Genomic DNA, 54,920 nt, shown 5'->3' with positions numbered 1-54,920 from the left:
CAGCGGGGTCGGGCCGTCCGACTCAATATCGGTGACGATAAAGATCGGCCGCGCCACCTGATTATACACGGGGCGCCCGGCAGGCAGTACCTCAACCAGCCGAAACTGCTCGCAGACCACCGGCATGTCGGGAGCAAAGCCACCATTGCGAGCAAAATAACGCTCATGGCCGGCCCACCACTCGGCATAGGGGCCTTCGCCCTCAAGGTCGCTGAACTCCGGACCGATCTCATCGAACCGCTTGACCTCGACCGAGAGAGTTTCGATCACCGCCGCCGCTTCCCCCGCTCCGTTCAGCACGACATCGCGCCGTCCGGCCCGGGGCAGGGGTTCCTTGCCTGGCCCGAAATCACGTAAGGCGCCGCAGGTTGCCGTCTTCTTGCCGGCAAGCACGAGGGCAAGCAGCTCATCCGCCAGCTCGGGCGAGTCGCCGAAGCTGAACTGGACGGCATCGCGATAAGGGGGCGGCAGGTCAGCCATAACTGTTAGCTCGACAGCCCGCCAAACAAGGTCGGCAGGTCCAGCGGGCGGAACCCATAATGGTCCAGCCAACGCTGGTCGGCGTCAAAGAACTGGCGCAGATCGGGCATGCCATATTTGAGCATGGCGATGCGGTCGATCCCCATCCCCCAGGCAAAGCCCTGATAAACGTCCGGATCGAGCCCGGCATTGCGGATCACATTGGGGTGCACCATGCCGCAGCCCAGGATCTCGAGCCAATCATTACCTTCGCCGATCTTGACCTCGTTACCCGAACGGTCGCAGCGCACATCCACTTCCATGCTGGGCTCGGTGAAGGGAAAAAAGCTCGGCCGGAAGCGCAGCGTCACATTAGGCACTTCGAAATACGCCTTGAGGAACTCCTCGAGCACCCAGCGCAGCTGGCCGATATGGCTGGATTTGTCGATCACCAGCCCCTCCACCTGATGGAACATGGGCGTGTGGGTCTGGTCGGAATCGTTGCGATAGGTGCGCCCAGGGATCACTACCCGGATCGGCGGATCCATGGACGGCGTGATATAGCTCGCGGCCGGCTTTTCATTGGTTTTCTGCATCACGCGGACCTGCACCGGCGAGGTGTGGGTGCGCAGCAGCTTTTTGACCCCGTCTGGGCCGGGCTTCATGAAAAAGGTGTCATGCATTTCCCGGGCCGGGTGGCCTTCGGGGAAATTAAGGGCGGTGAAGTTGTAGTAGTCCGTCTCGATGTCGGGACCTTCGGCGATGGAAAAGCCCATATCCGAAAAGATCGCGGTGATCTCATCCAGCGTCTGGCTGATGGGGTGGATGCGGCCCCGGGCGGTCGGTGCCGGCTGCAGGGGCAGGGTAATGTCGACCGTTTCGGCTGCTAGACGTGCTGCGAGCGCTTCGGCCTCGAGCGCTGCCCCCCGAGCTTCGATCAGGCCGGCAATTTCACTCTTGAGCCCGTTGATCGCTGGACCCGCCGATTTACGTTCTTCAGGGGCCATGCTGCCCAGGGACGCTAGCAGCGCCGAAACACTGCCCTTCTTGCCCAGCGCGGCAACGCGAACCGCATCCAGCGCGCCGGCATCGGCGGCAGCGGCAATGGCGTCGGTAAGCTCGGCGCGGAGAAGATCGATCTGCTGATCAAGAGACATGGGGAGATCCGGATTGAGTGAACGCGGTTAGACCAAAACAAAGCGCCTTGCACCAGCCCTTCCGGGTGGCACAAGGCGCAATGATGACCTCAGCGAAGGAGAGTCTTAGGCAGAAACGCGGGCGTGGGTGGTGGCTTCAACGCCTTCCAGATACGCCAGGGCTGCCTTGGCCTTTTCGACCAGTGCGCCGAACGCTGCGGGCTCGGTGATCGCGAGATCGGAGAGCACCTTGCGGTCAACGGCAATCTCAGCCTTGCTGAGGCCGTCGATAAATCGGCCATAGGTCAATCCGTAATCGCGCACGGCAGCGTTGATGCGCTGGATCCAGAGGGCGCGGAAGTTGCGCTTCTTGACGCGGCGGTCGCGGTAGGCGTACTGGCCGGCCTTTTCGACGGCCTGCTTGGCGATACGGATCGTAGACTTGCGACGGCCGTAGTAACCCTCGGCAGCCTTCAAGACCTTCTTGTGACGGGCGTGATTGGTAACGCCTCTTTTAACGCGTGACATGTGTCAGGGTCCTTTCGAGAGCGTTAGCGGTTGTACGGCATGTACCACTTGACCAGCGATTCATCGCCCTTCTGCAGGATTTTGGTCCCACGATTGGTGCGAATATACTTGGCCGAGTGGTTGATCAGGCGGTGGCGCTTGCCGGCGACGCCGGCCTTGACGCGACCGGTTGCCGTGAAGCTGAAACGCTTCTTGGCGCCCGATTTAGTCTTCATCTTGGGCATTTTGCGGGTCCTTGGTGTTACGAGGATAGACAGAGGGCCTATCGCATTCAAAGACCGCCACGGCATGCCTGAGGCCGGGCGGTCAGCAGAAGCCGGCTCTATAGGGCCAAAGGCGGCACAAGGCAAGAGCCTAGCCGTCACCAGCGAGCAAATTGGGCCGCCTTGAACAGCGCCGGGCGCCCACCATATGTTGGCAAGGCGCGTGATGCCGTTCTTTCTGGGTCCGCGCCAATGCGTTGCTTGTGATCAAGGACGGCTGCATGTCGCGTGTCTCGGTGTTTTCTGCGCCCTTTTTGTTGGGCTTCGACAATCTGGAAGAGCGGGTAGACCGCCTGGCCAAGGCTGCCGAAGGCTACCCGCCCTATAACATAGAGCGTAGCACCGCTCCGGATGGGACTGAACAGTTCCAGGTATCGATTGCCGTCGCCGGGTTCTCGCCCGACGATCTGGAAGTGACTGCCGAAGATGGGCAGGTCCTCGTGCGGGGTCGGCAAAAGGAAGATGGTGCGCGTCAGTTCCTGCATCGCGGCATTGCCGCCCGCCAGTTCCAGCGTTCCTTCCTGCTCGCCGACGGCATGATCGTCAGGGATGCAACTTTAAGCCACGGTTTGCTCGTTGTTACCATCGAGCGCCCCCAAGCGCCCAAGATTGCCCGGCGCATTGAAATTCGCTCAGTTTGAGGAAAGGGCCAGTTATGTACGAAAAGCGTAACACTGAAAATTACACTGAGACCTTGGCCAATCCGCTAAAGTCTCTCACGCGGGCCCAGTTTGCCGCACTTGGCGGCAGCGCGGTGGCCTATGTACGGCCCGTGGGCGGCGATGTGCTGTCGGCCATGATCGAGGAAGCCGAGTTCAACACTGACGAGGTTTATCAACTCGTCATGTCTGCCGATGGCACACCCTTGCTGGTAACCGATACCGAGGATGCCGTTAGCGAATGGCTCGGCACCCGCAATCTAGGGCTGGCTACCGTCCATTAAAGCGAATCCAACTGGAAGGCCGGCCGCCAACGGCGGCTCACGCGGCGTAGTTGGTGTCCGATGGGCTGCTTAGAATGGCGTAAAGCTGAGCTTCATCGCCGGCGCGGCGCAACTCCTCGACCACGCTTTCGGTGCGCAACAAGCGGGCCACCCGCGACAGCGCCTTGAGGTGATCCGCCCCCGCGCCGGCTGGTGCCAGCAGCATCATGACGAGGTCTACGGGCTGATCGTCGACTGCATCGAACTCGATCGGCTGGTCAAGCCGGGCAAACACCGCCGTCACCTGTTTGATGCCGGCGGTTTTTCCGTGTGGAATCGCGATCCCGTTGCCCAGGCCCGTCGAGCCCAGGGCTTCGCGATTGGTAATAGCATCAAGGATGTCGTTGCGCTCGAGTCCCGTCAGTTCGGCGGCCCGTTGGGCAAGCTCTTGGAATAGCTGCTGCTTGGATTGCACTCCCGTACAAGCAAGCACCGCGCGTTCAGCCAGAATGTCGGCCAACTCCATCACTATAGCCTTAATCTAGATTTTTCTTGGTGCAGCAATTACTCGGGTCTAGTTTGCGCCCAATGCCGGATCGATCCAGCCAATATTGCCGTCGGAGCGGCGGTAAACCACATTCAGCCCGCCATGTCCAGCGTGGCGGAACATCACAGCCCCGGCGCTGGTCATATCCAGTTCCATGACGGCCTCTTCCACGCTCAGCGAGCGCAGGTTTTTCGTGGTCTCCGCGATCACAGGTGGCGCATAATCTTCTGGAAGTTCCTCAAGCTGATCGCCTGCACCAAATACCGTGTATTGCGCGGTTCCGTCGGCGTCGGGCACCTGGGTGTCGCCGACGCCGAATCCACCGCGCCGATGCGACTTGAGCTTCCGGTTATACCGGCGCAACCGCTTTTCGATGTGTTGCGTCATCAGCTCGAAGGCGGCGATGGCGTCGCCACCCTGGGCGCTCGCCTGCAACACGGCTCCGGTGTCCAGATGCACTACACAATCGGCCAGGAAGCCAGTTCCGTCGGGAGTAAGGGTGAGGTGGCCGTCATAATTGCCGTCGAAATACTTCCCCACTGCTGCGTCGATATGCTCCTCCGCACGACCGCGCAGGGCATCGCCGACATCCATGTTCTTTCCCGAAACGCGTAAGCTCATGGCATCCTCTTTCTTTTTGTTCTCGCTTGATGCGCCGTAGCCAGAGTAACCCTTGGTGGGCCGACTAAATGTGCCACTCCCTGGGCAAGCTGGTTGCAGCCATCACGCACCCAACGCGTAACTTGCCCCCTCGGTTCGAACCTGCCCTATGCAACATGGTCGTACCGGCCGGTTGCAAGCGGACAGGCGCCGGTCTCAGGCCATTGTCGCCAGATCTCGTTTTTGGCGCCGGCGGATCACCGAGGAGGGGATGTTCATACCTTCCCGATATTTGGCGACCGTCCGCCGGGCCAGTTCGATACCCTGCTCGCGCTTGAGCATGGCCGCGATCGTGTCATCGGACAGCACATCGCTATGCGATTCGCTTTCGATCAGCTGGCGGATGCGATGGCGCACCGCCTCGGCCGAATGGTCCCCGCCGCCGTCAGAAGCGGCAATGGCGGTCGTGAAGAAGTATTTCATCTCGAACAGCCCGCGCGGCGTCGCCAAGTATTTGTTGGAGGTGACGCGGCTGACGGTTGATTCGTGCATATCAATAGAGTCGGCCACCATTTTGAGGGTCATCGGCCGCAGATAAGCGATGCCGTGGCGCAAAAAACCGTCCTGCTGGCGCACGATTTCCGCCGCCGTCTTGATGATGGTTTGGGCCCGCTGGTCAAGGCTCTTGGTCAGCCAATTGGCGCTGGCGAGGCAATCTGACAGAAAGGCTTTGTCGCCTGGCTCGCGCGTCCGCTTGGACACGGTGGCGTAGTACACCCGGTCAACCAACACTCGAGGCAGCACCTCGCTGTTGAGCTCGATGCCCCAGCCACCATCAGGAGCAGGGCGCACAAACACGTCGGGCACCACTGTTTCAGCCGGGCCAGAGTCGAAGGCCAGGCCCGGACGGGGATCAAGCCGGCGCAGTTCAGCGAGCATGTCGAGCAGATCTTCCCGATCGCAGCCGATGGCTCTCTGCAAACCGGAAAGGTTGTGCTCGGCCAGCATCGGAAGATGAGCGAGCAGGCCCTGCATCAGTGGGTCCAACCGATTGGCTTCCCTGAGCTGAATAGCAAGGCACTCAGCAAGGTCCCGCGCGAACACTCCGACCGGTTCACACCCTTGAAGCGCTCCGAGAACAGCCTCCACGTCCGCCAACTCAGCGCCGAGTTGCTCGGCCGTCGTGTCCAGCGGCGCACTCAGATAACCCGCCTCATCCAGTTGCCCGATCAGGGCGCCGGCGATCAGGCGGTCCGAAGCCGTCCGCAAGATCAGATTGGCCTGGCGTTCCAGGTGATCCGAGAGCCTCGGGCGAGCCGAAAGGAACTGGTCCAGATCGGGTGCCTCGCTCCAATCCACACTGTCACGCTCGCGACCGCTTGAGACTTGGCCCTCCGATCTGTGCTGTTCGGGGAAAACATCTTCCACGGCCGTGTCGAGGTGCTCCGCAATGGCCTCGGCCGTGGGCAAATGCACCGCGCTGTCCAGTGTGTCAGCAAAACCGCTGCCGGTCTCTGGCTGGTCAGCGGCCTCAGTCAGATCCCCCGTCACTGACGCGCCGTCGCCTTCAGCGCGCTCCAGTAGCGGATTGCGCAGTAATTCGGCGTCGACGAACTCATTGAGTTCGAGATGGCTCAACTGCAACAGCCGGATCGATTGCATCAATTGCGGCGTCAGCGTCAGGCTTTGCGCCTGCCGAAACTCCAGCCGCGGCCCTAATGCCATAACTGTCCTCACGCCCATTTGCGGCACTTCTGCCGCGCTTCCCGCGTGCAACATGACTCAGTTGCAGGCCAAGGGCAAGTTCCATGCCAAGAAGGCGGTTGCGGTTCAGATGGCGAAATTCTCGCCGAGGTAAACGCGCCGGGCATCAGGGTCGGCGCTGATCGTTTCGGGCTTGCCCTGGATCATCACCTTGCCACCATGAATCACATAGGCACGATCCACCAGACCCAGGGTTTCGCGCACCGCGTGATCGGTGATGAGCACGCCAATGCCCCGTTGCGTCAACTGCTTAACCAACCCCTTGACCTCGGCCACCGCGATCGGATCGACGCCGGCAAAGGGTTCGTCAAGAAGCATGAACACGGGGTCGGCCGCCAAGGCGCGCGCCAGTTCCACCCGCCGGCGTTCGCCGCCGGAAAGGGACAAGGCGTTGGCCTTGGCGAGGTGCGAGATCGAGAACTCATCGAGCAGGGCTTCCAGGCGCGCTTGGCGTGCCTTGCGCCCCCGAACATGGTTCTCCAAAACGGCCATGATGTTGCCGCGCACCGATAGGCCGCGGAAAATCGATGGCTCCTGCGGCAAATAGCCAATGCCTAACTGGCCGCGCTGGAACAGCGGCAGGTGGGTAATTGGTCGCCCATCGAGCCGGATATCGCCTGCATCGGGTTTGACCAGCCCCATGATCATGGTGAAAACCGTAGTCTTGCCCGCTCCGTTGGGACCCAGCAGGCCCACAGCCTCGCCCCGCCGCACGGCAATGGAAACATCGCGCACGACGACGCGCTTGCCGAAGCTCTTGGCCAAGCTATGCGCAACCAGCCATCCGGTCTGGTCAATTCGGCCTTGGGCGCGCGTCTCGTTCATTGCGAGGTAAACACGCCGGTGACGCGTCCGCCTTTGCCACCGGTGAAGGTAGACACATTGGTTGCAAGATTGACGACGAGTTCGCCGGCATCCACCGTGCCGCCCGAATTGGTCACCTTCACATTGCCGGTGAGGCGCAGCAGTTGATCGCCCGGGGTAAACACGGCCCGCTCTCCCGTTGCGGTCTGGTCGGGTGTTTCGAGCTTCACGTCCCCCGTGGCCTCAAAGGTCTCGATATCGGTAGTGCCCCCAGCGCCATAGGTGGCAACGACCTTGGTGGCCCAGACCTTCACCGTTGGATGGGTCACCACGACATTGCCGGTAAACACCGCTTCCCGCTCTGCCTCGTTTAGGGTGAACAGGTCCGCCGTGATGGCGACGCGGTCCTGCGCTGCGGCCAGCCCAGACAGGCAAAGCAGCAACAAAATCGACAACAGCGATCGCATCATCATCGGGGCTGGGCTCCAGGCGTGTGGGGCAGGGTTACGGTGGCGCCACTAAATGTCCAGACGCTCGCCTCCGCGTCGAACTGCATTCCCGCAGCGGTCAACTCCGTACCGTCGGCATAGTGGATAACGACCGGGCCATCGCCGGTCAGCGTCTGCGCACTCCAATCAAATACCGACTGCTCGATCGTGCCGCTGGTGCCGGTGCTGTCACTGATGTCGGACGCGCCCTCGATCCGAACCACTCTTTGAGCTGTGTCCAGAACCGCGCTATCAGCGCTCGCATCGAACACTACCCCATCGGGGCGCACAACGTTGAGGGCGGCGTCGCGCAAGGCGATCTGCTCGGTCGAATTGAGCATCGCCTGCGCGTCGCTCGCCCGCACCCGATAAGCGGAGCCGTCGGACAAGACTCCGGCATATTCGGGTGCTTCCACCCGGATGCTCTCACGATCCATGCTGACTTCGCCGATACTGAATTGATCCAGCAGGCTGGACAGGTAGATCTGCCCTACCAGCAGCAGCAGGGTCACCGCCCCGAGAGCGGGAACCGCAACGCGTAACACGCCCACCATGCGGTTGCGGCCCTGCAAGCGTCGGTAGGTGGCAAGGCGGTCAGTGCTCGTGGCGTGCTGCTCCGTCATGGACAGGCCCACGCCTTAACTGTGGGCAAAGATGTCGGTCTCATCCCACCCCAGCAAATCCAATTCGCATCGGGTGGCAAGGAAGTCAAAGCAAGCCCGGGCCAGTTCGGTGCGGTTTTCGCGCCGGAGCATCCGATCGAGATGACGCTTGAGGTCGTGCAAGTAAAGCACGTCCGAAGCGGCATAATCGAGTTGTGCGTCGCTGAGCTTTTCGGCCCCCCAGTCCGAGCTTTGCTGCTGCTTGGAGAGATCGATATTGAGCAACTCACGGACCAGGTCCTTGAGCCCATGGCGATCCGTATAGGTGCGTACCAGTTTGGACGCGATTTTCGTGCAGTAGACCGGACCGGCCACCACGCCAAAGCGGTGCTTGAGGACTGCCACGTCAAAACGGGCATAATGGAAGATCTTGGTCCGCTCAGGATCGGCGAGCAGTCGGGCGAGATTGGGCGCCTCGTTGCTGTCGGCCGGAATCTGCACCACATCGGCACTGCCATCACCGGGCGACAGCTGCACTACGCATAAGCGGTCGCGATGCGGATGCAGTCCCATGGTTTCAGTGTCAATCGCCACCTCGCGGCCATAGCGCGAAAGGTCGGGCAGGTCGCCGCGATGCAGTCTGGGGGTCATGTTGATCTCAACAAACGGATGCAGCATTCCTCTTGGCACAGCATCAGGGCATTGAAAAGGCGAGACCAAAAACCAGAAGGCCGCCCGCTTCACAGCGGCCGGCCTTCTTGAATAATGGTGCCCAGAAGAAGACTCGAACTTCCACACCTTGCGGTACACGGACCTGAACCGTGCGCGTCTACCAATTCCGCCATCTGGGCAGGCGGGGCGTTGTTAGGGCCGGCGCCGACCGATGTCAACGCCTATTGTTTCAATTCACATATTAGCCCCATCCCAATGCGTCACGGCACCAGTGTTAACTGGCGGTGCATCATCGAGGCAGTTGACGTTGATCATCACCGTTTCGGTGCCGTTTTCGTCTCGGCCCCGGCCGAACGATTCGATGCCGCAGGTTTTGCAGAACAGATGATCAATGGTGTTGGTGTTGAAGTGATAGAGGGTGAGATTGTCCGCGCCGCGGATCAGATTGAACCGAACCGATGGGACAGGCTGCATCACCCAGCCTAGCCTTTTGCACCGGGAACAGTTGCAGGTCATCAGACTGTCCAACTCGGTCTGGGCCGTGTATCGGACCGCGCCGCAATGGCATCCGCCCGAATAAGTGTTCATGTCAGTCATGTTCGCCTCCCTGAAACAAATAGGGAACACCATTGTTATTGTGTCAAGAGCGTGCATCCACCGCCTCTCGACCAATCCCGCGCCTTAGGCTAAGAGCACGGCTAGCTTGTCCTTCCATTGCTGCCGGAGCCTGCCATGGACCCCCTCAACGAAAAACTGGTGACGATCTTCGGAGGCTCCGGATTCCTGGGCACCCAAGTGGTCCAGGCACTGTCTCGGGCTGGGTATCGCATCCGGGTGGCCGTGCGGCGTCCTGACCTGGCGGGCCATGTTACGATCTATGGCAATGTCGGGCAGATTCAGCCAATTCAGGCCAATCTGCGCCATGCAGCTTCGGTGGCGCGAGCGGTCGCCGGTGCCGATGTGGTGATCAACCTTGTTGGTATTGGCGGCGAACGCGGGGCGCAGACCTTCAATGCCGTTCATACTCAAGGCGCTCAGACCGTCGCGGCCGCTGCCAAGGCTGCGGGGGCTTCGGTGCTGGTGCATCTGTCGGCCCTCGGGGTGGATCGGGCGGAGCGAAGCGCCTATGCCCGCAGCAAGTTGGCGGGCGAGGCCGCCGTGCTGGCCGCCTTCCCCCAAGCGGTCATCCTGCGCCCTTCGCTGATGTTCGGCGCGGACGATGGCTTCTTTAACCTCATGGGTTCGCTGGCCCGCATGTTCCCAGCCATGCCTCTGGTTTGTGGCGACACCCGCTTCCAGCCGGTTTACGTTGGCGATGTTGCCGATGCAGTAACGCTTGCCGCGAGCGGCAAGGTCAAAGGTGGTCGCACCTACGAACTGGGTGGGCCGCAGGTTGAAACCCATCGGGAGCTTCTGACCCGCATACTGCGCGAGACAGCCCGCAAACGCCCGCTGGTGCCGCTCTCCCCGGGGATGGCCAAGCTCCTGGCTCTGCCACTGTCGATCCTCCCCGGCCAGCCGTTGCTGACCAAGGATCAAGTGGAACTGCTTGGGGTCGACAATGTCGTGTCCGAAGCGGCTATCCGCGAGAAGCGAACATTGGAAGGGCTCGGCATCGTGCCGACCTCGATGGATACTATCCTGCCCACTTACATGTGGCGCTTCCGTCGCAACGGCCAGTTCGATCGCAACCTCATCGAAGGCGCCAACGAAGGCGCAACGCTCTAGCCACTTAGCACCCTAAAATATCTTGGCCGCCTTCTCACCTGAGGGGGCGGCTTTTTCGTGCTCAGCATTTTGTTCGAGATATATCTTGAATGCTCTTTTGCGGACCCAATGTAAGCAGCCGGGGAATTGAGATATATCGGAGACACATCATGGCACCTTCTGGACGTGACGGCGAACTGAACTGGCGGCGACTAGAACAGATGGCGCGGCGCTGGGGCCGTCTGGCCTACCAAGCCGATGCGAGCCTTCTGGGCAATGTCGGCGGAAATTTCCGCATCGGCCGCATGCTAGCTTCGGGCGATCTGCGGCTGGTGGCCCTGTATCTGATCGAACAGCAGCCCCGGCACGGTTATGATCTGATCAAGGCCGTGGAAGAGCGCTCTGGCGGCTTTTACGCTCCAAGTCCTGGCGTGGTTTACCCCGCTCTGACCTTCCTTGAGGAAGCGGGCTATGTGACCTCCGCTGCCGATGGTAACAAGAAGCTTTATACCATCACCGATGCCGGCCGTGCCCACCTGGCAGACAATCGCGAGGCGATCGAGGGCACGTTGGCCTTTCTCGCCAAAGCAGGCGAACAGGTGCACCGGTTCCGCGATTTCGCCCGTACCGATTGGCCGTTTGGCGGCGATCGGCCCGAGGGGTCTGACGCTGCCAGCGGCGCGTCCTCCAGCGGCGAACAGGGGGCGGCTGCTGAACACGCATCCGACACCGACATGAAAGGCGTCGTTCCCGACCTGAATGAAGCCCGTAAAGCGCTCAAGGCTGCCATCAAGGCGGCCCGCCACTACTCGCCCCAGCGGCAAACAGAAGCCGCGACTATCCTTCACCGTGCCGCAGCTGATTTGACGGCTCTCGGGACGCACCCTGATGACGACGTCGACATCTGAGTGCTAAGCCTAGCTGCCCGGCATGAGCCGGGCAGTTTTTTGCCCAACAAGGATGTGAGCCGCTTCCGACGCAGCTACTAACATGTTAGTGGATTGAGATGCAGCAAGCTCTCATTACCCCTGTCACCCAGCCCCCGCTTGATCGTCAGGCCGCGGGCGAACGGCTCGTCGCGCGCCTCAAGGGCGTGATCCCATCCGAAAAGATGATGACCGACCCGCTGATGACCTATGCGTGGTCCGGCGACGCGTCTTCTTATCGGCTTATCCCGGCTGCCGTAGTCTTCATCAATTCCGAGGCCGATGTGCAGGCAGTAATGCAAGCCTGCCGTGCGGAGGGTCTGCCGCTAACCTTCAGGGCCGCCGGCACGTCCTTGTCGGGTCAGGCCGTGACCGATGGGGTGCTTGCAGTTCTCGGCGACGGCTGGCGCAAGCTCGACATCCATCCCGGCGCCGAGCAAGTGACGCTAGGGCCCGCGATCATCGTCGCGCACGCCAACCGTGCTCTCAAGCCCTTCAACAAGAAGCTTGGTCCCGACCCAGCCAGCCAGGCCACGTGCAAGATTGGCGGCGTGGTCAACAACAACTCGTCCGGAATGTGCTGCGGCGTTGCCCAGAACACCTATCACACCATGGCGCGCCTGCGGATCGTGCTCACCGATGGCACAGTTCTCGACTCCGGTGATCCGGTTTCACGTGAATCGTTCCGCCAGAACCGCGCCGATCTGCTCGACGGCATTGCCGCGCTTCACGCCCAAGTCATGGCCGACGCGGAACTTGTTGCCCTCATCCGCAAGAAATACGCGATCAAGAATACTGTCGGGTACTCACTCAATGCGTTGGTCGACTACCACGACCCGCTCGACATCCTTGTGCATCTGATCGTGGGCTCGGAAGGCACTTTGGGCTTTGTGTCCGAAGTCACCTACAACACTGTGCCCGAGCATCCCTTTAAGTCGACGGCGCTGGTGCCGTTCCCCGATCCCTACGCCGCCTCACGCGCCATTATCCGGCTCGCTAATGGCGGCGTACATGTGACTACTGGCGTCACTGCAGCCGAATATATGGAACGCCGGGCCTTGGCGACGGTGGAGCATCTGGCTCCCATGGCGCCGCTCCTGCCCTGGCTGACGGATCACTCGCCTGCCGTGTTGATCGATGTCACGGCTCCAGACGCGGAAACGCTCGAGCGCGAAGTCGAAAAGGCCGTAGCGATCCTAGCTGAAGAAAACGCCACTCATATCGATTTTTCCACTGACGAGGCCCGGTCACACGCGCTTTGGGATATCCGCAAGGGGTTCTTCACTTCCGGCGGCGCAGCGCGGCCGAAGGGCACTTCCATGCTCACCGAAGACGTGGCGGCTCCGATCGACCAACTCGCCGACTTTGTCATCGACATGCGCCAGCTGCTGGATGACCACGGCTACGAAGATGCCATCATCTTCGGCCACGCCCTGGCGGGAAACCTCCATTTCCAGATGAGTGACAACTTTTCCCAGCCAGGCTCGGCCGAGAGGTTCGATGAGTTTTCTGTCGCGCTGTCGCAGCTTGTCTCGATCCGCTATGGCGGCTCGCTCAAGGCGGAGCACGGCACAGGCCGCGCCATCGCGCCCTTTGTGGAAGCTGAATGGGGTTCGCGCGCATACGGCGTAATGCGCCGGATCAAGACCCTTTTTGATCCGGAGAACCTGCTCAACCCCGGCGTCTTGCTCAACGACGACGCAAAGATTCACGTGAAGCACTTGAAGGTGATGCCGCTGGCCGATGAGCTCATCGACATGTGCATCGAATGCGGTTTTTGCGAACCTGCTTGTCCCAGCCACCAGATGACCTTGTCGCCACGCCAGCGCATTGCGGTGACGCGCGAGCGGGCTCGGCTACGGGCCAGCGGCGAAAATCCGGCACTCCTGGCTCGTCTCGACGATGACTTCCGCTACGCCGGCATTGACACCTGTGCCGCTTGTAATCTTTGTTCCCTTCGGTGCCCCGTGGGTATCGAAACGGGCACAAGGATCATCAAGGAACGCGGTGAGCGCCGTACCGATTTTGCCCGTTCGGTAGCCGGCTTTGCCGCCGATCATACCGGCGCTATTGAAAGCTTCATGCGTGGGGGTGTGGCGCTTGCGGACGCGGCTAAGGCCGTTGTCTCGGCGCCGTTGATTGAAACGGTGACGGAAACCGCCCGCCGGTTGACCGACAAGCATGTGCCGCGAGTTTCGCGGACCCTTAAACCTGGCCCTGGAGCCCCAAAGGCCCCGCCCGTCATATCCCGCGACGATCCTCGCCGCACCGGTTTTCCCGTGCCCATCGTGCAAGGTGGGCGCCAGCGCGTGGCTTATTTCCCGTCCTGCGCCACCCGCATGTTCGGCGCGCCCAAGACCGAGTTCGATCTTCTTGCCGTACCTGACGCCATGCTGGCGCTGCTGGATCGTGCCGGGTTCGATGTTGTTATGCCCGACCACCTGAATGGCCAATGCTGCGGCCAGCCATTCCACTCCAAGGGCTTTCCCGAACAAGCCGTGCAAGTAGGCGCCGCGCTCCTGGACGAACTCTCGGCGTTGCAAGGGGACCTGACCGTCACCGACGCTTCCACTTGCGCCAAGCACCTGCGCGGCGCTCCCGAAGGCGCGCCGGTGCTGGATTCCAGCGAGTTCATCGTCACCCATATCCTGCCGCAGCTGACCGTTACGCAGCCCCTCCCGGTCGTGGCTGTGCATCATAACTGTTCGGCCCAGCGGTTGGGTGAGCAGGGGGCTACGGAGGCGATCGCCCGCGCCTGCGCCAGCCAGATCGCGGTATTGTCGTCCGTCACCTGCTGCGGTTACGCCGGCGACAAGGGCTTGTTCATCCCCGAACTCAACCGCTTTGCCAGCCGATTTGCCAGGAACGATATTCCGCCAGGCTGCACGCTGGGTGTTTCGACGGTTTCCACTTGTGCCTCTGGACTCTCCGAGCATGCCGGTATTCCCTTTGTGGGGCTGGCTAGCCTGCTCGAATATGTAAGTCGCCCGGGCGACTAAAGGCGCCACGCGGCCCTCCGTACCGGCTACCCTGATAAGCTTCGCTTGCCCGCCGCCTTCCCCTTGGATACTGCACGGCGGGCAAGCCATTGGATGATTATGACCCTCACCGCCACTATTCTAAGCCTCGGCCACAAGGGCGAGGGCGTCACCGAGATTGATGGCCGCAAGGTCTTCGTGCCATTGGCGCTGCCCGGCGAAACGGTGGTGATCGAGGCGGACGGCGAGCGAGGCACCCTGCTTGAGGTGCTAGCGCCCGCACCTGAGCGGATCACGCCTTTTTGCCCGCACTTCGGCTTTTGTGGCGGCTGTCAACTCCAGCATCTCGAACGCGCCGCTTACGAAGCGTTCAAGACCGGCATCATCGAAACGCAGCTACGCTATGTCGGCTTGGATGCCAAGGTTGAGCGCTTCATCGATGCGGCTGGGCAGGGACGCCGCCGGGCTACCTTGCATGCGCGGCGCGAAGGCCCTGGGTATATGCGCCTGCGTAGCCACGAGGTTTACCCCATCGATGCCTGTCCTATCCTGGTGCCCGCGCTCTCTCGCGCCCCGCGGATCGCCGCGGCGGTGATGGCAACCCTGGGTGAGGCCGATGTGGCTTTCACCGCCACGCTAACGGGGCTCGATGTGGCCGTTCGGACAGAAAAAAAACAGGCGCGCGCCAAGCGGATCGAGCCACTCGTCAACCAGTTCGGCTTGGCTCGCCTAGCGCTCAATGGCGAACTGGTACTGCAAGCCCAAGCGCCGCTGGTGTCCATGGGTCGAGCTACGGTTGAGCTACCGATCGGATCGTTTCTGCAGGCCACTGAAGCCGCCGAGTCAGCGCTGGCGGATTATGTGCTCGGCGCGGTGGGCAAGGCTAAAAAGGTGGCCGATCTATTTTGCGGTGTCGGCCCGTTCGCGTTGCGGCTGGCTGAGGCAAGGCCCCTCTACGCCGCCGACACCGACAAGGCCGGTATCGCAGCACTCGACAAGGCGCGCCGCTACGCCAAAGGTCTGCGGGAGATCACTGCCAAGGCTCGCGACCTGTTCCGCGATCCCCTGACGCAGTTCGAACTCAACGAGTTCGATGCGGTGGTGCTTGATCCGCCCCGCGCCGGGGCCGAGGCGCAGGTGCGCGAGCTCAGTAACTCCAAGCTCAGAGTGGTGGTGATGGTCTCTTGTGACGCGCGCAGTTTCGCTCGGGACGCAGCGCTGCTGATCGGCGCCGGATTTACTATGAGCGACCTTGTTGCGGTGGATCAGTTCACCCAATCCACCCATATCGAGATTGCTGCCACTTTCCGGCGCCAATAGGGGTCTATCAAGCAACCGCCTGAGACAAGGCGCGTTACCCACCCATCGATTAACAAGGACGACTGCGTGGGGCGGGCGTTGTTGTCCACGGAGAAACTCATGCAATCTTTGAAATACGCTCTGAGCCTTGGCGTCTTGTGTGCTGCTTTTGCTGCCCCAAGTTTTGCCCAAGAGGCCGCCTCCACCGCTAACACCGCATCCCCGGAAGGCAACTTCGTGGATAAATACGGTACATCGTTTCAGTTCTCGCTTTGCGGCGACAGCGGCACCGATCTTTGCGGCGTGCTGACCAATCTCGAAGGTGAGTCCGCGACCGAAGAGAACCTGGCTTTCGTAGGCAAGATGGTGATGCAGGCGCCTCAGACCGGTCCAAACGAATGGAAGGGCGCGCTTTCCGCGGGTGGAATCAGCGCTGAGGCCACCGTCACCCAGACGAGCCCTGATACCATCGACATCCAGGGCTGCCGCGCAGCCATTCTCTGCCAGACCCTGACCTACACCCGTATGTAGGGCTGTTTAGTCCAGCCCCCGGACCGCTTGGTTCGGGGGCTTTTTGCGCTTTCAGCAGACCGTTGCCACGCGCTCCTTGATCACGTCCAGCACTTCGTCTCCGGGCCGCTGCCACCAGTTGTCACGCGAAAAAATCTCCACTTCCTGCGGGCCATGGTAGCCTGCAGTTTCGATCATTGCGCGAATGGCGGGCAGGTCGATCACCCCATCGCCCATCATGCCGCGGTCAAGCAGCATATCGGTCGTGGGCACCAGCCAATCACAGATATGGTGGGCAAAGATCCGGTTCATCCGCCCCGCCCGCGCGATTGCCTCCGCTAGGTGGGGGTCCCACCAGACATGGTAGACATCGATGGCAACGCCAACGCTCTCGTCCAGCGATGCACAAATATCGAGCGCTTGGTCGATCGTGTTCACGCAGGCGCGGTCTGCGGCATACATCGGATGCAAGGGTTCGATCGCAATGCGAACGCCCGACGCACGGGCATGGGGCAGCATGGCAGCAATCCCGTCGGCCACCATTCCCCGCGCGCCCGGCAAGTCCTTGGAAGAACCCGGAAGGCCCCCTACCACGAGCACGAGGCAGTCGGCGCGTAGGGCGGCAGCTTGGTCGATGGCGCGCAGATTGTCGTCGATATTTGCCTGCCGACCTAGTGCTGTTTCAGCAGGAAACATGCCCCCGCGGCACACGCCAGTTACCCGTAGGCCATTGCTGCGCACGATGTTGGCGGCTTCCTCGATCCCGATGGCCTCGATCTGGTCGCGCCAGGGCGAAATGGCCGTGATGCCGTGGCGCAAGCAACCATCTACCGCTTCCCCAAAGCCCCATTGCTGCCGCGTTGTGGCGAGGTTCAGCGAAATCTCTCCGTTCATGCCTCCACTCCATGGACCGCAAGGACAGCGCGCATCCGACTCGTGGCCAAATCAGGATCGGCAAGCACGCGAGCGCGGTCAGCAAGGCGGAACAATTCGCAGAGGTGCTGGAGCGAACGGGCCGACTGCTGACCACCGATCATGGTGAAATGGTCCTGCAGGCCATTAAGATAGGCCAGGAACACTACGCCCGTTTTGTAGAACCGCGTTGGGGCAGCAAAGATATGGCGGCTCAGCGGCACTGTTGGTTCGAGCAGATCGAAGAACTCATCGGTATTGCCACGGCCAAGCGCGGCCAGGCCCGCCGATGCGGCCGGGGCGATAGCGTCGAAAATCCCGAGCAGGGCGTGGGAATAACCCTGCTGGTCCCCGGCAATCAGTTCGGCATAGTTGAAGTCGTCGCCGGTATACATCTTGACGGATGCGGGCAGTCGTCGGCGCATCGCAATCTCTTTTTGCGCTGACAGGAGCGAAATCTTGATGCCATCGACTTTGTCGGCATTGGCCGCGATCACATCAAGGCACACATCCATCGCCGCATCATGATCTATGCTGCCCCAATAACCCTGCAGCGCCGGATCAAACATTTCTCCCAGCCAGTGCATGATCACGGGCTGCCGCACCTGGCCGAGAACATGCCCATAAACCCGCGCATAATCGTCCGGTGACTTGGGTGCAAAGGCAAGGGCGCGGCTGGCCATCAGGATGACCCGGCCTCCCTCCCTTTCAACAAAGCCGACCTGCTCCTCATAGGCCTTGATGATGTCGTCGATCGTGACATCGGGCGCTGGCGCCAGATGGTCAGTGCCGGCGCCATAGGCGATCAATGCGTCACTGCGCGTTCGTGCCTCGGCTTGCGAACGCCGGATCAACTCCTGCGCCTCGGTCCAGGTTAGGCCCATGCCGCGCTGGGCAGTGTCCATGGCTTCGGCCACACCCAGTCCCAGATCCCACAGTCGATGCCGGAACTGGAGCGTCGTGTCCCAGTCGACAGCGGGCGCAAGCCACGGATCGTTGCTGGCAAGGGGATCGGCGACCACATGGGCCGCAGCATAGGCAACGCGCGGGAAATCCTGCGCCTTGAACTTAACGAAAGGAATGGGGCCTCCGGTGAGCCGGTAGGGCGTGATTGACCGGTCGGCATTGAGCAGTCGGATGGTGGGCTGGGTGAGGACCTTGCTCATGCCTCAAAACTCCAGCTTGGGGACATCCAGCCAGCGCCGTTCGGCCCAGCTCTTGAGGCCCAGTTCGGCCAACTGCACCCCCTTGGCACCCGCTTCGAGCCCATAGGGCCAAGGCGCATCCTCGGCAACATGGCGCAGGAACATCTCCCACTGGGCTTTAAAGCCGTTTTGGGCGGGCCAGTTGTCTGGCACTTCTTCCCAATCGGCAAAGAAGTTCATGGTTTGCGGCTGGTCGGGGTTCCACACAGGCTTTGGCGTATTGACGCGATGCTGGGTCCAACACTTGTGCAGCCCGGCCACGGCAGAGCCAAGCGTGCCATCGACATGGAAGGTGACAAGGTCATCGCGGCGCACACGAGTGGTCCAGCTGGAGTTGATCTGGGCCACGACGCCGCCTTCGAGCTCGAAGGTAGCATAAGCCGCGTCGTCCGTATCTGCTTTGAAGCGTTGACCTTTTTCGTTGACGCGCTCCGGAATATGGGTGGCGCCTAGGCAGGACACGGCCTGCACTTCCCCGAACAAATTGTCGAGCACATAGCGCCAATGACAGAGCATATCGAGAATGATGCCGCCACCATCCGCCTTGCGGTAGTTCCAGGAGGGGCGCTGCGCCGGCTGCCAGTCACCTTCGAACACCCAGTAACCGAACTCACCGCGTACCGAGAGGATCTTGCCGAAAAAGCCGCTGTCGCGCAGCATTTTGAGCTTGAGAAGGCCCGGAAGGAATAGCTTGTCCTGCACGACGCCATGTTTGAGGCCCGAGGCGCGGGCGGTTTTCGCGAGGCGAACGGCGACGTCGAGATCGTCGGAGATCGGCTTTTCGCAATAAACATGCTTGCCGGCGGCGAGGGCTTTTTCCAGCAACTCGGCGCGCATCAGGGTGGTACCGGCGTCAAAGAACACGGTGTCTTCCGGATTGGCGAGGGCAGCGTCGAGGTCTGTTGTCCAGCGTGCAATACCGTGCTTCTCGGCAAGTGCTTGAATTTTCTCGCGATCCCGTCCGACGATAATGGGGTCCAGCATCAGGCGGTCGCCGTTGCTCAGCGCCACGCCACCCTGATCGCGGATCGCCAGGATCGAGCGGACCAAGTGTTGATTGTACCCCATGCGGCCTGTCACGCCATGCATGATCAAGCCAAGTCGCTGCTGCGCCATGCTGTTTTCCCCCCGCGCCACTGCGGCGTAACTGTTTAGTTACTTGCGTACACGCGGAGAGCCCACACAGTCAAGGGGCCCCTCCCTGGCGGCTTCAACCAATGCACTTTCCAGTTCGGCTTTGAAACACTTTACCCCCGCTGGTGCGGCTGGTATCCGTCGGGGGTAGGGCGGCGCGGCAGCTCGGTTTGGATGAGGCAGATGGATCAGGCGCCGAGTGGGGTGGAGAATGGGGTCAAGCGGGCCCGCAACTCCGGCAAGACCAAGGCGGCGATCCTGGTGGCGGCGCGGGCTGAATTTGCCGAACGGGGCTTTGAGGGTGCGCGGGTGGATGCCATTGCCGAGCGGGCGGGCGCCAACAAACGGCTGCTCTATCACTACTTCGGCAACAAGGAAGATCTCTACCGCGCGGTGCTGCTCGACGCCTATGGCGAGATCCGCAAGGGTGAGCGGGCGCTGAGCCTGGACCAATATGGCCCGGTGGAAGCCATGGACCGGCTGGTGCGGTTCACCTTCCGCCACTTCTTGGCAAACCCTTGGTTTCCAAGGCTTTTGGGAACCGAAAATCTGGAGAATGCCCGTTTTCTCAAGACCATGCCGGATATCCGCGCCCTCCACTCCCCCCTGGTTGGGCAGATCACCGAGATCGTGCGGCGCGGCAATCAGGCCGGCATTTTCCGCGGCGATGTGGATGCGGTGCAGCTCTATATCTCCATCGCGGCCCTCGGATTCTTCTATGTTTCCAACATGGCGACCCTGTCGGTGATCTTTGACCGGGACCTTGCCAGCGTGGCCATGGTGCAGGAGCGCGAGGCGCAAGCGGTGCAGATGGTGCTCGATTACCTGCGCACGCGCCCGAGTTGAGCCACATAGATGAACAGATTATGAACGCCTTCTGAACAGCTTGCGTTTGTGCCGTTTTTCGTCTTCCATACAAGAAGGGCTTGGCGGTGCTTGACATCGACCAAAGTCTGACACAGTGTTGTAACCAGTTGGTGAGTTAGCGGCGGGGGAGGCCGCGCTCGTATCCGTCCCTGACCAGGGCGGGCAGCTGTTCATGGGAGGACATCATGACTATTCGTATCGACCGCCGCAGCTTCCTGCTCGGCAGTACGGCCCTGATGGCGGGAGCCGTCGCCGGCATTCGCCCGGGCGTTGCCCAGGAAGGCGCCAATCTGCGCCTGATCTTCTGGGGCGGCCAGGCGCGCGCCGACCGCACCTATGGAGTGACGGATCTGTTCACCGCGGCCAATGGCGGTGAGATCCAGGGCGAGTTCCTGGCCTGGAACGATTACTGGCCCAAGCTCGCCACACAAACCGCTGGCGGCAATGCGCCTGACATTATCCAGATGGATTACCGCTACATCGTTGAATACGCGAACCGCAACGCCATCGCGCCGCTCGACGAATTCGTGGGCACTACGCTCAAGCTTGACAATTACGATGCCGACCAGCTCGAGGGCGGCAAGGTTGGGGGCAAGCTTTACGGCGTCAGCCTTGGCGCCAATTCGGTTTGCACCCTGATCAACACCACCGCATTCGAGGAAGCGGGCGTCACCCCGCCCACCAATGCCTGGACCTATGATGACCTGATGGCCATGGGCGAGGCCTTCAAGTCGGCCAATATCCGTGGCGGCATGAAGGCCATCATGGATGCCTCCTATACCGAGCCGGCGCTCGACAACTGGCTGCGCCAGCGCGGCAAGGCCCTTTATACCGCCGAGGGCCAGCTGGGCTTTGGCGTCGAGGACATGACCGAGTGGTTCACCCTTTGGCAGGGTCTGCGCGAAGCGGGCGTCTGCGTTGCCGCCGAAGAACAAGCGCTTGATACCGGCCCGCTCGAAACCACGATGCTGGTGCAGCAAAAGGCGGCGCTGATGCCGTCCAACTCCAACCAGCTGGTGGGCTACCAGGCGCTGATGGAAGACAAGCTCGATATGTGCGGCCAGCCGCGCATCGCGGCCGGGCAGGGCGGTGGGCATTACCGCAAGCCATCGATGTTCTTTTCGGTGGGCGCCAATTCGCAGAACAAGGAAGCGGCCGCCAAATTCCTCGATTTCTTCATCAATGATGTGGAAGCAGGCAAGATCCTGGGCGTGGAACGCGGCATCCCGCCAGCAGTGGCCGTGCGCGAAGCTGTGGCGCCCACGCTGGACGAAGCCAACCAGATCGCCCTTAATTTCGTGGCGAACCTGGGTGACCTGTTGGGGCCGCTGCCCCCACCACCACCAGCCGCCGCGGGCGAGATCGACATCTCGCTGCTGCGCACCGTCGGCCAGGAAGTGGGCTTTGGCGCCCGCTCGCCTGAAGACGGCGCCCAGTACTTTGTTGGCGAAGCGACCGCCATCCTGACCCGGGCAGGCTAATCCATGACTGCGCGCTCCCTTGCAACCGACGCTCCTGCACGGGAGCGCGCGCATTCTCCCTCCTTCCTGTCGCGCATCTGGCACAATGATGCGCCGGGCTATCTGTTTTTGCTGCCTTGGTTCATCGGCTTTTTCGGCCTGACCATCGGGCCGATAATTTCCTCGCTTTATCTCAGCTTCACCGACTTCGACCTGCTGACCTCGCCCGACTGGGTTGGCGCGGACAACTATGTCCGCATGTTCACCAATGACCCGAAATTTGCCGCCTCCATGCGGGTGACGCTGTTTTTCGTGCTGTTTTCGGTGCCGCTGAAGCTGGCCTTTGCGCTGGGCGTCGCCATGCTGCTCAATCGTGGCATCAAGGGGCTGCCCCTCTACCGCGCGCTGTTCTACCTGCCATCGCTGCTGGGTGCTTCGGTCGCCATCGCCATTTTGTGGCGGCAGATCTTTGCCGGCGACGGCCTCGTCAACCAGCTGCTGGCGCCACTCGGCATTGTCGGCCCGAGCTGGATTTCCAATCCGCGCTATTCACTCTGGACGCTGGTGATCCTGTCGATCTGGCAGTTCGGCTCGCCCATGATCATTTTCCTCGCCGGCCTGCGGCAGATCCCAACCGACATGTATGAGGCGGCGAGCCTTGATGGCGCCAGCCGCTGGCGCCAGTTCGTCAAGATCACCCTGCCGCTGCTGACGCCGGTGGTGTTCTTCAACGCCATCATCCAGACCATCGACGCGTTCAAGAGCTTCACCCCCGCCTTCATCATTTCGGGCGGCACCGGCAATCCGATCAATTCGACGCTGTTCTATACGCTCTACCTCTACCAGGAGGCCTTCGGCTTCTTCCGCATGGGCTATGCTTCCGCGCTGGCCTGGGTGCTGCTGGCGCTGGTGGCGGCGTTCACCGCGTTCTCGTTTTTGACCAGCAAGTACTGGGTGCATTATGACGACTGACGCGCCCCGCCTCGAGGTCGTGACGGCCCATACGCCTTCGCCACTGCGCCGGCGCCTGACCACCATTCTCGTGCATGTGCTGCTGATCGGCGCCTCGATCGCCATGCTGTATCCGCTGCTCTGGATGCTGTCGGCCTCGGTGCGGCCGGAAAACGAAATATTCAACGCCACGAGCCTCTGGCCCAGCGAATGGAGCCTCGATGCCTATCGGCGCGGCTGGAACGGGTTGCGGGTGAGCTTTGGCACGTTCTTTTCCAACAGCTTCCTGATCTCGATCCTGTCGGTGCTGGGCAATGTGATGGCCTGTTCGCTGGCCGCCTATGCCTTTGCCCGGCTCAAGTTCCGCGGGCGCAATTTCTGGTTTGCGCTGATGCTGATGACGCTGATGCTGCCTTATCAGGTCACGCTCATTCCCCAATATGTGCTGTTCCGCCAGCTCGGCTGGATCGACACCATCCTGCCGCTGGTCGTGCCCAAATTCCTTGCGGCCGACGCGTTCTTCATCTTCCTCATGGTGCAGTTCTTCCGTGGCCTGCCGCGCGAGCTCGATGAAGCGGCGCAAATGGATGGCTGCTCGCCCTGGCGCATCTATTGGAAGATCATCCTGCCGCTGTCGACGCCGGTGCTGGCGACGGCCGCGATCTTCACCTTTATCTGGACCTGGGACGATTTCTTCGGGCCGCTGATCTATCTCAACGAGATGCGGCAATACACGGTGATGCTGGGCCTGCGCACCTTCACCGACTCCACCGGCGAAAGCGATTACGGCGCGCTCTTTGCCATGTCGGTGCTCTCGCTGATCCCGATCTTTGTGTTTTTCCTGTTCTTCCAGCGGCTGCTGATCGAGGGCATCGCGACCACGGGGATGAAGCGGTGATGACTGAGGGGAACACCGGCCCGGTTCCCTCCCCTTGGGGGTGCGGACCCGGCCTGCGCTCCACTCGGGGGGAACGGCCGGCACCCCCACCCCTGACCCCTCCCCTCAAGGGGGAGGGGAAGAACAGCCCGACACTCCCGGTCCAAAAGAACTGAGTAGACCATGACCATCAAGATTGCCGCGATCGGCATCAATCACAGCCATATCTATGGGCAGGTCAATTGCCTGCTCGATGCCGGTGCCGAACTCGTGGCGTTTCATGCGCCCGAGGACGATCTGGCGGGCCAGTTCGCGGGAAAATACTCGCAGGCGCGGCGGGTTGCCGATCCCAGGGCGATCCTTGAGGATGAGAGCATCGCGGTGATCCTGACCTCGGCCATTCCCGCCGAGCGAGCGGCCATTTCCATTGCCGCCATGCAGCATGGCAAGGATGTGCTGTCCGACAAGCCGGGCATGACGAGCTTTGCCCAGCTCGAGGAGATCAAGCGGGTGCAGGCGGAGACGGGCCGCATCTATGGCGTGCTTTACTCCGAGCATTTCGAGGTGCGGGCCACCGTCGAAGCCGGCAATCTGATTGCCGCGGGCGCCATTGGCGAAGTGATCAACACGGTGGGGCTCGGACCCCATGCCATCCGCAACAACCAGCGGCCCGACTGGTTCTTCGACCGCAGCCGCTATGGCGGCATTTTGTGCGATATCGCCAGCCACCAGTTTGAGCAGTTCCTGTTCTTTTCCAATAGCCTGGATGCCGAAATCATCTCGGCGAGCGTCGCCAATCGCGCCCATCCCGACCGGCCGGGGCTGCAGGATGTGGGCGACACGCATATGCGCACGCCTCGCACCACCGGCTATATCCGCGTCGACTGGTTTACTCCCGAGGGCCTGCCCACCTGGGGCGATGGCCGGCTGACCATTTTGGGCACCGAGGGCTATATCGAGCTCAGAAAATATATCGATATTGCCGGCCGTCCGGGCACCGATCACCTGTTCCTGGTGAACAAGTCCGGGGTGCAGCATCTGGATTGCTCGGCGACCGAACTGCCCTTCGGGCGGCAGTTCCTCGAGGATGTGCGCAACAGAACGCAGACGGCGATGCCGCAGGAGCGGTGCTTCAATGCCATGCAGCTGGCGCTGACCGCCCAGCAACTGGCCGAACGCGGCACGGAGTGGCAGCAGTGAAAGAGATCTTCAACGTCGCCATTATCGGCTGCGGCATTGGTCGCTCCCATATCGTCGAGGGTTATGCGCCCAATGCCGACAAGTTCCGCGTCCTCGCGCTCTGCGATCTCAACCCCGAGCGCATGAACCCCATTGCCGATGAATTCGGCGTGCCGCGGCGCGAAACCGAGTTCGACGCCGTGCTGGCGATGGACGATATCGATATCATCGATATCTGCACCCCGCCCATGCTGCATTACCCCATGGTGCTGGCGGCGCTGCGCGCGGGCAAGCATGTGATCTGCGAAAAGCCGCTGGTCGGCTCGCTCGCCCAAGTCGACGAAGTGATCGCCGAGGAAAAGAAGTCCAAGGGCATGCTGATGCCGGTGTTCCAGTACCGGTTCGGCGATGGCATCGAGCAGGCCAAGGCCATCATCGATGCGGGGATCGCCGGCAAACCCTATGTGGGCACGGTGGAAACGCTGTGGACGCGCGGGCCTGATTATTATGCCGTGCCCTGGCGCGGCAAATGGGCAACGGAACTGGGGGGCGTGCTGATGACCCACGCCATCCACCAGCATGACCTCTTCACGTATCTGATGGGCGACATCAAGCGCCTGTTCGGGCGCGTGGCGACGCGGGTCAACGACATCGAAGTGGAAGATTGCGTCACCGCTTCGCTGGAGCTCGAGAACGGGGCGCTCGGGAGCTTCACGGCGACGCTGGGCTCGGCCCAGGAAATCACGCGGCTGCGGCTGGCCTTCGAGAACGTGACCTTCGAAAGCGATCACGAGCCTTATAATCCCGGCAACAAGCCCTGGACCATCCTGCCGCGCAACGCGGAAACGCGTGAAAAAATCGAGACGCTGCTAGCCGATTGGCAGCATGTGCCCTCGCGCTTCCAGACGCAGATGGCGCGGTTTCACGCGGCGCTGACGGGGCAGGCGCCGCTGCCGGTGACCTCAGCCGACTCGCGCCGGGCACTCCAATTGGTGACGGCGTTTTATCATTCCTCCACCACCCACGAGGATGTGGAACTGCCCCTCCGGGCCGACCATCCCCGCTATTCGAGCTGGGTGCCGCCCCAGTTCCAAAAGGCTTAAGGAGCGTTCTCATGGCCACCAGCGTCGTGCTCGACAATATCCGCAAGGCCTATGGCGACATCGAGGTGATCCATGGGGTGGATCTGCGCATCGAGCCGGGGGAATTCACCGTGTTTGTCGGGCCCTCGGGCTGCGGCAAGTCCACGCTGTTGCGCATGATCGCGGGGCTCGAGCCCATCACCGGGGGCGATCTGCTGCTCGATGGGCAGCGCATGAACGAAGTGCCCGCCGCCCGGCGCGGCATTGCCATGGTGTTCCAGAGCTATGCGCTTTATCCGCATATGACGGTCTACCAGAACCTGGCGTTTGGGCTCGAAACCGCGCGGGCGCCAAAAGCCGAGATCGAGCAGCGGGTGGCGCGGGCCGCCGAGATCTTGCGCATCGAGCCGCTGCTCAAACGCAAGCCCAAGCAGCTCTCGGGCGGGCAACGCCAGCGCGTCGCCATTGGGCGCGCGATCGTGCGCGAGCCCAAGATCTTCTTGTTCGACGAGCCGCTGTCCAATCTCGATGCCGAGTTGCGCGTGCAGATGCGGGTCGAGATCGCCAAGCTGCACAATGACCTGGGCAATACCATGATCTATGTGACCCATGACCAGGTCGAGGCCATGACCATGGCCGACAAGATCGTGGTGCTGCGCGCCGGGGTGATCGAGCAGGCGGGCGCGCCGCTCGAGCTCTACAACAATCCGCGCAACCTCTTTGTGGCGGGCTTTATCGGCTCGCCCAAGATGAACTTTTTGCCCGCCCAGGCGCAGGGCAATGCCAATGAGCTGCAGGTCGCGGGCGATCGGATGAGCCTCAATCGCGCGGCGGCGGGGGCAACGACGCTCGGCATCCGGCCCGAGCATATTTCGGTAACCCCGGGCGCCGGAACGCGGCTGGCGAACGTGCGGGTGGATCTGGTGGAAAGCCTGGGGGGCCAGACCGTGGTGTATGCCACCACCGCCGACGGGCAGGCGCTGACCATTGTGCTGGAGGGGCAGCGGCAGTTTGCGTTGGGCTCGGATATCGAAACCTTTATCGATCCCGCGCGGGTGCATTTGTTCGACAAGGACGGCCACGCCTTTTAGCGCCGCTTTTCCACTGCTGCGGGTGTGGCGGTGGACTGAGGGATCGGGTGCAACACAATCTTAAGATCTGGCGCCCATCGTCCGCGGGCTGGTTTTGTTGAACCTCCAAGCCAACTTGCCGCCCCGGCCTGCCGCGGGCGGCTCTTCTTTGCGGAGCGTTGTTGCGCATGGCGGCGGGGACTAGGGTGGGGCCATGAGTGTGTTGACGCCCCTTCATCGCCTGTTTGAATCCTGGATCGACCCGTTTCGGGCGCCGCAAAGCTTGCAACCGCCCGGCACCGGCCCGCAATTCTTTTGGCATTATGTCAGCCAAGCCAAGTTGCCTTTCCTCGCGCTCTTGGTGCTGGGCGGGGCAGTGGCGCTGGTGGAAGCGGCGCTGTTTTATTATGTCGGCCGGCTGGTGGACATTCTCGACGCGGCCAACCAGGCGGCGGGCTGGAATGGCCTCCTCGCCAGCGCCGGCACCGAGCTTGGCATCATGCTGGTGGTGGTGCTCGTTGTGCGCTTCATTGTCACCTGGCTTTCGGCGGCGGTGGAAGAGCAGACGGTTAATCTCGGGTTTTACAACCTTGTGCGCTGGCAGGCCTATTCGCATGTGATCCGGCAAAGCCTGTCGTTCTTTCAGAACGACTTTTCCGGCGCCATTGCCAGCAAAGTCTGGCAAAGCGGCGGAGCGGTGGGCGATTTCATGGTCGCACTGCTCCAGGTCGTGTGGTTCATCGCCGTTTATGCGCTGACAACGCTGGTGCTGGTGGGCCAGCTCGACTGGCGGTTGGGTGCGGCGGTGGCGCTCTGGATCTTCGCCTTTGCGCTCCTCGCCTGGTATTATGTGCCGCGCATGCGCCAGCGCTCGGCGCAGGCGGCGGAAGCGGCCTCGGCGCTCAATGGCCGGATCGTCGATAGCTTTGCCAATATTCAGACGTTGAAACTCTTTGGCTCCAGCGATGAAGACGACCGCTTTGTGCGCCGCGGCTTTGACGGCTTCATCGAAGCCATGCGCAGCCTCGCGCGTACGCTGGTGGGCGTGCGCTCGGCCATGGGCATGCTGTCGGGCATTGCCATTGCCGGGATCGGTGCCCTTTCCGTGCATTTGTGGACGCAAGGGCTGATCTCGGTTGGCGGGGTCGCCTTTACCCTCGGGCTGGTGCTGCGGCTCTACAATCTGCTGGGGCGCATGATGAACCAGCTCAACGGATTGATGCGCAATTATGGCACGGCGCAGAACTCGGCCGAACTGATCGCCCGGCCGCTGGCACTGGTGGATGCGCCCGATGCCAAGCCGCTGGTGGTGACGCAAGGCGCGATCAGCTTCGAGAACATCTCGTTTCACTATGGCCAAACACAGGGCGTGATCGAGGGGCTCAATCTCGATATCGCCCCGGGCGAACGGATCGGGCTGATCGGGCGCTCGGGAGCGGGCAAGTCGACGCTCGTGAACTTGTTGCTGCGCTTTTACGACCTCGAAGGGGGCCGGATCACCATTGACGGGCAGGACATTGCCGGGGTGACCCAGGCCTCGCTGCGCGCCAATATCGGCGTCGTCACGCAGGACACTGCGCTGCTGCACCGCTCGGTACGCGCCAATATCGTCTTTGGCCGGCCCGAAGCGAGCGACGCCGAAATGGTCAGCGCCGCCGAAATGGCGGAGGCCAACGAGTTCATCGAAACCCTGGTCGATCACCGTGGACGCACCGGTTACGACGCGCAGGTCGGCGAGCGCGGCGTCAAGCTATCGGGTGGGCAGCGCCAGAGGGTGGCGATTGCCCGGGTGCTGCTGAAAAACGCGCCCATCCTGGTGCTGGACGAGGCGACTTCGGCGCTGGACAGCGAGGTAGAAGCGGCGATCCAAAGCCAGCTGGAACGATTGATGGCAGGCAAAACCGTCATCGCCATTGCCCATCGCCTTTCCACCATTGCCGCCATGGATCGGTTGGTGGTGCTGGAAAAGGGCCGCATCATCGAGCAGGGCACCCATGCCGAGCTCTTGGCGCATGGCAAGACCTATGCCCAACTCTGGCAGCGGCAATCGGGCGGTTTCCTTGATCCCGCGGAGGTCGGCGGCCGCTAGAGATCCCTGGCGGCTCAGTGGAGCCGCGGCGCCAACGCGGCTTTTGGTCCAAGAGGAGAGCTGAAATGCGCATGATAACAAGCAGTGGTGGAGCGCAACTGGCAAGTGTGGCGGAAGGGGAGCGGCTGGAAGGGACGATCCTCCTCGTCATGGGCGCCACGGCATCCATGGTGTGGTGGCCCCAATCGCTGGTGCAGGCGCTGGCTGGTGCGGGGTTTCAGGTGATCCGGTTCGATCATCGCGATACTGGCGCCTCCACGACCAACCCGCCCGGAGATATCCGCTACACCATCCAGGAGCTTGCCGATGATCTGGTCGCGATCCTGGACGCTTATGGGGTGCGTCGGGCCCATCTGGTGGGCATGTCGCTGGGCGGGTATCTCGCCCAGATCGTGGCGCTGCAGCATCCCGAGCGCGTCGCGACGCTGGCCCTGCTTTCGGCCGAACCGCTGGGCATGAACTACCAAGGCGAGGGAATTGCGCCGGCACTGCTCGAGCATTTCGACACTTTCGGCTCGGTCGACTGGAGCGACGCTGCCGCCGCTCGACGCTTTATGCTCCGCGATGCCGAACTCTGCGCCGGTACTGCCGTGCCGTTCGACACCGATGCTGCGAGCGCCCGGATCGAACAGGAGCTGAGCCGAACGCAAAGCATGGCCAGTGCCTTTAATCACGGCTCGGTCGGGGGAGAACTTGATCCGGGCTTGAGCGCGGCTGATTTACGGCTGCCGCTCCTGGTGGTGCATGGCAGCCAAGACCCGGTAATTTCCCTCGCGGCAGCACGCACCAGCGCCGCCGCCGTGCCCGGCGCGGAGCTGATCATCCTGCCCGAGCGCGGCCACGAATTGCTCGAAATGGACATGCCCGAGATTGCCGCAGCTGTCGTGCGCAACTGCGCACGCGCGTCGTGATGCCAGGTGACCAGCCCTCGGGGTTCAGGCGGCCAGTGGCGGATCGGTGAAGTGGCGGAACAGCACCCGGTTGCGCCCGGTGGCCTTGGCACCATAAAGCCGCTCGTCCGCGAGCGAGAACAGATGGTCATAGGTGGCGAGCCCGTTATAAGTCACGCCCCCAATGCTGACGGTGATTTCGTCTGATATGGCCGGCAAGGGGAGCTTGAGACTGCCAACCGCCTGGCGGATGCGCTCGGCAACTGTTCGCGCTTCCTCGGGGGTTGCACCGGGCAGAAATACGCCAAATTCCTCGCCCCCGACGCGCCCCACAATATCGGCCCCGCGCAGCATGCCCTTGATGGTGCCGGCAATCAGCTTGAGCGCCTCATCGCCCAGTTGGTGGCCGAAGCGATCATTGATGTTCTTGAAGTGATCGGCATCGATCACCAGCAGCGCACCCGAGCGCAGATTGGCATGGGCGCGCGACTGCTCGAGATATGCGTCCACCATCATGGTGAAGGCGCCCCGATTGAGCACGGCGGTCAGGCTATCGGTAGACGCCAGCTTGGCAAGGTCGCGCTGGGCGATGGCCAATTGCCGGATCTTGCTCATCAGCAAGAACAGCAGCGGGCCTGCCAGTGCACTGGGCAGCAACAGGTCGACTGCTATGGCCCGCCGGAACTCGTCAGCGGTCATGGTGGGGAAATTGAAGGAGTCCACGAACAGCGCCGCGCCCGCGCAGAAGATCATCCCGGCAAGGGTAACCAGCCAAACGCGCAGGCGTCCGGTGGGGGAGAAGTCGAGCTGCATGGCCAGGCGCTTGCTCATGCCGCGACGTGGTGCTTGGTGGCGGGGTCGCGGGCGTGCAACCAGGCGGTGAAGGCTTGGGCGGGCACCGGCCGCGAGATCAGGTAGCCCTGGGCTTCATCGCAACCGGCCTCGCACAGGAAATCATAGGCAAGCTGGGTTTCCACCCCTTCGGCCACGACGCGCAAACCAAGCTCCTGGGCCATGGTGATCATGCCCCTGACCAGCGCACTGTCGGCACCACCAGGCACGAGGGTCCGGATAAAGCTCTGGTCGATCTTGATGATCTCGGCAGGAATGTCCTTGAGATAGGAAAAGCTGCTGTAACCCGTGCCGAAATCATCAATAGCGCAGGCAATGCCAAGCGCGCGGATAGCAGCGAGATTGATGAGGATCCGCCCCTGGTTGCGGATCAGCCCACTTTCGGTGAATTCGATTTCGAGCGCCTGGGCGGGCACGGCGTAGCGGGCAAGGGCCTCGCCCATCCGCTCGGCGAAATCGGCTTCCTCGAGATTGGCCGGCGATACATTGACCGAAATCTTGAGCTCGAGCCCAGCGGCGCGCCAGGCGGCGGCCTGTTGGAGCGCCGCCTCGATCACCCATTGGGTCAGGGGACGCGCCAGTTCAGTGGCTTCGGCCAGGGGAATGAACTCGCCGGGGGCAACATTGCCCAGGGCGGGATGCTGCCAGCGCAGCAGCGCTTCAACGCCATCGCACCGCCCGGTGCGCAGATCGATGCGCGGCTGGAAGTGAAGGCTGAGCTGGTCGGGCGCCAGTAGGGCATCATGGAGGCCATCGAGCAGGGCATAGCGCCGCTGATGGGCATCATCGAGCGCCACCGAATAAAGCCCGACGCTTTTGCCGGCGTCGCGTGCATCCTGGGCGGCGCCAAGCGCGGCGCGCAGGACCTGGGCGGGCGAGACTTCGCCGAGGCGGAAGGGCATCAGGCCCACCACCGGCGCCGAAGCGACGCGATCGCGGCCAAGCGCTGTTTCGCCCACTTCCGCGAAATGGGCTTCGACCTGATCGAACAGCACCTGGGGATTGTGGCCGACGAGGACCGTCGCGAATTGGGTGACGCCGACCTGATAGAGGGCGGCTTCGCCTTTGAGGCGCTCCTTGATGGCGCCGGCGGCGGTCTTGATCATGGTGTCGAGATAGGCAGGGCCAAGGATGCGCATGGACTGGTTGAGCTGGACGGGCTCGACCAGATCCACCAGCATGGCGACGCGTTCCTGCCCGGCATGGTCGCGGCTGAGATCCTCGAGGTCTTCGGCAAACTGGTTGCGGTTGGGCAGGCCACTGGCCGGATCGATGCGCCCCAGGGCATGCTGCAGTTCGACCTGCGCCATGACCATGGCAGCCAGATCGGTGAGGATGCGCGCTTGTTCGGGAGTGATGGTGCGCGGCTTGGTATCGAGGACGCACATCGCGCCCAGGGTGAACCCGTCGCGCGTGGTCAGGGGCGCGCCGGCATAAAAGCGCACGCCGCTCTGGTCGAGCACATTGCCCTTGAAGCGCGGATCCTGGGAAAGGTCGGAAACCACCAGCACATCGCCGAGGCGCGTGACTTCGGCACAGGGGGCGCGCTCGCGCGGAATCTCGGTGCCGCAGCCTACGCGCGACTTGAACCATTGCCGGTCCTTGTCGGTCAGTGAGACCGCGGCGATGGGGGCACCAAAGATCTGGCTGGCCATGCGCGTGATGCGATCAAAGCTTTCGCTGGGTGCTGTGTTGAGCAGACCCAAATCATTGAGCGCCCGGAGCCGCTCGCCTTCATCCTGCTGCATCACGCTTTGCCTTTATCGTCCGTTGTTGCGTAGCTCAAAGTTACGGCGGGAAGATGAAAAAGGTTTAAGCGCAAGATTGCAGCTGCTGAGCACAGTTAATGCGGTGTTACCCGGGGGGATCAACTGCAACCGATATTGGGCGTTTTTCAGCGCCCGCCGGCAAAGGCGGCGAGCGTATCAGTCAAGCTGGCAAGCAGGGCCGGATTGTTCCACAGCACGAGACCACCGGCACCCAGCGCCACCACCAGCAAGACGCCGAAGATTTTGCGCAGGACGGTGAAAACGAGCCAGACCACGACAAGGCCAACAAGGCCCAGGATAATCAGGGTAGTGGTATCGGTCGGGATCGGCTGGCTCCGTCGGGTCGTGGCAGCCGCGGCCCGGCTCGGGGCTGGAAACGCGGCTGCGCTGGGTTGGCTTAGCGCTTGTCGAGCACGTCGCCTTCAAACACGCCAAGGTTTTCCAGCATCTTTTCGTTGAAACTGAGGTCAACCAGATCGTCGAGCGGAACGGGAGCGATTTCGGCAAATTCCGGATTGGCATAGGCGAACTCGACCGCAGCGGCCAGATTGTCCGGGTTCATGCAGCCATTGACGCACCAGCGCGAGGTGTTAAGCGCGGCGGTGGCGGAGATGGCTTCGGGAGAGAGGTCATCGCGGGCAGCGGCAATGGCGGCTTCCCAGGTGGCGGGATCGTTCTGCATGGCGCGGGCGGCATCGGCCAGGGCATCGGTGAAGCGCTGCAGCGCGTCGCGCTTGGCTTCGATCGTGGGCTCGAGCGCGGCGACGAACTTGGACTGGCCGGGCGAGCGCTCGGCAAAGTCATCGGCATCCACCAGCACATGGATGCCTTCCACGTCGGCAATCGACTGATAGGTGCCGAACGAGACGGTAGTGGCATCGACCTGGCCGGCGGCCAGCGCCTGGACGCGGATATCGGGCGCGCCGATGGCGACGAAATTGGGCGCGTCGGTCGGGATGTCGTAGCTGTTGAGGACCGCCACGGTCAGGTTGTGATCAAGGCTGCCGCTATCGGCGATGGCAAAGGAGCGACCGGCGAGGTCCTCGACCGTTTCGATGTCGTCCTTGGCGGCCATGAGAAAGGCGCTGCCCGAAGACACCGCGGTGATGCCGCGGATCGGCACGTCGTTTTCGGCGCGTAGTCGAATGGCCGATTCGATGGTGATATCGGCCACATCAACGGCACCCGAATTGAGCGCGGCGACGGCCTGGGGCGTGCCATCGAGGGTAACGACATTCACCTTGACCCCGTGCTTTTCGTAAAAGCCCATATCCTGCGCGATGCGGAAAATGGAGCCCGTGGTGGGGTTGAAATTGGCGTCGGTGCTGGCCAAGGCGAGGTTGATCTCGGGCAGATCGGTGGATTGGGCGAGGGCGGTGCTGCCGAGCAGGCTGGCAAGGGTCAAACCGGTGGCAAGGGCGGCGACAAGGGGGCGGGTGGGGTGAGCGGACATGGCACTACTTTCTGGTGACGGGTTGGACTGTTGGGTCCGGGTTAGTGTTTGGGGGCAAAGAGGGGGATGGAGCTGAACGCGCTTTTGAGGATGCCCGAGGGATGCTCATGGCCCATCCAGCCCTCGATGAGGGTCGAATAGATGCGGCGGTAATCGGTGGTGAATTTGAGATTGCCGTCGTCGAGATCGGTGAGGCTGGGTACGCCGCCGTAGTGGCCGCCCAGCACCGGCTTGCCGATCACAAAGGCGGGGCCGGCGGTGCCGTGGTCGGTGCCAAGGCTGGTGTTTTCGGCGACGCGGCGGCCAAATTCGCTGAACACCATGACAACCACGTCATCGCCCCGCCCGATCCGCTCCATGTCGCGCACAAAGGCGGCGATGTGGTCGGAGGTATAGGCCCAGAGCCGGGCATGGGTGTCGCCCTGATAGACATGGGTATCAAAGGCATTGTTGCGATAAGGGACGTAGTAGACCTTGGTGGGGAACTCGGCGGCGATAAGGGCGGCGACGCGTTCGAGGCCAAAGGGCACGAGGCCATAGTCGATGGGGCTGGAATAGGTGTTCCAGGCCTCGCGCACCAGATGCTCGGAGCTGTTGGCGCTGGCCGCCACGTCAAAGAGGAAATCCTCGGCGGGGTTGCGCCCGCCATTGCCAAAGCGAGCGTCGAGCACGCCCAGCGCCGGCTTTTCCTCGTGCAGCACGCGGCGGGTGAAGTTGTCGGGGTTGTTGAAGACCAGCGGCACATGGTTCATCGAGCGCACGGCCAGGGACTGGTTGTCGTCGATATTGACGAGGAAATTGGTGGTGTGGCCGAGCGGATCGATGGCATCAGCCATGCGCCCGAGCCAGCCATAGGCCTCGCCGCTATTGGGCGCGCCGGTCTGCCAAAAGGCCATGGAGGAAAAATGCGAGAACGAGGGCTGGTCATAGCCCACGCCATGCACGATCCCCATCATGCCGTCCTTGTAGAGCCGCTCAAAGCCGCTCATGGTTTTCTGGAAGCCGAACTGGTCGTCGATCCTGAGCAGCTTGTCGGGGCGGATCCCGAGATGGGGGCGGGCATTGTAATAGGCGTCATCGCCAAAGGGGATGACGGTGTTGAGCCCATCATTGCCGCCCGACAGCTCGACGATGACGAGGATGCGCTCATTGGCATCGGCCTGCGCTTGGGCGACCCTGGACCAGACCGGCGAACTGCTGATGCCGCTGGCGCCACCCAGCACCATGCTGCCAAAGCCGCTTTGCAGGAGGCCTTGCTTGTCGGTGCCGCTGAGTTTGGGTGGTCTTGCCATGAAAAGGTCTCCGCCGGTCAGGCCAGCTGATATTGCGGTGCGCTCATGATGAGATGGGCCACCATGCGCAGGCCGTGCTCCATATAGGTGTCGGCTTCCGAAAGGCTCGTCGTGCCCAACTCCCCGTCCAGTGTCTCGATGAGCACAGCGCGGGCGGGCTGGGCGAGGGGCACCCGAAGCAGGCGCCGGGCGAGCAGGTCGACCGCCTCGCCCGTTGTCGCGGCGCCTTCGGTGCGCAGCATGTCGGACAGGCTGAACTGGGCGGGGGCGCGGGGCGTCGGCTTGAGCTTGCGCAGCGCCTCCTGATAGCCCACGAGGCTCCCGTAGCGGGTATTGAAGCTTTCCTGGATGCCGGCGGCCATGCTGGGCGAGGCGCCTTCCTCGAGGGTGGCCGCGGTGATCTCCATGCCCGAAAGGATATTGGCATTGACCCGCTTGACCACGCGCCCTGGGTTGAACAGGGGATCGGTGAAGTCGATCACATTGGGGAACATCACTTCGCGGGCGAAATTGGCGCGCTCGAACAAGAGCCCCGGCGTGATCCAGGCGCGACCTTCGCCCCAGCCGGCGACGGTGGGTGGATAGAGCAGCACCTGGCCCAGCGTCTTGCCGACGCTCCAAGGGTCGGGAATGCCCGGCAGTTCCCCAATCCCGAGCTTGCGATAGGTCGAGACGATCAGCTCGGTCGGCGACTTGATATGGGCCGCAATCGAGGGCTCGGCATAAAAGTCCTCGGACAGGAAAATGGTCTCGAGGAACGGGGCGATCTCGTAATTGCCCGCGCGCAGCAGGTCGCCCAGGGTTTGGGCGAAGTCGGGCGAAATCTGCTCGCGCACAAAAAAGCGGTAGAGCTTGGCGGCGATGTAGTTGGCGGTTTGCGGCTGCTCGAGAATGATGCGCAGAATGTCCTCGCCGGCAAAGGCGCCGGTGTGGCCGAGGAAATTCTTGATCCCGGTGTCGTGCTTGTCGGGATCGACCACAAAGGTGAGATCGTCATTGCCCCAGCCGGTAAAAGCGCGGGCGGCTTCGCGGATATCGTCCTCGGTGTAATTGCCCACGCCCATGGTGAACAATTCCATGACCTCGCGGCCGAAATTCTCGTTGGGCGCGCCTTTCACGTTCTGGGCGGCATCGAGGTAAACCAGCATGGCCGGATCCTTGGCCACCGCTTCCAGCAGGGCGCCGAAATTGCCGCTGGCGCCGGCACGCAAAGTGCCGAGCTGAAGGAGCGCCTTGCGGTAATCGCGCAGCTTTTCTTCGCTGGTGGCAAAATGGCCGTGCCAGAACAGGGTCAGTTTTTCTTCGAGCGGGCGGTTGGTGCGCACCATGCGATCGAGCCACCAATAGCCGATGCGCCGGGTTTCAAGCGTCGTGGCGCGGGCCCAGTAAAAGAAGCGATTGGTGACGGCCTGCAGGGGGCGCGGGCCGCTGGGCTTGGCGCGCACGCCCATCGCCTCGCCGGTTTGTGCGGCAAGGGTGGTGGCCGCGGGGCGGCTGACCGGAAAATCCTTGAGCGTGGGGTCCCAGAACCCCGATTCCTCGAAGGGCGGCAAATGGCTGTTGTCGTGCTGGCGGTAGTGCACGAGGCTGGCGACGGCAGCGGCCGGTGTCAGCGCGGCTAGTTGCTCGATCTCCTGGGGCGTTCCAGCAAAACCGGCGCGCTCCAGCAGATGCGCCGCCAGCTCATAGCTCCAGGCAGCGTCGGAAAGTGCCGACAGGTTTTCAGCGCGTGGCAGGCTCAATGTGGTCCGGTACCTTTGGCACCCCCACTTGGCGCGCGGGCGCGCGCGGAAAAACCGGGAGGTTGCCCACCCCCTTAGATCACCGATGGGGGCGCGCTAACACTCTATGAGACCTATAGGAAATTCCTATCCGCCGGCGGCGGGCGCCGGATCGTCGAGGGGAAAGGCGCCGGCCAGTTCCTCGAGTTGGGCGCCATCGCGCACCATGTCGTGAATGCGGCCCCAGAGATGCGCGCGCATTTCGGCGAACTGGGGGAGGGTGCGCGGATCGGTATCCCAGCGCGCCTCGGGCAAGCGCACATCAACGATCTCGTCGACCCGGCCGGGGCGCGGGCGCAGGAGCACGATGCGCTGCGACAAGAGGATCGCTTCATCGATGTCGTGGGTGACGAAAACGATGGCAATGCCGCGCCGCGACCACATCTGCCAAAGCTCGCGCCGCAGCACTTCGCGCGTCATGGCATCGAGGGCGGCAAAGGGCTCGTCCATCAGCAGCACTTTGGGCTCTACGGCAAGCGCGCGGGCCAGGCCCACACGCTGCTGCATGCCGCCCGAGAGCTCATGGGGAAAGGCGCCGGCAAAATCGCGCAGTCCGACGGCGCCGAGCAGGGCCGAGGCGCGCTGCGCCCGCTCGCGCCGGCTCATGCCCCGCAGCGAGAGCACAAATTCGATATTGCCGGCCACCGACAGCCAGGGGAGGAGGCGGGCGGACTGAAACACCATGGCCAGGTCCGGCCCCGGCTCGGGCGGGGCACCAAGCACGCTGACCTCTCCCTCATCGGCCTGGGTAAGGCCATTGATGATGCGCAGCAGCGTGGTCTTGCCGCAGCCGCTGGGGCCGACGAGGCTGACAAACTCGCCCGGGGCGATATCGAGCGAGATATTCTCGATCGCGCGGATCTGCCCGTCGCGAAAGCTCTTGCCGACACCGCGCAGCGAGATCAGGGGGGTGGGTGTGGGGGCTTGGGTCATTGGGCGTTCCTTTGCGCCACGCGCCAGCGCCCGAAGCGCCGTTCGGCCCAGCGCAGGAGGGCGGTGAGAGCGGTGCCCAGGGCCATGAGGACGATGACCACGGCAAAATAGCGATCCATCTGGAAGCGATTGCCGGCAGCGGCCAAGAGCCCCCCAAGACCTGACTGGGCCATGGTGAGCTCGGCGATGACAGTGCCGACGGTGCTGATCGCGGCGCCGATCCGCAAGCCACTCAGGATCGAGGGCAGGGCATCGGGCACCATGACGCGCCAAAAGAGGGTGAGGCGCTTGGCGCCAAAGGCGCGCGCCATTTCCACAAGGTCCTTGTCGGCATTGGCGATGCCGGCAGCGGTGTTGATGAGAATGGGAAACAGCGCCGCGTTCCAAACGACGACGATCTTGGCTTCGGTATAAAGCCCGAACCAGACAATGATCAGCGGGATAAAGGCGGCGCCGGGGGTCGAGTTCATCGCATTAACGAACGGGTCGAGAATGCGCCCGACGAGGGGAAAGCCCCCGAGCACAATGCCGAGCAGAATGCCGGTGCTGGCCGAAAGGAGGAACCCCAGCCCGATCACGGTCAGCGATTCGCCCAAGGCGCGCAGCATGGTGCCGTCGGACCAGAGCTTGATGCTTTCATCGAGAATGTCGGTGGGCTTGGGCATGATCAGATTGCCCGCGCTGGCATTGAGCGCGAACATGCCAAGGATCAGGAGGAGCACGAGGCCGATCTGGATCGCGAGCACCAGCGTGCTGGTGCGCCGGCGGCGCGTTTGCGCGCGGCTGGCAAGGGCGGTGCTCGAGAGGCTCGATGATGGGGCGGGCGCGGTTGAGCGGGCCGGCGGCTGTGGCGGTTGCCCTTCTCCAATCATACCGCTATCCCCCTCTTTAGGCTGCACAAGGCTTAGGCACCCGATGCAATTCAGAGCGGGCAGACCGCGGTCCGGATGGCCGCTGCTGGCGATAGTTGGACCAAGCGGTTGAACTATTCAAGCCGCACTGGACGAGGGGACCGGGCGCCCCGCGGCGCTTTGCCCGTGCGGCGGGGGCGGGTTTGGGCTAGATCTGGGCCCCTGGTGCCAGGGGACCGGGCCAAAAGAAAGTTTGATCCGGAATGGATGACAAGCAGGCGATAAAGCCGGGAGCCAGGACTGGGGGGAAGGCGCGGGGTCGCGCGCGGACCACGAGTTCGGCGCAGCCGCGTACCGGGGATCTGACCCTCCACCAGCTACGCATTTTCTGGGCGGTGGCCCGCTCGACGACCCTCACCAATGCGGCCAAGCAATTAGGGCTGACCCAGCCGTCGCTGTCCCAGCAATTGGCCAAGCTCGAGGCCAATGTCGGCACGCTATTGTTTCACCGCCGCTCCAACGAGATGGAGCTGACCGAGGCCGGGCAATATCTGTTGCCCAAGGCCGAACAGGTGCTGCGCTCGATCACCGAACTCGAGGACGGGCTGGGCCAGTTCGGGGCCGGGCAGCGGCTGACGCTGCGGCTGGCGGGGATCAATTCGGTGCTCCGCGTGGTGCTGCCCCGCGCGATCGGGGCGCTGCAGGGGCAGTTTCCCGAACTCGAATTCGACCTGCTGGAAAGTGCACCCGGCGAGATCCTTGACCTGCTGTATAGCCGGCGGGTGACGATCGGGCTTTTGGCCGCCAATTCGGTGGCGCAGGCCGGCGTGGGCTTTGTGCAGGTGCCGCTGCTCGAAGACCCCTATGTGCTGGTCGTGCCCAAGGGGCTCGAGCTCGACGGAGTGAGCGATCCGCAGGCCCACTTGCCAGCCGAGGGGTGGCGGCTGCTCAACCGGGCCATCCAGTTCAGCTTTGGCAGCCGCCACGCGAGCCGGGTAGCCGATTGGTATGCGCGCCTCCTGCCCGAGCACCGGGTCGTGGCGCAGTGCCGCTCGTTTGAAACCGCGATCGGACTGGTGCGGGCGGGGGCCGGGGTGTGCCTGGCGCCGGCGCTGGCCTGTGCGGGGCCCGATGGCGTGCCGAGCGATGTGACGCTGTATCGGGTGCAGGCGCCGCCCCGGCGCATCGTGGCGCTGGTGCCTTCCCAATACCGGCGGGTCGAGCCTTATGCGGCAATGCTGGAAGCGCTGCAGGCGAGCGCGGCTGGCTATGTCGCTCCCCCTATCGCCGCAACGCCGCCGTGGCTGGCGCTGGATAGGGCCGAGGAGTTCTAGGCTTCACTGGCGGTGCTCGCCTTGGCCTTGCCGATCGCGCCCAGATGGGTGTGGTTGAAGGCCGAGCCATATTTGAGCCCATAGCCAAGGGCGCGGTCAAAACCGATATGGGCGGCAAGGATCAAGGCAAATTGCCAGATGAACTCGACACCAAGCGCCCAGCCAAGGCCGCCAAGGACTGCCGCGAGCACATAGCTGTGGGCGGTGTTGTATACGGCGGCGCCGGCCCTGGCATTGAGGGCATAGCCGGCAAAGCTCAGATCGGGCACAAAGAACAGCAGCACGAACAGCCAGGGATTGCCGCCGCTGGCGAAATAAACGGCGGTCGCCCCAGCGAGCACCGCCAGCGCTTCCAGGCGCAGCACGCTGCGCACTCCACCCGTCGCCGTGCCAATTGGTGAAGATTTGCCCTGGTCCATTGCTGCCCCTCGCTGCTGCCTTGCGCGATAGTCTAGCGCGGCGGGGAGGGGGCTGGCGACTGGGCTCAAGCGGCGCCGGCCAAGACCGTTTTGGGCGCCTGTAGGGCGGGTCGAGCACTGCGCCCGGCCCGCCGGAAATTGGTTTGAGCCTTAGGTCGAGATGCTCAGAATATGGCTTTCAAAGGCCACAAAGTCGCCCTCGATCCGCGTGCCGTCACTGACCAGCGTGCGTTCGCCGCTGATGCGCAGATAGCCTTCGCCGAGCACTTCCTCGATGATGTCATCGAGCTCGCGCTCATCGGTGAAGCCGATCTTGGTGCCATCGCTCGTGGTGAGTTGATAATCGGGCAATTCGCTCTCCTGTTTTCGACGGTTCGTGCATCAACGCCGCAACCGGGCAAAAGGTGCGACGGGTTCTAACGCACTGTCGGGGAGGAATATGATTGAAGGAACGCTGATTCGGCTCGCGGTCGCAGACCCACGCGGCGCCAAACCCGGAAAACAAAAAGGGTCCCGAAGGACCCTTTGTTTCTCAAGGCTTGCCGGCCTTGAGAATTGGAGCGGGCGATGGGATTCGAACCCACGACCCTAACCTTGGCAAGGTTATGCTCTACCCCTGAGCTACACCCGCGCTCCGTTGTCATCCACGCTGCCTTGGCATCGGGTCGACGGCGGCCTATATGCCTAATCGCATTCCGCTTTGCAACCGCAAAAATGGGCCTTGTTGCCAAGTTCGTGTCCGGGGAGATCCCGCCACACTTGTCAGAAGCCGGTTTGCGGGGGCATGAAGACACCAATCTGCTTTTTTGCCGCACCCGAAGGCTTGCTCCCATGTCCCAGCCGTTCACCGCTTCCCCCGCCAGCCAGCCCGCCCCTCCCAATGGAGCGCTGGTCAAGAATTCCAGCGACGCCGCGTTCAAGGCCGATGTGATCGATGCTTCGCTCGATGCGCCCGTGCTGGTGGATTTCTGGGCGCCCTGGTGTGGCCCCTGTCGCCAGCTGACCCCGGCGCTCGAAAAAGTGGTCAATGAAAAGGCCGGCAAGATCCGGCTGGTCAAGATCAATATCGACGAGCATCCCGCCATTGCCGGGCAATTGGGCGTGCAGTCCATCCCGGCGGTGTTTGCCTTTGCCGGCGGTCGTCCGGTGGACGGCTTCATGGGCGCGATGCCTGAAAGCGAAGTGCGCCGCTTTGCCGATCGGGTGATTGCCGCGGCCCCGGCGCCCGGTCCCGCCCCCGATTCGATGGAAGCCCAGATCGCCGAGGCGGTCGCTGCCGCCGAAGAGGCGCTTGGAGCGGGCGACCTGCCGCGCGCCGCGCAGATCTTTGGTATGGTGGTGCAGCACGCGCCCGACAATGCCCCCGCGCTGATTGGCCTGGCACGGGTATATCTGGCAGCGGGCGAGCCCGACCAGGCCCGCGCCACCCTCGACATGGTGCCCGAGGAAGGGCGGACGGGCGAGGCCTATACGGCGCTCGCCAATTCGCTGCGCCTCCTGGCCGAAGCGGCCGAACTCTCGGAAACGGCGACGCTGGAAGCGGCGATCGCTGCCGATCCGGACAACCACCAAGCCCGATTCGATCTCGCCGTCGTGCTCAATGCCGAGGGGCGGCGCCTTGAAGCGGCCGAGGCGCTGGTAACGCTGCTCCGGCGCGACCGCAGCTGGAACGAGGACGGCGCGCGCAAAAAGCTGCTCGAATTCTTTGAAGCCTGGGGTCCCAAGGATCCCGCCACCGTCAAGGGCCGCCGTCTGCTCTCGGCGGCGCTGTTTTCGTAACGCAAAGGAAAGCACTCGTGCTCAAGCGCCCCGCTTCTCCCGCCGACCTGCCCAAAAGCGTGCCGCTGTTTCCCCTCAGCGGCGCGCTGCTGCTGCCCTTTTCGCACCGGCCACTCAATGTGTTCGAGCCGCGCTATCTCGACATGGTGGACGCGGCCCTGCGCGGCGACCGCCTGATCGGCCTCATCCAGCCCGAGGACAGCGAGGAAGAAAGCCCCAAGGGTCGCAGCCCGCTGCAATCGATCGGGTGCCTGGGGCGAATCACCCATTTCGAGGAAAGCGGGGAAGGGCGTTACTTCATCATCCTGGAAGGCATCACCAGGTTCCGGCTGGTCCATGAGCTGACGGTGATGACGCCTTATCGCCAGTGCACGATTGCGGCCGAGGAATTCGCCACCGACTTCAACCGGCAATGGGGGGAAGGCGAGGTCGATCGGGAGCGCTTCCTCAAGATGATGCGCGATTATGCCGATTTCGCCGATATCGAGCTCAACTGGCAGGAAATCGACAATACCGGCACCGCCGATCTCGTTAATTTCTGCTGCATGGTGTCGCCCTATGGCGCGGCCGAAAAACAGGTGCTGCTGGAAGCCCCCACGCTCGAGCAGCGCGCTGAAACCTTGATCGCCATGACCGAATACGAGATCGCGCGCGGTGGCGCCGGCGGTTCGGCGCCCCCGCTCAATTGAGTGTTCCCGAGGTCAATCCCCGGCATGTGGTGGACCGCCGCACGCTCGAACTGCTGGTGTGCCCACTGACCAAGACGCGCATGACGCTGTCCGCCGACAAGAGCGAGCTGATTTCGGTGGCCGCGCGCCTGGCCTTTCCCATTCGCAAGGGCGTGCCGCTGCTCGCCCTGGATGAAGCGCGCAGCATCGAGCCCGAGGAGATCAAGGCGCTGACGCGCCCGCCGGCGCCTTAGATCGGCAGGCCCGAGAGGAGGCGCGGCCCGTGGGCCGAAAGGCCCGCGGCACCGCGGATCATCATCGCCTTGACCGGGCCGGCGCGATCCACCAGCCCCAGGCCAAAATCGCGCAGCGCCCGCACCGGCGGGGCGTCCGTCGAAAAGAGCCGGTTCATGCCATCGGTGACAAGGGCCATGCCGGTGGTGTCGAGCCGCCGCCAGCTCTGGTAACGCTCGAGCACGGCCGGGTTGCCATGATCAAGCCCGAGCCGCATCGCTTCGACCACCGCTTCGGCTAGCGCCGCCACATCCTTGAGCCCGAGATTCAGGCCCTGTCCCGCGACGGGATGCACCACATGGGCGGCGTCGCCCACGAGCGCCAGGCGCGGGCCGACAAATTGGCGGGCCAACTGCAGGCGCAGGGGAAAGCCCATCAGATCCTCGTCCACACCGACGGTCCCCAGGGTCGAGCCCATCACCGCCTCGATTTCGCGCGCCAACTCGTCCTTGCCCATGGCGAGGAAGCGCGGGGCGTCTGCGGATTTTTCTGTCCATACGAGCGACGAGCGGTTGCCCGGCAACGGCAGGCTGGCAAAGGGGCCGGCGGGACGGAAATGTTCATACGCCACCCCGTCATGGGGGAGTTCATGGGTGATGGTGGTGACGAGCCCGGTCTGCCGGTAATCATGGGAAAAAACCCCGATCCCGCTCATCTGGCGCAGGCTTGATTGCGCACCATCGGCCGCAACCACCAGCGGCGTGCGCAAGATCCGCCCATCGGCGAGCACCAGATCGGCCGAGTTGGCGCTGGTCTGCAGGCCGGCAACACTGGCCGGCGCCACGACGGTAATCTTGCTCGCTACCGCATCCAGCAGCGCCTGCCCGCTGACCCGGTTGGGCACCATATGGGCAAAGGGCTCGCCCGGAGCCACATCCCCTTCAAAGCTCAGGAACAGGGGGCGGGACAGATCGCCGGGACCCGAATCGGTGATGCGCATGGCGGTGATCGCCTGGGCCTGCTCTGCCATGGGCGCCCAGATGCCGAGCGCCGTCCAGGCGCGGCGAACGCTCGCGGCAATGGCCGAAGCGCGATTATCGCGCGGCACTTCGAGTGGGCGTCGATCCACCAAGGCGATGCGGATGCCGCGGGCAAAGCGCGACAGGGCCAGCGCCAGGGTCAAGCCCGCCGGTCCGCCGCCCACGATCACCACATCGAACTGTTCAGCCTTGCTCATCGGGAACGCCTCCATTGCGGCTATTGAACGCGCCGGGCTCCTCAACGCAAGAGTGCCAAGGGTCGCGCCAGGCCGCCGCAAATTTGCTCAAAACGCTCCAGACCTGCTCATTAATTGAGCACTTGCGCTCAAGCATACGGGTGAAATTCACGCACGATCTGGCAAGTGCTTGAAATGTTTGTTGTTTCTGAGCAGCTATCGAGTTGGCACGGCACTTGAGTCTTGCTTGGCATCAAGACCAGCGCAAGATGCAAAGGGGCTCGCATGAAACTGGTGATCGCTATTATCAAGCCATCCCGCCTCGAAGAGGTTCGCCAGGCACTCAATTCACTCGATGTTCACGGCATGACTGTGACCGAAGTGAAGGGTTATGGCCGCCAAAAGGGACATTCGGAAATCTATCGCGGCACCGAATATGCCGTCCATTTCCTGCCCAAGCTCAAGGTCGAGATTGCGGTCGACGATGCGCTTGCCGATGCCGTTTCGGCGGCCATCCGCGACAGCGCCCAGACCGGTCGCATCGGCGACGGCAAGATTTTCGTGCTCGACCTGCTGGCCGTCACCCGTATCCGCACCGGTGAAACCGGCGCCTCTGCCCTTTAAGCGTCCTCGGGAGAAACAAGAAGATGAAGACGTCCAAGATCTTGGGGAGCGCCGCACTTGCCTCCCTGCTGCTGGCCCTGCCGGCCTTCGCCCAGGATGCGGCGGCACCCGCCGTCGAAGTCGTTGAAGAGGCCGCTGCCACGATCGACACCGGTGACACGGCCTGGTTGATCGTTTCGACCCTCCTGGTCATCCTCATGACCATTCCGGGCGTGGCGCTGTTTTATGGCGGCCTCGTGCGCTCCAAGAACATCCTGTCGGTCGTCACCCAGGTGTTCGGCGCGTTTTCCATGATCGCGCTGCTCTGGGTCGCTTATGGTTATTCGCTGGCCTTTTCCGGGCCGAGCGAAGGCGGATTGTCCGCCTTTATCGGCGATTTCTCCAACTTCTTCCTCGCCAATGTGAACCCCGACTCGGTTTCGGGCACCATTCCCGAGCTGATCTTTGTGGTGTTCCAGCTCACCTTTGCCTGCATCACCGCGACCCTTGTCGTGGGCGGCATTGCCGAGCGCATGAAGTTCGGCGCGGTGATGGCCTTCCTCGCGATCTGGTTCACCTTCGCCTATCTGCCGATCGCCCATATGGTGTGGTCGGCCGCGGGCCTCTTTTTCCAGATGGGCGCGCTCGATTTTGCCGGCGGCACCGTCGTGCACATCAATTCGGGCGTTGCCGCACTCGTGGCTGCCATCGTGCTGGGGCCGCGCCTTGGCTATATGAAGGAGCCGATTGCGCCCCATAACCTCGTCTTCACCTATATCGGCGCCTGCCTGCTCTGGGTTGGCTGGTTCGGCTTCAATGCCGGCTCGGCTCTCGGCGCCAACGGCGTTGCCGCCCAGGCCTTCCTCAACACCATCACCGCTCCCGCCGCAGCCGGCATTGCCTGGGCTGTGGGCGAAAAGATCACCCGCGGCCATGCCTCGGCCCTGGGCTTTGTGTCGGGTGCCGTTGCGGGCCTTGTTGCCATCACCCCGGCTGCCGGTTTTGCCGGCACCTTTGGCTCAATCGTTCTGGGTGCGGTGACCGGCTTTGTGTGCCTCTGGGCGGTTGTGACCCTCAAGCCCATGCTCAAATATGACGACAGCCTCGATGTGTTCGGCATTCACGGCGTCGGCGGCATTGTCGGCGCCATCGGCACCGCTGTTGTTGCCGATCCGGCCCTGGGTGGCTTTGGCGCCGAGGGCTATGCCATGGGCGGCCAGCTGGTCACCCAGGTCATGGCGGTGGTTGTCGCCATCCTGTGGTCGGGCGTCGTAGCCTTTGTGGCCATGATGATCGTCAAGGCGATCTTCGGTGGGGCCCGCGTTCCCGAATCGGCCGAGGTCGACGGGCTGGACCTCTCCAGCCACGGCGAGCGCGCCTACAACTAGCATTCCTCCCTTCCGGGCGGCGTCCCTCGCGTCGCCCGGATCCCATTCTTCGCCTGCATTGATCGTGGCGTGCGGCTCGTGTTCCTCTTGGCCCGCCCAGAGGCTTCCCACTCGCAAACCGCATGAGCCGCACTCCTCGATCAATCCTCCCTAGTGCCGCCTTCCCCCCGCTGTTCGCGGCACTCTGCCTGGGCCCGTTGCCTGCAACGGGCCCTTTTTCTTGCCGCAGTGGGGATGGTTAGCCTGCGATTAACCACACGGCTCTAGCATCGGCGGCATGCGGCCTGGATTCTCCCGGGCGCCACCTAAACCATAGTGCCCCATGCCATCACACCCCACGCCAATGCTCGACGAGATTCGCTCGGTGCCACAACGCGGCACCCGGGCCGCAGCCAAGCCAGCGCCTGCTGCCGTGAGCGCCATTGCCATTCGCATCCCGGTGCGCCTTGTGGGATTGCTGGGCCTGGTTTTGGTAGCGGTGTGCCTTGTCGCCATGGCCTCCTGGTCGGTGGATGACCCAAGCTTCACCTATGCCACGACCAAGCCCGCCGCCAATTGGCTGGGTTTTCCCGGTGCGGTGATTGCCGATACGCTGTTTCAGATGCTGGGCCTGGCCGGGCCCGTGCTGCTGGTGCCGCCGGCTCTGTGGTTCTGGGCCATGTCGCGCCGCCGCCTGCCCACCCGCTTTGGCCTACGCGCCACCAGCTGGATCGGGGCGACCATTCTTGTGGCCGGCGTGCTCGCCTTTGTGCCCATGCCCGCCACCTGGCCCCTGCCGACCGGGCTTGGCGGCATTGTCGGCACCGGCTTTACCGTGCTCGCGACCCTCGTCGGTGGCGCCCAGCCGCAGCCGCTCACGGCCGCGCTGTTTGCCGTCATTCTCGCGGCTCCCGCGATTGCCCTTTTTTGGATCGGCATGGGGTTGGGTACCGCCCGTTCAACGGCCCCGGGCAAGCCGGCCAAGGCCGGTGGCCGGGCCGAGCCCGAGCCGCGCGACGCCCGTGACCCTGACGAGGAACGCGAAACCAATCCGCTGGTGGACGTGGCGCTCGGCGCCATGGTGCATTTGGGCTATTCCCTGCGCACCGCCTTCCGCCGCGCCCGCGCCAGCCACGCCGAAAAACGCGCTGCCGACAACGCGCCCTATCGCGATGACGAATTCGAGCCCAGCCTGGATGGTCGTGGCGCGCCCCAGTTGGAGCGCCTCGAGCCCGCTGTTGTGGCCGAGCCGCGCCGCATCCATTCGCGCACCATGCCTGAGCCGAGCTTTGCGCCCGAAGCGCCGGTGTCCGCGCGCATCAATGCCCGCCCGAGCTATGACGAAACCGAGCTCGATTATCCCGATGATGCCGAAGACGACGACATCCCCTTTGTGCCCGAGCCCGCGGCCCCCGCCGTGGTCAATCACCGCCAGCAGGGCGATTCCCGCTTCCATCCGGTCAATCCCGCGGCACCCCGCGTCGCGGCGCCAGCGCCTGCCCCGGTGCAGGGCACCCGTGTCGCGCGCGAGGCCCAGCCCTCGTTCCTCGACGAGCCCGGCGCGTTTGAGCTGCCGCCGCTGAGCCTTCTGGCCGAACCCAAGCACAAGGGCCCTTCGCCCGAGCATGCCCCCGAGCGGCTCGAGGAAATGGCGCGCCAGCTTGAAGGCGTGCTGGAAGACTTCGGCGTCAAGGGCGACATCATCAATGTGCGTCCGGGTCCCGTCGTCACCTTGTTCGAGCTCGAGCCCGCGCCCGGCATCAAGTCGAGCCGCGTGATCTCGCTGGCCGACGACATCGCCCGTTCCATGTCGGCGATCTCCGCCCGCGTTGCCGTGGTGCCGGGCCGCAATGCCATCGGCATCGAGTTGCCCAACCAGATGCGCGAAACCGTTTACTTCCGCGAAATGCTGGCTTCCTCGGACTTCGAGAAGATGAAGGGCAAGCTGCCCATTTGCCTGGGCAAGACCATTGGCGGCGAGCCGGTGATCGCCGATCTCGCGCGCATGCCCCACCTGCTGATCGCCGGCACCACCGGTTCGGGTAAATCGGTGGGTATCAACACCTTCATCCTGTCGCTGCTTTACCAGATGACGCCCGAGCAGTGCCGCATGATCATGATCGATCCCAAGATGCTCGAACTGAGCATCTATGACGGCATTCCCCATCTGCTGACCCCCGTGGTCACCGACCCCAACAAGGCGGTGGTGGCGCTCAAATGGGCGGTGCGCGAGATGGAAGATCGCTATCGCAAGATGAGCAAGATCGGCGTGCGCAATATCGATGGCTTCAACCAGCGCGTCACCGAATCCAAGGCGCGCGGCGAAGTGATCACCCGCACCGTCCAGACCGGTTTTGATCGCGAAACCGGCGAGGCGATCTTTGAAAGCGAAGAGTTCGATCTCGAGCCCTTGCCCTATATCGTCGTCATCGTCGACGAAATGGCTGACCTGATGATGGTGGCGGGCAAGGACATCGAAGGCGCCATCCAGCGCCTCGCCCAGATGGCGCGTGCCGCGGGCATCCACATCATCACCGCCACCCAGCGCCCGTCGGTGGACGTGATCACTGGCACGATCAAGGCCAACTTCCCCACCCGTATCTCGTTCATGGTGACGTCGAAAATCGACTCCCGTACCATTCTGGGCGAGCAGGGCGCCGAGCAACTGCTGGGCAATGGCGACATGCTTTACATGGCGTCGGGCGGCCGCACCAAGCGCCTGCACGGCCCCTTTGTGGCGGACTCCGAAGTCGAGGCGGTGGTCAAGCACCTCAAGGCGCAGGGTGCGCCCGATTATCTCGACTCCATCACCGCCGATGAAGACGAGGATGGTGGCTCGGCCGCCGATTTCGGCGGTGCCGATGACAGCGGCGGCTCGGGCGACGAGCTTTATGACAAGGCCGTCCAGATCGTGCTCACCGACAAGAAGGCCTCGACCTCCTATGTGCAGCGGCGCTTGGCCATCGGCTACAACAAGGCGGCGACCCTGATTGAGCGCATGGAGCGCGAAGGGGTGATCTCGCAGGCCAACCATGCCGGCAAGCGCGAAATCCTCGTCGGCAACAACGCTGACGGCTATTAAGGCTTTGGTCAGGCAGCGGCAGGACGCGGGGAACCTTCCCGCTCCTGCCGCAATTGCTGTCTAGGCTGATTTCGAACACCAAAGCCCCAGGGAACTCCTCCATGTTACGCCGCGACGCTCTGCTGCTTGGCCTTTCGGCCGTTCTCGCCACCACGCTGCCCAGCCTGGCGCTGGACCGGGCCCTTTCGGCCGAAGAGCAGCAGTTGATCGCCGATATCGGCGCCCATAATTCGGCAATCCGCTCCATGGCGGGCCGGTTCCTGCAGATCGACACCAATGGCGGGCGCAGCGAAGGCACGTTCTTCCTTGAGCGCCCCGACAAGGTGCGCTTCCGCTACAATCCCCCCAGCCGCGAAGAGATCGTTTCGGTGGGGCGGGGCTTTTACGTGCTCAACCGCAAGGAAGAGACCTATTACGCCTATCCCCAGGACACGATCCCGCTGCGCCAGTTTTTGGGCGACAAGATCGACCTGCTCAATGCCAATGTGGTCGATGTGACGACCTCGGATGGCTATATGTCGATCACGGTGATCGACGAGACCGTGGCGGGCACGGTGCAGGTCTCGCTGATCTTTGACACCTCGACGCTGGATCTGAGCCAGTGGAGCCTCGTCGAGCCCAGCGGGGCGGAGCTGACCTTTTCGCTCTATGACGTGGAAAAGAACGTCGAGATCCCGCGCGCCTATTTCTCCATTCCATCGACCTATTCGGCCGCGCAGCCGAAATAATCTTCGGGCGGGGCCTAGCGCATGACCAAAAGCGCAATGAGCCCCGCGCCGCCCACCAGGATGCGCCACCAGGCAAAGGGCGCAAAGCCATAGCGGCTGACAAAGGTGAGGAGGTACCGCACGACGAGCGCTCCCACGACGAAGGCGGCGGCAAAGCCGATTGCAACATTGAGCGCGATGGACGCATCGATCAGATCGCGGCTCTTGTAGAGATCATAGCCGAAGGCTCCCACCATGATGGGCAGGGCGATGAAAAAGGTGAACTCGGCCGCCGCGCGCTTGCTGGCGCCAAACAGCATGCCCCCCACCACGGTCGAGCCCGAGCGCGAAACGCCGGGCACGAGGCTGAGCATCTGGAACAGGCCGACAATTACCGCCAGATGCCAGGGGAACTGGTAAATATCGTCATATTTGGGCTGGAGCGGCAGCCGGTCGACGATGAGGAGAACGATCCCGCCGACCAGGAGGGTCCAGCAGATCAGCTGCGCCGAGTCCCACAGATCCCCCTGGATGAAATCGCGCAGCAAGACGCCGGCAACCACGGCCGGCAGACAGGCGAGGATAACGGTGACGGCAAAGTGCCAGGCATAGGCCTTGCCGGTCAGCGCATCGCGGATCAGCAGCCCCAGCTTGGCAAAATACACGGTGATAACAGCAAGGATTGCGCCCAGCTGGATCAGCACGATAAAGGTGGCGGGCTGGCTCAAACCGAAGAAGTGACCGGCCAGGAGCAGGTGCCCGGTGGAGCTAACCGGCAGGAATTCGGTAAGCCCTTCGAGTATTCCCAGGATCAGCGGCACAAAAAGACCTTGATCGGCGTTCATCTGATCCCCTAACTCCACTAGCAAGCCGCATAGCAGCGCCGGGGGTCTTAAACTGCTTCGCTCCGAGCGCCAAGGCGGGCGAGCAACCGGCCCGAACACCAGCCTGATCTGAACACCAGCCTGAACTTAACAAGAGCATCCCGCATGCCAAGTCTGCTGCACCACCCCCTTGATCCTTCCTCCCGTATTATTCGCCTGATGTGCGCCGAATACGGCGTGCCGCTCGACATGGAGGAGATCAAGCCGTGGCTGCGCGAACCCACGCTGCTCGAGATCAACCCTGCCGCGACTCTGCCCATCCTGCTCGATGACAGCGACACGCCCATCGTGGGCATTCTGGCGGCCATCCACATGGTCGAGGATCTGTGGTCGCCCAATGTGGTCTCGGGCCTCGTGCCGGCCGATCCGGGACCGCGCGCCGAGATGTGGCGGCTGCTGGAATGGATCCTGACCAAGCTCAACGAGGAAGTGACGCGCTATATTCTCGAGGAAAAGATCGTCAAGCGCGACCAGCGCGGCGCCACCCCCGACCCATCGGTGCTGCGGGTGGCCAAGGCGAATTTGACCGAGCATATGCTCTATTTCAACTGGCTGCTGGCGACGCGCTCCTGGCTGGGTGGCGACAGCATGACCCTGGCCGATTTTGCGCTGGCGGCGCATTTCTCCACCCTCGATTACCTCGGTGACATGGACTGGAACAAGGCGGGTGAAACGCGCGACTGGTATTCGCGCATCAAGTCGCGCCCGGCCTTCCGCACCCTGCTCAATGACCGCGTGGTGGCGATGCCGCCCCACGCCGGCTATGCCGATCTGGATTTTTAGCGACCATGCAACTGCACCTTCCCCAACTGCTGGAGGGTTTGTCGACCCCCGCCGAGGGGAAGGCGAGCGCCGGTGCTGCAACCGCACCTGAAAAGCTCGTGACCGAGCTGCGCGAGCGCGCGAGGGCGCTGGGGTTTTCGAGCTTTGGCATTACCCGCGCCGATGCGCGCCCGGACCTGCCCGCCAAGCTCGAGGCCGCGCTCGAAGCGGGCTGGCATGGCGACATGGACTGGATGGCTGAAACACCCGAGCGGCGCGCCAGCCCCCAGGGGCTGTGGCCCGAAGCGCGCTCGATCATTCTCCTCGGCTTCAACTATGGGCCCGACAGCGATCCGCTCGAGGCGCTCGAGCATCCCTCCCATGGCGCCATTTCGGTTTATGCGCGCAATCGCGATTATCACGAGATCATCAAGGGCAAGCTCAAGGAACTGGCGGGCCTGCTGGCGCGGCGCGCAGGCGCCGACGTCAAGGTGTTCGTCGACACCGCCCCGGTGATGGAAAAGCCGCTGGCGGAAGCCGCGGGCCTGGGCTGGCAGGGCAAGCACAGCGTTTTGGTGAGCCGCGACTGGGGGGGCTGGCAGTTCTTGGGCGCGATCTTTACTTCGGCCGAACTGCCGGCTGACCAGCCGCATCGCTCAAGCTGCGGCACCTGCACGCGCTGCCTTGATGTCTGCCCGACCAATGCCTTTCCCGCCCCTTATCGCCTCGATGCCCGGCGGTGCCTGGCTTACCTCAATATCGAGCACAAGGGGCCCATTCCGCTCGAATTTCGTGTCCCAATGGGCAACCGCATCTATGGCTGCGATGATTGCCTCGCCGTCTGCCCCTGGAACAAATTTGCCAAGCAAAGCCAAGAAGCGCGGCTGCAGGCGCGCGAGGAGCTGGACCGCCCGGCGCTGTCCGGTCTGGTGCAACTCGATGATGCCGGGTTCCGGGCGCTCTTTGCCGGCTCCCCGATCAAGCGCATTGGACATGCCCGCTTCTTGCGCAATGTGCTGATTGCCGTGGGCAATAGTGGCGATGTCGCCCTGCTGCCACTGGCGGCGGCCCGCTTGGCCGACCCCGAGCCGCTGGTCCGCGGCGCGGCGGTGTGGGCGACCCGGAGGCTGGCGGGTGATGATGACGGCGCCGCTTATCGCGCGCAGTATGCGCCTGATGAAACCGACGCGCAGGTGCGCGAGGAATGGACGGCAGTGCTGCAATGAAATTCTTCTTTTTCGGCCTCGGCTTTTCGTCCCTGGCGACCGTCGAGCAGGTGCGGGCCCTCGATCCGGCGGCCAGCATTGCCGGCACGGTGCGGTCACCGGAAAAGGCGGCGCTGCTGCGCGACAACGGCATTGCCGCCCACCTGTTTACCGGCGATGCGCCGAGCGAAGCGCTGCGCGCGGATCTGCGCGCGGCCACCCATGTCGTGTTGTCCATTGCCCCCGATGCGGCGGGCGATCCGGCGCTGAGCCAGCACCGGGCCGATCTTGATGCCGCGCCCAATTTGCAATGGCTGTGCTATTATTCCACCGTGGGCGTTTACGGCGATTTCGGCGGCGCCTGGATCGATGAAACCGTTCCGCTGGTGCCGCGCAATGAACGCTCGGACCGGCGGGTCGCGGCGGAAGCCGCGTGGCGCGACTATGCGCAAGGGCGCGGGCTGCCGCTGACGATCCTGCGTCTGGCCGGCATTTATGGCCCGGGCCGGTCGACCTTCGACAAGCTGCGGGACGGCACGGCGCGCCGGCTGGTCAAGCCCGAGCAGGTGTTCAACCGCATCCATGTGGAAGATATCGGCCGGATCACCGCGCTGGCGGCAAAAGAGCGGCTGGCGGGCACCTTCAACCTGGGCGATGACGAGCCGGCGCCACCGCAGGACCTCGTGACCTATGCCGCTGACCTGCTGGGGGTCGAGCCGCCGCCCGAGATTGCCTATGCGGAAGCGGAGCTGACGCCCATGCAGCGCTCGTTTTATGCCGACAACAAGCGCGTTTCCAATCGCGCGATCAAGGAGGCGCTCGGGATCGAGCTCTTGTATCCGACCTATCGCCAGGGGCTGGCCGGCATTTTGGCGGGTGAAGGCCAATGAGCGTGGTAGGAGCCAAATCGGCGCCCGGGCGGCAAGTTCTGGAGGGACGTCTCGTGCGGCTCGAGCCGCTGGAAGCCAGGCATGCGCCCGATCTCCTCGCGGCATGGCAAGGGCCTGATATGGACGAGCGCTATCGCTGGCTGGGGGAATATCCGCCGCAAAGCGTTGGGGAGCTCGAAAGCTGGATCGCTGCGGTCAATGCCGGAGCCGATCGCTTTGTTGGCGTGGTTGACCAGCGCACAGGTCGCGCCCTCGGGCGGCAGGGCTGGATGCGCATCTTCCCCGAACACGCCTCGATCGAGATTGGCGGGGTGTATTGGGGCCCGGACATGGCGCGCTCGCCGCTGGCGACCGAAGCGCTTTATCTGTTCGCGTGCCACGCCTTCGACGCTCTCGGTTATCGCCGCTTTGAGTGGAAGTGCAACAATCGCAGCGAGCCGTCCAAGGCGGCGGCGCAGCGCTTTGGCTTTACCTATGAGGGGCTGTTCCGTCAGGACCGGATCGTCAAGGGCGAAAGCCGCGACACGGCCTGGTTCTCGATCATTGACAGCGAATGGCCCGATCTGCGCGCCGAATATCAGCGCTGGCTGAGCCCGGACAATTTTGCCCCCGACGGCACGCAAAAGAGCCGACTGAACGCGCGCCGCTAGGCGGTTTTGGCGTCCTTGACCAGCGCCAGCACCGCTGCGCGCAGCCGCTCCAGATCCTCAGGCCGGCTGAGGCGATGGTCGCCATCGGGGATCAGCGTCAGGGTGACGGGGTCATGCAGCAGGTGGGTGACGAGCTTGATGGCATGGGCTTGGGGCACATCGGTATCCTGCCCGCCCTGGAGGATATGCACCGGGCAGCCGGTTTCGATCACCGCGCCAAACAGGAGGTGCTGTTCCCCGTCCTCGAGGAGGCCGCGGGTCAGCCGGT

Annotated in this window: 56 protein-coding genes and 2 tRNA genes (2 of these 58 running past the window's edge); 28 read left to right on the top strand and 30 right to left on the bottom strand. The window is 63.1% G+C overall.

Annotated elements, in window-relative coordinates:
• From AC3YMN_RS06860 to rpmI, 4 genes are all read right to left on the bottom strand, one after another.
• Nucleotides 1–480, bottom strand: partial view of a 3'-5' exoribonuclease domain-containing protein gene (locus tag AC3YMN_RS06860; protein WP_489889444.1) — the 5' portion only. The gene continues 564 nt to the left of window position 1, outside the view; 480 of the gene's 1,044 nt are visible here — the first part of the coding sequence; its start codon is at nucleotides 478–480; its stop codon lies off the left edge, out of view.
• Between the two features lie 5 nt (nucleotides 481–485).
• Nucleotides 486–1,616, bottom strand: a complete 1,131-nt coding sequence (gene pheS, locus AC3YMN_RS06855) for a phenylalanine--tRNA ligase subunit alpha (RefSeq protein WP_489889443.1) — start codon at nucleotides 1,614–1,616, stop codon at nucleotides 486–488.
• Nucleotides 1,617–1,721: 105 nt separating this feature from the next.
• Nucleotides 1,722–2,123, bottom strand: coding sequence for a 50S ribosomal protein L20 (gene rplT / locus AC3YMN_RS06850; RefSeq protein ID WP_489889442.1), 402 nt, complete (start codon nucleotides 2,121–2,123; stop codon nucleotides 1,722–1,724).
• Nucleotides 2,124–2,146: 23 nt separating this feature from the next.
• Nucleotides 2,147–2,347: a 50S ribosomal protein L35 gene (gene rpmI, locus AC3YMN_RS06845; protein WP_127755056.1), complete on the bottom strand. Its 201-nt coding sequence runs from the start codon at nucleotides 2,345–2,347 to the stop codon at nucleotides 2,147–2,149.
• A gap of 260 nt (nucleotides 2,348–2,607) precedes the next feature.
• Here rpmI and AC3YMN_RS06840 point away from each other — a divergent pair, with 260 nt between their 5' ends.
• Both AC3YMN_RS06840 and AC3YMN_RS06835 read left to right on the top strand, forming a co-directional pair.
• Nucleotides 2,608–3,027, top strand: coding sequence for an Hsp20 family protein (locus AC3YMN_RS06840; RefSeq protein ID WP_489889798.1), 420 nt, complete (start codon nucleotides 2,608–2,610; stop codon nucleotides 3,025–3,027).
• Nucleotides 3,028–3,041: 14 nt separating this feature from the next.
• Entirely contained in the window at nucleotides 3,042–3,329 is a 288-nt protein-coding gene (locus tag AC3YMN_RS06835; RefSeq protein ID WP_127755057.1) for a DUF1150 family protein, read from the top strand.
• Nucleotides 3,330–3,366: 37 nt separating this feature from the next.
• Here the strand turns inward: AC3YMN_RS06835 and ptsN are convergent, their stop codons facing one another.
• The 9 genes from ptsN to AC3YMN_RS06790 all read right to left on the bottom strand — a co-directional run bounded on the left by ptsN (nucleotide 3,367) and on the right by AC3YMN_RS06790 (nucleotide 9,382).
• On the bottom strand, nucleotides 3,367–3,834 hold the full coding sequence (ptsN, locus tag AC3YMN_RS06830) for a PTS IIA-like nitrogen regulatory protein PtsN (RefSeq protein ID WP_127755058.1): 468 nt from the start codon (nucleotides 3,832–3,834) through the stop codon (nucleotides 3,367–3,369).
• Between the two features lie 48 nt (nucleotides 3,835–3,882).
• Nucleotides 3,883–4,476 carry a ribosome hibernation-promoting factor, HPF/YfiA family gene (gene hpf, locus AC3YMN_RS06825; protein ID WP_127755059.1) on the bottom strand — a complete coding sequence of 198 codons (594 nt, stop codon included), beginning with the start codon at nucleotides 4,474–4,476 and terminating at the stop codon, nucleotides 3,883–3,885.
• A gap of 195 nt (nucleotides 4,477–4,671) precedes the next feature.
• On the bottom strand, nucleotides 4,672–6,180 hold the full coding sequence (gene rpoN / locus AC3YMN_RS06820) for an RNA polymerase factor sigma-54 (RefSeq protein WP_489889441.1): 1,509 nt from the start codon (nucleotides 6,178–6,180) through the stop codon (nucleotides 4,672–4,674).
• Between the two features lie 105 nt (nucleotides 6,181–6,285).
• The gene (lptB, locus tag AC3YMN_RS06815) at nucleotides 6,286–7,044 is read right to left on the bottom strand and encodes an LPS export ABC transporter ATP-binding protein (RefSeq protein WP_127755061.1); all 759 of its coding nucleotides are present in this window, start codon (nucleotides 7,042–7,044) and stop codon (nucleotides 6,286–6,288) included.
• Nucleotides 7,041–7,496, bottom strand: a complete 456-nt coding sequence (locus tag AC3YMN_RS06810) for an LptA/OstA family protein (protein ID WP_127755062.1) — start codon at nucleotides 7,494–7,496, stop codon at nucleotides 7,041–7,043. The genes lptB and AC3YMN_RS06810 overlap by 4 nt, the downstream gene beginning before the upstream one ends.
• The gene (locus AC3YMN_RS06805; protein ID WP_172121767.1) at nucleotides 7,493–8,134 is read right to left on the bottom strand and encodes a hypothetical protein; all 642 of its coding nucleotides are present in this window, start codon (nucleotides 8,132–8,134) and stop codon (nucleotides 7,493–7,495) included. Before AC3YMN_RS06805 ends, AC3YMN_RS06810 begins: the two co-directional genes overlap by 4 nt.
• Before the next feature lie 15 nt (nucleotides 8,135–8,149).
• Complete coding sequence (locus AC3YMN_RS06800) at nucleotides 8,150–8,764, bottom strand: ribonuclease D (RefSeq protein ID WP_173088429.1); 615 nt, start codon at nucleotides 8,762–8,764, stop codon at nucleotides 8,150–8,152.
• Between the two features lie 115 nt (nucleotides 8,765–8,879).
• Nucleotides 8,880–8,964 (bottom strand) — tRNA-Leu (locus AC3YMN_RS06795).
• Nucleotides 8,965–9,019: 55 nt separating this feature from the next.
• Nucleotides 9,020–9,382: a GFA family protein gene (locus AC3YMN_RS06790; protein WP_489889440.1), complete on the bottom strand. Its 363-nt coding sequence runs from the start codon at nucleotides 9,380–9,382 to the stop codon at nucleotides 9,020–9,022.
• A gap of 135 nt (nucleotides 9,383–9,517) precedes the next feature.
• On the opposite strand from AC3YMN_RS06790, the gene AC3YMN_RS06785 reads away from it, so the two are divergent.
• From AC3YMN_RS06785 to AC3YMN_RS06765, 5 genes are all read left to right on the top strand, one after another.
• Entirely contained in the window at nucleotides 9,518–10,513 is a 996-nt protein-coding gene (locus AC3YMN_RS06785; protein ID WP_489889439.1) for a complex I NDUFA9 subunit family protein, read from the top strand.
• 149 nt (nucleotides 10,514–10,662) lie between these two features.
• Nucleotides 10,663–11,400, top strand: coding sequence for a PadR family transcriptional regulator (locus tag AC3YMN_RS06780; RefSeq protein WP_489889438.1), 738 nt, complete (start codon nucleotides 10,663–10,665; stop codon nucleotides 11,398–11,400).
• 98 nt (nucleotides 11,401–11,498) lie between these two features.
• Entirely contained in the window at nucleotides 11,499–14,417 is a 2,919-nt protein-coding gene (locus AC3YMN_RS06775) for an FAD-binding and (Fe-S)-binding domain-containing protein (protein ID WP_489889437.1), read from the top strand.
• 93 nt (nucleotides 14,418–14,510) lie between these two features.
• The gene (locus tag AC3YMN_RS06770) at nucleotides 14,511–15,716 is read left to right on the top strand and encodes a class I SAM-dependent RNA methyltransferase (RefSeq protein ID WP_489889436.1); all 1,206 of its coding nucleotides are present in this window, start codon (nucleotides 14,511–14,513) and stop codon (nucleotides 15,714–15,716) included.
• 99 nt (nucleotides 15,717–15,815) lie between these two features.
• Nucleotides 15,816–16,226, top strand: a complete 411-nt coding sequence (locus AC3YMN_RS06765) for a hypothetical protein (RefSeq protein WP_127755069.1) — start codon at nucleotides 15,816–15,818, stop codon at nucleotides 16,224–16,226.
• Between the two features lie 51 nt (nucleotides 16,227–16,277).
• On the opposite strand, the gene AC3YMN_RS06760 is transcribed toward AC3YMN_RS06765, so the two are convergent.
• From AC3YMN_RS06760 to AC3YMN_RS06750, 3 genes are read right to left on the bottom strand one after another with little or no spacing between them, the layout of a single operon-like run.
• Nucleotides 16,278–17,099 (bottom strand): sugar phosphate isomerase/epimerase family protein, encoded by an 822-nt coding sequence (locus AC3YMN_RS06760; RefSeq protein WP_489889435.1) that lies wholly within the window; start codon nucleotides 17,097–17,099, stop codon nucleotides 16,278–16,280.
• The gene (locus tag AC3YMN_RS06755; protein WP_489889434.1) at nucleotides 17,096–18,283 is read right to left on the bottom strand and encodes a dihydrodipicolinate synthase family protein; all 1,188 of its coding nucleotides are present in this window, start codon (nucleotides 18,281–18,283) and stop codon (nucleotides 17,096–17,098) included. The genes AC3YMN_RS06760 and AC3YMN_RS06755 overlap by 4 nt, the downstream gene beginning before the upstream one ends.
• 3 nt (nucleotides 18,284–18,286) lie before the next feature.
• Entirely contained in the window at nucleotides 18,287–19,438 is a 1,152-nt protein-coding gene (locus AC3YMN_RS06750; RefSeq protein WP_489889433.1) for a Gfo/Idh/MocA family protein, read from the bottom strand.
• A gap of 201 nt (nucleotides 19,439–19,639) precedes the next feature.
• On the opposite strand from AC3YMN_RS06750, the gene AC3YMN_RS06745 reads away from it, so the two are divergent.
• The 9 genes from AC3YMN_RS06745 to AC3YMN_RS06705 all read left to right on the top strand — a co-directional run bounded on the left by AC3YMN_RS06745 (nucleotide 19,640) and on the right by AC3YMN_RS06705 (nucleotide 29,942).
• On the top strand, nucleotides 19,640–20,302 hold the full coding sequence (locus tag AC3YMN_RS06745; protein WP_127755073.1) for a TetR/AcrR family transcriptional regulator: 663 nt from the start codon (nucleotides 19,640–19,642) through the stop codon (nucleotides 20,300–20,302).
• Nucleotides 20,303–20,508: 206 nt separating this feature from the next.
• A complete protein-coding gene (locus AC3YMN_RS06740) occupies nucleotides 20,509–21,804 on the top strand; it encodes an ABC transporter substrate-binding protein (RefSeq protein WP_489889432.1) in 1,296 nt (431 codons plus the stop codon).
• 3 nt (nucleotides 21,805–21,807) lie between these two features.
• Nucleotides 21,808–22,755, top strand: coding sequence for a carbohydrate ABC transporter permease (locus AC3YMN_RS06735; RefSeq protein ID WP_127755075.1), 948 nt, complete (start codon nucleotides 21,808–21,810; stop codon nucleotides 22,753–22,755).
• Nucleotides 22,745–23,632, top strand: coding sequence for a carbohydrate ABC transporter permease (locus AC3YMN_RS06730; protein WP_127755076.1), 888 nt, complete (start codon nucleotides 22,745–22,747; stop codon nucleotides 23,630–23,632). Before AC3YMN_RS06735 ends, AC3YMN_RS06730 begins: the two co-directional genes overlap by 11 nt.
• Before the next feature lie 162 nt (nucleotides 23,633–23,794).
• Nucleotides 23,795–24,811, top strand: a complete 1,017-nt coding sequence (locus AC3YMN_RS06725) for a Gfo/Idh/MocA family protein (RefSeq protein WP_489889431.1) — start codon at nucleotides 23,795–23,797, stop codon at nucleotides 24,809–24,811.
• Nucleotides 24,808–25,893, top strand: coding sequence for a Gfo/Idh/MocA family protein (locus tag AC3YMN_RS06720; protein WP_489889430.1), 1,086 nt, complete (start codon nucleotides 24,808–24,810; stop codon nucleotides 25,891–25,893). Before AC3YMN_RS06725 ends, AC3YMN_RS06720 begins: the two co-directional genes overlap by 4 nt.
• A gap of 11 nt (nucleotides 25,894–25,904) precedes the next feature.
• Nucleotides 25,905–26,963 (top strand): ABC transporter ATP-binding protein, encoded by a 1,059-nt coding sequence (locus tag AC3YMN_RS06715; RefSeq protein ID WP_489889429.1) that lies wholly within the window; start codon nucleotides 25,905–25,907, stop codon nucleotides 26,961–26,963.
• Nucleotides 26,964–27,156: 193 nt separating this feature from the next.
• On the top strand, nucleotides 27,157–29,031 hold the full coding sequence (locus AC3YMN_RS06710; RefSeq protein WP_489889428.1) for an ABC transporter ATP-binding protein: 1,875 nt from the start codon (nucleotides 27,157–27,159) through the stop codon (nucleotides 29,029–29,031).
• A 65-nt stretch (nucleotides 29,032–29,096) separates the two neighbouring features.
• The gene (locus AC3YMN_RS06705) at nucleotides 29,097–29,942 is read left to right on the top strand and encodes an alpha/beta fold hydrolase (RefSeq protein WP_489889427.1); all 846 of its coding nucleotides are present in this window, start codon (nucleotides 29,097–29,099) and stop codon (nucleotides 29,940–29,942) included.
• A 24-nt stretch (nucleotides 29,943–29,966) separates the two neighbouring features.
• Here AC3YMN_RS06705 and AC3YMN_RS06700 read toward each other — a convergent pair whose 3' ends face one another.
• From AC3YMN_RS06700 to AC3YMN_RS06665, 8 genes are all read right to left on the bottom strand, one after another.
• Entirely contained in the window at nucleotides 29,967–30,752 is a 786-nt protein-coding gene (locus AC3YMN_RS06700; protein WP_489889426.1) for a GGDEF domain-containing protein, read from the bottom strand.
• Nucleotides 30,749–32,521 (bottom strand): sensor domain-containing phosphodiesterase, encoded by a 1,773-nt coding sequence (locus tag AC3YMN_RS06695; protein ID WP_489889425.1) that lies wholly within the window; start codon nucleotides 32,519–32,521, stop codon nucleotides 30,749–30,751. The genes AC3YMN_RS06700 and AC3YMN_RS06695 overlap by 4 nt, the downstream gene beginning before the upstream one ends.
• 146 nt (nucleotides 32,522–32,667) lie before the next feature.
• Nucleotides 32,668–32,817, bottom strand: a complete 150-nt coding sequence (locus AC3YMN_RS06690) for a hypothetical protein (protein WP_164854933.1) — start codon at nucleotides 32,815–32,817, stop codon at nucleotides 32,668–32,670.
• A gap of 122 nt (nucleotides 32,818–32,939) precedes the next feature.
• Nucleotides 32,940–33,995 carry an ABC transporter substrate-binding protein gene (locus AC3YMN_RS06685; RefSeq protein ID WP_489889424.1) on the bottom strand — a complete coding sequence of 352 codons (1,056 nt, stop codon included), beginning with the start codon at nucleotides 33,993–33,995 and terminating at the stop codon, nucleotides 32,940–32,942.
• Between the two features lie 41 nt (nucleotides 33,996–34,036).
• A complete protein-coding gene (locus AC3YMN_RS06680) occupies nucleotides 34,037–35,287 on the bottom strand; it encodes a DUF1501 domain-containing protein (protein ID WP_489889423.1) in 1,251 nt (416 codons plus the stop codon).
• Between the two features lie 17 nt (nucleotides 35,288–35,304).
• On the bottom strand, nucleotides 35,305–37,029 hold the full coding sequence (locus AC3YMN_RS06675; RefSeq protein ID WP_489889422.1) for a DUF1800 domain-containing protein: 1,725 nt from the start codon (nucleotides 37,027–37,029) through the stop codon (nucleotides 35,305–35,307).
• A 126-nt stretch (nucleotides 37,030–37,155) separates the two neighbouring features.
• Nucleotides 37,156–38,001, bottom strand: coding sequence for an ABC transporter ATP-binding protein (locus AC3YMN_RS06670; protein WP_489889421.1), 846 nt, complete (start codon nucleotides 37,999–38,001; stop codon nucleotides 37,156–37,158).
• Nucleotides 37,998–38,873 (bottom strand): ABC transporter permease, encoded by an 876-nt coding sequence (locus AC3YMN_RS06665; protein WP_127755086.1) that lies wholly within the window; start codon nucleotides 38,871–38,873, stop codon nucleotides 37,998–38,000. The genes AC3YMN_RS06670 and AC3YMN_RS06665 overlap by 4 nt, the downstream gene beginning before the upstream one ends.
• A gap of 242 nt (nucleotides 38,874–39,115) precedes the next feature.
• Between AC3YMN_RS06665 and AC3YMN_RS06660 the strand changes: the two genes are divergently transcribed.
• The gene (locus tag AC3YMN_RS06660) at nucleotides 39,116–40,186 is read left to right on the top strand and encodes a LysR family transcriptional regulator (RefSeq protein ID WP_489889420.1); all 1,071 of its coding nucleotides are present in this window, start codon (nucleotides 39,116–39,118) and stop codon (nucleotides 40,184–40,186) included.
• Here AC3YMN_RS06660 and AC3YMN_RS06655 read toward each other — a convergent pair.
• From AC3YMN_RS06655 to AC3YMN_RS06645, 3 genes are all read right to left on the bottom strand, one after another.
• Nucleotides 40,183–40,605, bottom strand: coding sequence for a DUF4260 domain-containing protein (locus AC3YMN_RS06655; RefSeq protein ID WP_489889419.1), 423 nt, complete (start codon nucleotides 40,603–40,605; stop codon nucleotides 40,183–40,185). The genes AC3YMN_RS06660 and AC3YMN_RS06655 overlap by 4 nt on opposite strands.
• Before the next feature lie 150 nt (nucleotides 40,606–40,755).
• On the bottom strand, nucleotides 40,756–40,956 hold the full coding sequence (locus tag AC3YMN_RS06650; RefSeq protein WP_127755089.1) for a hypothetical protein: 201 nt from the start codon (nucleotides 40,954–40,956) through the stop codon (nucleotides 40,756–40,758).
• A 205-nt stretch (nucleotides 40,957–41,161) separates the two neighbouring features.
• A tRNA-Gly gene (locus AC3YMN_RS06645) sits at nucleotides 41,162–41,236 on the bottom strand.
• 200 nt (nucleotides 41,237–41,436) lie between these two features.
• Between AC3YMN_RS06645 and AC3YMN_RS06640 the strand changes: the two genes are divergently transcribed.
• From AC3YMN_RS06640 to AC3YMN_RS06630, 3 genes are read left to right on the top strand one after another with little or no spacing between them, the layout of a single operon-like run.
• Complete coding sequence (locus tag AC3YMN_RS06640) at nucleotides 41,437–42,384, top strand: tetratricopeptide repeat protein (protein ID WP_489889418.1); 948 nt, start codon at nucleotides 41,437–41,439, stop codon at nucleotides 42,382–42,384.
• Between the two features lie 17 nt (nucleotides 42,385–42,401).
• Nucleotides 42,402–43,073 (top strand): LON peptidase substrate-binding domain-containing protein, encoded by a 672-nt coding sequence (locus tag AC3YMN_RS06635; RefSeq protein WP_489889417.1) that lies wholly within the window; start codon nucleotides 42,402–42,404, stop codon nucleotides 43,071–43,073.
• Nucleotides 43,070–43,306 carry a Trm112 family protein gene (locus AC3YMN_RS06630; protein ID WP_489889416.1) on the top strand — a complete coding sequence of 79 codons (237 nt, stop codon included), beginning with the start codon at nucleotides 43,070–43,072 and terminating at the stop codon, nucleotides 43,304–43,306. The genes AC3YMN_RS06635 and AC3YMN_RS06630 overlap by 4 nt, the downstream gene beginning before the upstream one ends.
• On the opposite strand, the gene AC3YMN_RS06625 is transcribed toward AC3YMN_RS06630, so the two are convergent.
• Entirely contained in the window at nucleotides 43,303–44,523 is a 1,221-nt protein-coding gene (locus AC3YMN_RS06625) for an FAD-dependent monooxygenase (RefSeq protein WP_489889415.1), read from the bottom strand. The genes AC3YMN_RS06630 and AC3YMN_RS06625 overlap by 4 nt on opposite strands.
• A gap of 264 nt (nucleotides 44,524–44,787) precedes the next feature.
• Here AC3YMN_RS06625 and AC3YMN_RS06620 point away from each other — a divergent pair, with 264 nt between their 5' ends.
• The 4 genes from AC3YMN_RS06620 (at nucleotide 44,788) to AC3YMN_RS06605 (ending at nucleotide 50,282) form a co-directional block, all read left to right on the top strand.
• Nucleotides 44,788–45,126, top strand: a complete 339-nt coding sequence (locus tag AC3YMN_RS06620) for a P-II family nitrogen regulator (protein WP_127755093.1) — start codon at nucleotides 44,788–44,790, stop codon at nucleotides 45,124–45,126.
• A 23-nt stretch (nucleotides 45,127–45,149) separates the two neighbouring features.
• Entirely contained in the window at nucleotides 45,150–46,493 is a 1,344-nt protein-coding gene (locus AC3YMN_RS06615) for an ammonium transporter (RefSeq protein WP_172121792.1), read from the top strand.
• Nucleotides 46,494–46,815: 322 nt separating this feature from the next.
• Entirely contained in the window at nucleotides 46,816–49,554 is a 2,739-nt protein-coding gene (locus AC3YMN_RS06610) for an FtsK/SpoIIIE family DNA translocase (RefSeq protein WP_489889414.1), read from the top strand.
• A gap of 101 nt (nucleotides 49,555–49,655) precedes the next feature.
• Nucleotides 49,656–50,282 carry a LolA family protein gene (locus AC3YMN_RS06605; RefSeq protein WP_172121793.1) on the top strand — a complete coding sequence of 209 codons (627 nt, stop codon included), beginning with the start codon at nucleotides 49,656–49,658 and terminating at the stop codon, nucleotides 50,280–50,282.
• Between the two features lie 14 nt (nucleotides 50,283–50,296).
• On the opposite strand, the gene AC3YMN_RS06600 is transcribed toward AC3YMN_RS06605, so the two are convergent.
• Nucleotides 50,297–51,106, bottom strand: a complete 810-nt coding sequence (locus tag AC3YMN_RS06600; RefSeq protein ID WP_489889413.1) for an undecaprenyl-diphosphate phosphatase — start codon at nucleotides 51,104–51,106, stop codon at nucleotides 50,297–50,299.
• Nucleotides 51,107–51,250: 144 nt separating this feature from the next.
• Here AC3YMN_RS06600 and AC3YMN_RS06595 point away from each other — a divergent pair, with 144 nt between their 5' ends.
• The 4 genes from AC3YMN_RS06595 to AC3YMN_RS06580 are packed head-to-tail and all read left to right on the top strand — an operon-like array spanning nucleotide 51,251 to nucleotide 54,652.
• Entirely contained in the window at nucleotides 51,251–51,928 is a 678-nt protein-coding gene (locus tag AC3YMN_RS06595) for a glutathione S-transferase family protein (RefSeq protein ID WP_127755098.1), read from the top strand.
• Nucleotides 51,929–51,933: 5 nt separating this feature from the next.
• Nucleotides 51,934–53,133 (top strand): tRNA epoxyqueuosine(34) reductase QueG, encoded by a 1,200-nt coding sequence (gene queG / locus AC3YMN_RS06590; RefSeq protein WP_489889412.1) that lies wholly within the window; start codon nucleotides 51,934–51,936, stop codon nucleotides 53,131–53,133.
• Nucleotides 53,130–54,002 carry an NAD-dependent epimerase/dehydratase family protein gene (locus AC3YMN_RS06585; protein ID WP_489889411.1) on the top strand — a complete coding sequence of 291 codons (873 nt, stop codon included), beginning with the start codon at nucleotides 53,130–53,132 and terminating at the stop codon, nucleotides 54,000–54,002. Before queG ends, AC3YMN_RS06585 begins: the two co-directional genes overlap by 4 nt.
• Nucleotides 53,999–54,652, top strand: coding sequence for a GNAT family N-acetyltransferase (locus AC3YMN_RS06580; RefSeq protein WP_489889410.1), 654 nt, complete (start codon nucleotides 53,999–54,001; stop codon nucleotides 54,650–54,652). Before AC3YMN_RS06585 ends, AC3YMN_RS06580 begins: the two co-directional genes overlap by 4 nt.
• On the opposite strand, the gene AC3YMN_RS06575 is transcribed toward AC3YMN_RS06580, so the two are convergent.
• Nucleotides 54,649–54,920, bottom strand: the 3' end of a protein-coding gene (locus AC3YMN_RS06575; protein WP_489889409.1) for an alpha/beta hydrolase. Its footprint extends 508 nt past the window's final position; the window shows 272 of its 780 coding nt (coding positions 509–780); its start codon lies beyond the right edge, outside the window; it ends in the stop codon at nucleotides 54,649–54,651. The two genes, AC3YMN_RS06580 and AC3YMN_RS06575, sit on opposite strands and share 4 nt — an antisense overlap.

It is taken from the genome of Devosia sp. Z11_6 (assembly GCF_058133665.1).
This window is presented reverse-complemented; position numbering and strand designations above follow the sequence as displayed.

Bases quoted from the DNA above. Each gene is read 5' to 3' on its own strand.
- pheS (WP_489889443.1), bottom strand. From the start codon at position 1,616: ATGTCTCTTGATCAGCAGATCGATCTTCTCCGCGCCGAGCTTACCGAC.
- rplT (WP_489889442.1), bottom strand. From the start codon at position 2,123: ATGTCACGCGTTAAAAGAGGCGTTACCAATCACGCCCGTCACAAGAAG.
- rpmI (WP_127755056.1), bottom strand. From the start codon at position 2,347: ATGCCCAAGATGAAGACTAAATCGGGCGCCAAGAAGCGTTTCAGCTTC.
- AC3YMN_RS06840 (WP_489889798.1), top strand. From the start codon at position 2,608: ATGTCGCGTGTCTCGGTGTTTTCTGCGCCCTTTTTGTTGGGCTTCGAC.
- AC3YMN_RS06835 (WP_127755057.1), top strand. From the start codon at position 3,042: ATGTACGAAAAGCGTAACACTGAAAATTACACTGAGACCTTGGCCAAT.
- ptsN (WP_127755058.1), bottom strand. From the start codon at position 3,834: ATGGAGTTGGCCGACATTCTGGCTGAACGCGCGGTGCTTGCTTGTACG.
- hpf (WP_127755059.1), bottom strand. From the start codon at position 4,476: ATGAGCTTACGCGTTTCGGGAAAGAACATGGATGTCGGCGATGCCCTG.
- rpoN (WP_489889441.1), bottom strand. From the start codon at position 6,180: ATGGCATTAGGGCCGCGGCTGGAGTTTCGGCAGGCGCAAAGCCTGACG.
- lptB (WP_127755061.1), bottom strand. From the start codon at position 7,044: ATGAACGAGACGCGCGCCCAAGGCCGAATTGACCAGACCGGATGGCTG.
- AC3YMN_RS06810 (WP_127755062.1), bottom strand. From the start codon at position 7,496: ATGATGATGCGATCGCTGTTGTCGATTTTGTTGCTGCTTTGCCTGTCT.
- AC3YMN_RS06805 (WP_172121767.1), bottom strand. From the start codon at position 8,134: ATGACGGAGCAGCACGCCACGAGCACTGACCGCCTTGCCACCTACCGA.
- AC3YMN_RS06800 (WP_173088429.1), bottom strand. From the start codon at position 8,764: ATGACCCCCAGACTGCATCGCGGCGACCTGCCCGACCTTTCGCGCTAT.
- AC3YMN_RS06790 (WP_489889440.1), bottom strand. From the start codon at position 9,382: ATGACTGACATGAACACTTATTCGGGCGGATGCCATTGCGGCGCGGTC.
- AC3YMN_RS06785 (WP_489889439.1), top strand. From the start codon at position 9,518: ATGGACCCCCTCAACGAAAAACTGGTGACGATCTTCGGAGGCTCCGGA.
- AC3YMN_RS06780 (WP_489889438.1), top strand. From the start codon at position 10,663: ATGGCACCTTCTGGACGTGACGGCGAACTGAACTGGCGGCGACTAGAA.
- AC3YMN_RS06775 (WP_489889437.1), top strand. From the start codon at position 11,499: ATGCAGCAAGCTCTCATTACCCCTGTCACCCAGCCCCCGCTTGATCGT.
- AC3YMN_RS06770 (WP_489889436.1), top strand. From the start codon at position 14,511: ATGATTATGACCCTCACCGCCACTATTCTAAGCCTCGGCCACAAGGGC.
- AC3YMN_RS06765 (WP_127755069.1), top strand. From the start codon at position 15,816: ATGCAATCTTTGAAATACGCTCTGAGCCTTGGCGTCTTGTGTGCTGCT.
- AC3YMN_RS06760 (WP_489889435.1), bottom strand. From the start codon at position 17,099: ATGAACGGAGAGATTTCGCTGAACCTCGCCACAACGCGGCAGCAATGG.
- AC3YMN_RS06755 (WP_489889434.1), bottom strand. From the start codon at position 18,283: ATGAGCAAGGTCCTCACCCAGCCCACCATCCGACTGCTCAATGCCGAC.
- AC3YMN_RS06750 (WP_489889433.1), bottom strand. From the start codon at position 19,438: ATGGCGCAGCAGCGACTTGGCTTGATCATGCATGGCGTGACAGGCCGC.
- AC3YMN_RS06745 (WP_127755073.1), top strand. From the start codon at position 19,640: ATGGATCAGGCGCCGAGTGGGGTGGAGAATGGGGTCAAGCGGGCCCGC.
- AC3YMN_RS06740 (WP_489889432.1), top strand. From the start codon at position 20,509: ATGACTATTCGTATCGACCGCCGCAGCTTCCTGCTCGGCAGTACGGCC.
- AC3YMN_RS06735 (WP_127755075.1), top strand. From the start codon at position 21,808: ATGACTGCGCGCTCCCTTGCAACCGACGCTCCTGCACGGGAGCGCGCG.
- AC3YMN_RS06730 (WP_127755076.1), top strand. From the start codon at position 22,745: ATGACGACTGACGCGCCCCGCCTCGAGGTCGTGACGGCCCATACGCCT.
- AC3YMN_RS06725 (WP_489889431.1), top strand. From the start codon at position 23,795: ATGACCATCAAGATTGCCGCGATCGGCATCAATCACAGCCATATCTAT.
- AC3YMN_RS06715 (WP_489889429.1), top strand. From the start codon at position 25,905: ATGGCCACCAGCGTCGTGCTCGACAATATCCGCAAGGCCTATGGCGAC.
- AC3YMN_RS06710 (WP_489889428.1), top strand. From the start codon at position 27,157: ATGAGTGTGTTGACGCCCCTTCATCGCCTGTTTGAATCCTGGATCGAC.
- AC3YMN_RS06705 (WP_489889427.1), top strand. From the start codon at position 29,097: ATGCGCATGATAACAAGCAGTGGTGGAGCGCAACTGGCAAGTGTGGCG.
- AC3YMN_RS06700 (WP_489889426.1), bottom strand. From the start codon at position 30,752: ATGAGCAAGCGCCTGGCCATGCAGCTCGACTTCTCCCCCACCGGACGC.
- AC3YMN_RS06695 (WP_489889425.1), bottom strand. From the start codon at position 32,521: ATGCAGCAGGATGAAGGCGAGCGGCTCCGGGCGCTCAATGATTTGGGT.
- AC3YMN_RS06685 (WP_489889424.1), bottom strand. From the start codon at position 33,995: ATGTCCGCTCACCCCACCCGCCCCCTTGTCGCCGCCCTTGCCACCGGT.
- AC3YMN_RS06680 (WP_489889423.1), bottom strand. From the start codon at position 35,287: ATGGCAAGACCACCCAAACTCAGCGGCACCGACAAGCAAGGCCTCCTG.
- AC3YMN_RS06670 (WP_489889421.1), bottom strand. From the start codon at position 38,001: ATGACCCAAGCCCCCACACCCACCCCCCTGATCTCGCTGCGCGGTGTC.
- AC3YMN_RS06665 (WP_127755086.1), bottom strand. From the start codon at position 38,873: ATGATTGGAGAAGGGCAACCGCCACAGCCGCCGGCCCGCTCAACCGCG.
- AC3YMN_RS06660 (WP_489889420.1), top strand. From the start codon at position 39,116: ATGGATGACAAGCAGGCGATAAAGCCGGGAGCCAGGACTGGGGGGAAG.
- AC3YMN_RS06655 (WP_489889419.1), bottom strand. From the start codon at position 40,605: ATGGACCAGGGCAAATCTTCACCAATTGGCACGGCGACGGGTGGAGTG.
- AC3YMN_RS06640 (WP_489889418.1), top strand. From the start codon at position 41,437: ATGTCCCAGCCGTTCACCGCTTCCCCCGCCAGCCAGCCCGCCCCTCCC.
- AC3YMN_RS06625 (WP_489889415.1), bottom strand. From the start codon at position 44,523: ATGAGCAAGGCTGAACAGTTCGATGTGGTGATCGTGGGCGGCGGACCG.
- AC3YMN_RS06620 (WP_127755093.1), top strand. From the start codon at position 44,788: ATGAAACTGGTGATCGCTATTATCAAGCCATCCCGCCTCGAAGAGGTT.
- AC3YMN_RS06615 (WP_172121792.1), top strand. From the start codon at position 45,150: ATGAAGACGTCCAAGATCTTGGGGAGCGCCGCACTTGCCTCCCTGCTG.
- AC3YMN_RS06610 (WP_489889414.1), top strand. From the start codon at position 46,816: ATGCCATCACACCCCACGCCAATGCTCGACGAGATTCGCTCGGTGCCA.
- AC3YMN_RS06605 (WP_172121793.1), top strand. From the start codon at position 49,656: ATGTTACGCCGCGACGCTCTGCTGCTTGGCCTTTCGGCCGTTCTCGCC.
- AC3YMN_RS06600 (WP_489889413.1), bottom strand. From the start codon at position 51,106: ATGAACGCCGATCAAGGTCTTTTTGTGCCGCTGATCCTGGGAATACTC.
- AC3YMN_RS06595 (WP_127755098.1), top strand. From the start codon at position 51,251: ATGCCAAGTCTGCTGCACCACCCCCTTGATCCTTCCTCCCGTATTATT.
- queG (WP_489889412.1), top strand. From the start codon at position 51,934: ATGCAACTGCACCTTCCCCAACTGCTGGAGGGTTTGTCGACCCCCGCC.
- AC3YMN_RS06585 (WP_489889411.1), top strand. From the start codon at position 53,130: ATGAAATTCTTCTTTTTCGGCCTCGGCTTTTCGTCCCTGGCGACCGTC.
- AC3YMN_RS06580 (WP_489889410.1), top strand. From the start codon at position 53,999: ATGAGCGTGGTAGGAGCCAAATCGGCGCCCGGGCGGCAAGTTCTGGAG.